Origin of the sequence: Pseudomonas sp. GL-B-26, from assembly GCF_019947405.1 — a bacterium.
Classification (GTDB): Bacteria; Pseudomonadota; Gammaproteobacteria; order Pseudomonadales; family Pseudomonadaceae; genus Aquipseudomonas.
In genome coordinates this window covers 1-56,569 of sequence record NZ_JAGYGJ010000011.1, presented here as the reverse complement: position 1 = coordinate 56,569, position 56,569 = coordinate 1, and the positions used below count along the sequence as shown (strand labels likewise).

At 59.8% G+C, this 56,569-nt stretch carries 53 protein-coding genes and 1 pseudogene (1 of these 54 cut by a window edge); 29 read left to right on the top strand and 25 right to left on the bottom strand.

Annotated elements, in window-relative coordinates; all coding sequences use genetic code 11:
* On the bottom strand, positions 1-133 hold the beginning of the coding sequence (locus tag KGB23_RS09690; RefSeq protein WP_223430861.1) for a tautomerase family protein. 251 nt of this gene lie to the left of the window's left edge; only the first 133 of its 384 coding nucleotides appear in the window; its start codon is at positions 131-133; its stop codon lies off the left edge, out of view.
* Positions 134-402: 269 nt separating this feature from the next.
* On the opposite strand from KGB23_RS09690, the gene KGB23_RS09685 reads away from it, so the two are divergent.
* Positions 403-1,683, top strand: a complete 1,281-nt coding sequence (locus tag KGB23_RS09685) for a serine/threonine transporter (protein ID WP_223430859.1) — start codon at positions 403-405, stop codon at positions 1,681-1,683.
* Between the two features lie 171 nt (positions 1,684-1,854).
* Here the strand turns inward: KGB23_RS09685 and acnB are convergent, their stop codons facing one another.
* Complete coding sequence (gene acnB / locus KGB23_RS09680; RefSeq protein WP_223430954.1) at positions 1,855-4,464, bottom strand: bifunctional aconitate hydratase 2/2-methylisocitrate dehydratase; 2,610 nt, start codon at positions 4,462-4,464, stop codon at positions 1,855-1,857.
* A 407-nt stretch (positions 4,465-4,871) separates the two neighbouring features.
* On the opposite strand from acnB, the gene KGB23_RS09675 reads away from it, so the two are divergent.
* The gene (locus KGB23_RS09675; RefSeq protein WP_033054572.1) at positions 4,872-5,342 is read left to right on the top strand and encodes a DUF1289 domain-containing protein; all 471 of its coding nucleotides are present in this window, start codon (positions 4,872-4,874) and stop codon (positions 5,340-5,342) included.
* A gap of 129 nt (positions 5,343-5,471) precedes the next feature.
* Here the strand turns inward: KGB23_RS09675 and KGB23_RS09670 are convergent, their stop codons facing one another.
* Positions 5,472-6,335 (bottom strand): universal stress protein, encoded by an 864-nt coding sequence (locus tag KGB23_RS09670; protein WP_223430857.1) that lies wholly within the window; start codon positions 6,333-6,335, stop codon positions 5,472-5,474.
* Between the two features lie 160 nt (positions 6,336-6,495).
* On the opposite strand from KGB23_RS09670, the gene KGB23_RS09665 reads away from it, so the two are divergent.
* From KGB23_RS09665 to KGB23_RS09655, 3 genes are all read left to right on the top strand, one after another.
* Positions 6,496-7,104: a tRNA-(ms[2]io[6]A)-hydroxylase gene (locus tag KGB23_RS09665; RefSeq protein WP_095128217.1), complete on the top strand. Its 609-nt coding sequence runs from the start codon at positions 6,496-6,498 to the stop codon at positions 7,102-7,104.
* Positions 7,105-7,259: 155 nt separating this feature from the next.
* Positions 7,260-7,967 carry a winged helix-turn-helix domain-containing protein gene (locus KGB23_RS09660; protein ID WP_223430952.1) on the top strand — a complete coding sequence of 236 codons (708 nt, stop codon included), beginning with the start codon at positions 7,260-7,262 and terminating at the stop codon, positions 7,965-7,967.
* Positions 7,968-9,254 (top strand): ATP-binding protein, encoded by a 1,287-nt coding sequence (locus KGB23_RS09655; RefSeq protein ID WP_223430856.1) that lies wholly within the window; start codon positions 7,968-7,970, stop codon positions 9,252-9,254.
* Positions 9,255-9,397: 143 nt separating this feature from the next.
* Here the strand turns inward: KGB23_RS09655 and KGB23_RS09650 are convergent, their stop codons facing one another.
* Both KGB23_RS09650 and KGB23_RS09645 read right to left on the bottom strand, forming a co-directional pair.
* Complete coding sequence (locus KGB23_RS09650) at positions 9,398-10,186, bottom strand: MipA/OmpV family protein (protein WP_223430855.1); 789 nt, start codon at positions 10,184-10,186, stop codon at positions 9,398-9,400.
* 100 nt (positions 10,187-10,286) lie between these two features.
* Positions 10,287-10,775, bottom strand: coding sequence for a GFA family protein (locus KGB23_RS09645; protein WP_223430853.1), 489 nt, complete (start codon positions 10,773-10,775; stop codon positions 10,287-10,289).
* 165 nt (positions 10,776-10,940) lie between these two features.
* Here KGB23_RS09645 and KGB23_RS09640 point away from each other — a divergent pair, with 165 nt between their 5' ends.
* From KGB23_RS09640 to KGB23_RS09630, 3 genes are all read left to right on the top strand, one after another.
* Positions 10,941-11,825, top strand: a complete 885-nt coding sequence (locus KGB23_RS09640) for a LysR substrate-binding domain-containing protein (RefSeq protein ID WP_033054579.1) — start codon at positions 10,941-10,943, stop codon at positions 11,823-11,825.
* Positions 11,826-11,925: 100 nt separating this feature from the next.
* Positions 11,926-13,050 carry an agmatine deiminase gene (aguA, locus tag KGB23_RS09635; protein WP_223430851.1) on the top strand — a complete coding sequence of 375 codons (1,125 nt, stop codon included), beginning with the start codon at positions 11,926-11,928 and terminating at the stop codon, positions 13,048-13,050.
* Positions 13,051-13,052: 2 nt separating this feature from the next.
* Positions 13,053-14,150 (top strand): extracellular solute-binding protein, encoded by a 1,098-nt coding sequence (locus KGB23_RS09630; RefSeq protein WP_223430849.1) that lies wholly within the window; start codon positions 13,053-13,055, stop codon positions 14,148-14,150.
* Positions 14,151-14,282: 132 nt separating this feature from the next.
* Here KGB23_RS09630 and KGB23_RS09625 read toward each other — a convergent pair whose 3' ends face one another.
* From KGB23_RS09625 to KGB23_RS09605, 5 genes are all read right to left on the bottom strand, one after another.
* Positions 14,283-14,900 (bottom strand): DNA-3-methyladenine glycosylase family protein, encoded by a 618-nt coding sequence (locus tag KGB23_RS09625; protein WP_223430848.1) that lies wholly within the window; start codon positions 14,898-14,900, stop codon positions 14,283-14,285.
* A 4-nt stretch (positions 14,901-14,904) separates the two neighbouring features.
* Entirely contained in the window at positions 14,905-15,708 is an 804-nt protein-coding gene (locus KGB23_RS09620; RefSeq protein ID WP_223430846.1) for an isocitrate lyase/phosphoenolpyruvate mutase family protein, read from the bottom strand.
* A gap of 43 nt (positions 15,709-15,751) precedes the next feature.
* Complete coding sequence (locus tag KGB23_RS09615; RefSeq protein ID WP_223430844.1) at positions 15,752-16,834, bottom strand: bifunctional transcriptional activator/DNA repair enzyme AdaA; 1,083 nt, start codon at positions 16,832-16,834, stop codon at positions 15,752-15,754.
* An 80-nt stretch (positions 16,835-16,914) separates the two neighbouring features.
* Complete coding sequence (locus KGB23_RS09610; protein ID WP_223430843.1) at positions 16,915-17,955, bottom strand: DMT family transporter; 1,041 nt, start codon at positions 17,953-17,955, stop codon at positions 16,915-16,917.
* Positions 17,956-18,028: 73 nt separating this feature from the next.
* A complete protein-coding gene (locus KGB23_RS09605) occupies positions 18,029-18,649 on the bottom strand; it encodes a LysE family translocator (RefSeq protein WP_223430841.1) in 621 nt (206 codons plus the stop codon).
* A 170-nt stretch (positions 18,650-18,819) separates the two neighbouring features.
* On the opposite strand from KGB23_RS09605, the gene KGB23_RS09600 reads away from it, so the two are divergent.
* On the top strand, positions 18,820-19,407 hold the full coding sequence (locus KGB23_RS09600) for a LysE family translocator (protein ID WP_223430840.1): 588 nt from the start codon (positions 18,820-18,822) through the stop codon (positions 19,405-19,407).
* A 158-nt stretch (positions 19,408-19,565) separates the two neighbouring features.
* Here KGB23_RS09600 and KGB23_RS09595 read toward each other — a convergent pair whose 3' ends face one another.
* Positions 19,566-20,399 (bottom strand): helix-turn-helix transcriptional regulator, encoded by an 834-nt coding sequence (locus tag KGB23_RS09595; RefSeq protein WP_223430839.1) that lies wholly within the window; start codon positions 20,397-20,399, stop codon positions 19,566-19,568.
* Positions 20,400-20,434: 35 nt separating this feature from the next.
* A complete protein-coding gene (locus KGB23_RS09590) occupies positions 20,435-20,938 on the bottom strand; it encodes a VOC family protein (RefSeq protein ID WP_223430838.1) in 504 nt (167 codons plus the stop codon).
* 470 nt (positions 20,939-21,408) lie between these two features.
* Between KGB23_RS09590 and KGB23_RS09585 the strand changes: the two genes are divergently transcribed.
* From KGB23_RS09585 to KGB23_RS09570, 4 genes are all read left to right on the top strand, one after another.
* Entirely contained in the window at positions 21,409-21,864 is a 456-nt protein-coding gene (locus KGB23_RS09585; protein WP_223430837.1) for a (2Fe-2S)-binding protein, read from the top strand.
* A gap of 25 nt (positions 21,865-21,889) precedes the next feature.
* Complete coding sequence (locus KGB23_RS09580) at positions 21,890-24,058, top strand: xanthine dehydrogenase family protein molybdopterin-binding subunit (protein ID WP_223430836.1); 2,169 nt, start codon at positions 21,890-21,892, stop codon at positions 24,056-24,058.
* A gap of 1 nt (position 24,059) precedes the next feature.
* Complete coding sequence (locus tag KGB23_RS09575; RefSeq protein WP_223430835.1) at positions 24,060-24,638, top strand: hypothetical protein; 579 nt, start codon at positions 24,060-24,062, stop codon at positions 24,636-24,638.
* A 74-nt stretch (positions 24,639-24,712) separates the two neighbouring features.
* Positions 24,713-25,312: a GGDEF domain-containing protein gene (locus KGB23_RS09570; RefSeq protein ID WP_223430834.1), complete on the top strand. Its 600-nt coding sequence runs from the start codon at positions 24,713-24,715 to the stop codon at positions 25,310-25,312.
* Here KGB23_RS09570 and KGB23_RS09565 read toward each other — a convergent pair.
* Positions 25,281-25,706, bottom strand: a complete 426-nt coding sequence (locus KGB23_RS09565; RefSeq protein ID WP_140679075.1) for a VOC family protein — start codon at positions 25,704-25,706, stop codon at positions 25,281-25,283. The genes KGB23_RS09570 and KGB23_RS09565 overlap by 32 nt on opposite strands.
* A 111-nt stretch (positions 25,707-25,817) precedes the next feature.
* Here KGB23_RS09565 and KGB23_RS09560 point away from each other — a divergent pair, with 111 nt between their 5' ends.
* Complete coding sequence (locus KGB23_RS09560) at positions 25,818-26,684, top strand: LysR family transcriptional regulator (RefSeq protein WP_223430833.1); 867 nt, start codon at positions 25,818-25,820, stop codon at positions 26,682-26,684.
* A 181-nt stretch (positions 26,685-26,865) separates the two neighbouring features.
* Here the strand turns inward: KGB23_RS09560 and fabI are convergent, their stop codons facing one another.
* The 8 genes from fabI to gloB form a co-directional block, all read right to left on the bottom strand.
* A complete protein-coding gene (gene fabI, locus KGB23_RS09550; RefSeq protein ID WP_008152082.1) occupies positions 26,866-27,660 on the bottom strand; it encodes an enoyl-ACP reductase FabI in 795 nt (264 codons plus the stop codon).
* A gap of 21 nt (positions 27,661-27,681) precedes the next feature.
* Complete coding sequence (locus KGB23_RS09545; protein WP_223430832.1) at positions 27,682-29,292, bottom strand: ABC transporter ATP-binding protein; 1,611 nt, start codon at positions 29,290-29,292, stop codon at positions 27,682-27,684.
* 1 nt (position 29,293) lies between these two features.
* A complete protein-coding gene (locus KGB23_RS09540) occupies positions 29,294-30,313 on the bottom strand; it encodes an ABC transporter permease (protein ID WP_223430831.1) in 1,020 nt (339 codons plus the stop codon).
* A gap of 1 nt (position 30,314) precedes the next feature.
* Positions 30,315-31,388: a microcin C ABC transporter permease YejB gene (locus tag KGB23_RS09535; RefSeq protein WP_223430830.1), complete on the bottom strand. Its 1,074-nt coding sequence runs from the start codon at positions 31,386-31,388 to the stop codon at positions 30,315-30,317.
* Positions 31,389-31,392: 4 nt separating this feature from the next.
* Positions 31,393-33,234 (bottom strand): extracellular solute-binding protein, encoded by a 1,842-nt coding sequence (locus KGB23_RS09530; RefSeq protein ID WP_223430829.1) that lies wholly within the window; start codon positions 33,232-33,234, stop codon positions 31,393-31,395.
* Positions 33,231-35,063: an extracellular solute-binding protein gene (locus KGB23_RS09525; RefSeq protein ID WP_223430827.1), complete on the bottom strand. Its 1,833-nt coding sequence runs from the start codon at positions 35,061-35,063 to the stop codon at positions 33,231-33,233. Before KGB23_RS09525 ends, KGB23_RS09530 begins: the two co-directional genes overlap by 4 nt.
* Positions 35,064-35,372: 309 nt before the next feature.
* Entirely contained in the window at positions 35,373-36,827 is a 1,455-nt protein-coding gene (locus KGB23_RS09520) for a transglycosylase SLT domain-containing protein (protein WP_223430826.1), read from the bottom strand.
* 99 nt (positions 36,828-36,926) lie between these two features.
* Complete coding sequence (gene gloB, locus KGB23_RS09515; RefSeq protein WP_223430950.1) at positions 36,927-37,694, bottom strand: hydroxyacylglutathione hydrolase; 768 nt, start codon at positions 37,692-37,694, stop codon at positions 36,927-36,929.
* 65 nt (positions 37,695-37,759) lie between these two features.
* Between gloB and KGB23_RS09510 the strand changes: the two genes are divergently transcribed.
* The 5 genes from KGB23_RS09510 (at position 37,760) to KGB23_RS09490 (ending at position 43,146) form a co-directional block, all read left to right on the top strand.
* Entirely contained in the window at positions 37,760-38,518 is a 759-nt protein-coding gene (locus tag KGB23_RS09510) for a methyltransferase domain-containing protein (protein WP_008152097.1), read from the top strand.
* A 92-nt stretch (positions 38,519-38,610) separates the two neighbouring features.
* Positions 38,611-39,063, top strand: a complete 453-nt coding sequence (gene rnhA / locus KGB23_RS09505; RefSeq protein WP_008152099.1) for a ribonuclease HI — start codon at positions 38,611-38,613, stop codon at positions 39,061-39,063.
* Positions 39,064-39,275: 212 nt separating this feature from the next.
* Positions 39,276-40,034: a DNA polymerase III subunit epsilon gene (dnaQ, locus tag KGB23_RS09500; protein WP_008152101.1), complete on the top strand. Its 759-nt coding sequence runs from the start codon at positions 39,276-39,278 to the stop codon at positions 40,032-40,034.
* Between the two features lie 227 nt (positions 40,035-40,261).
* Entirely contained in the window at positions 40,262-42,517 is a 2,256-nt protein-coding gene (locus tag KGB23_RS09495) for an Orn/Lys/Arg decarboxylase N-terminal domain-containing protein (protein ID WP_223430824.1), read from the top strand.
* Between the two features lie 14 nt (positions 42,518-42,531).
* Positions 42,532-43,146 (top strand): GNAT family N-acetyltransferase, encoded by a 615-nt coding sequence (locus KGB23_RS09490; protein ID WP_223430823.1) that lies wholly within the window; start codon positions 42,532-42,534, stop codon positions 43,144-43,146.
* On the opposite strand, the gene KGB23_RS09485 is transcribed toward KGB23_RS09490, so the two are convergent.
* Both KGB23_RS09485 and KGB23_RS09480 read right to left on the bottom strand, forming a co-directional pair.
* Positions 43,112-44,005 carry a LysR family transcriptional regulator gene (locus tag KGB23_RS09485; protein WP_223430822.1) on the bottom strand — a complete coding sequence of 298 codons (894 nt, stop codon included), beginning with the start codon at positions 44,003-44,005 and terminating at the stop codon, positions 43,112-43,114. The two genes, KGB23_RS09490 and KGB23_RS09485, sit on opposite strands and share 35 nt — an antisense overlap.
* Positions 44,006-44,093: 88 nt before the next feature.
* Positions 44,094-44,354 (bottom strand): hypothetical protein, encoded by a 261-nt coding sequence (locus KGB23_RS09480; protein ID WP_223430821.1) that lies wholly within the window; start codon positions 44,352-44,354, stop codon positions 44,094-44,096.
* A 176-nt stretch (positions 44,355-44,530) separates the two neighbouring features.
* Here KGB23_RS09480 and KGB23_RS09475 point away from each other — a divergent pair, with 176 nt between their 5' ends.
* Complete coding sequence (locus KGB23_RS09475; protein ID WP_223430819.1) at positions 44,531-45,091, top strand: NADPH-dependent FMN reductase; 561 nt, start codon at positions 44,531-44,533, stop codon at positions 45,089-45,091.
* A 13-nt stretch (positions 45,092-45,104) separates the two neighbouring features.
* Here the strand turns inward: KGB23_RS09475 and KGB23_RS09470 are convergent, their stop codons facing one another.
* On the bottom strand, positions 45,105-45,764 hold the full coding sequence (locus KGB23_RS09470; protein ID WP_223430818.1) for a TetR/AcrR family transcriptional regulator: 660 nt from the start codon (positions 45,762-45,764) through the stop codon (positions 45,105-45,107).
* Between the two features lie 55 nt (positions 45,765-45,819).
* Between KGB23_RS09470 and KGB23_RS09465 the strand changes: the two genes are divergently transcribed.
* Together KGB23_RS09465 and KGB23_RS09460 are read left to right on the top strand one after the other, a co-directional pair.
* A complete protein-coding gene (locus KGB23_RS09465; RefSeq protein WP_223430816.1) occupies positions 45,820-46,923 on the top strand; it encodes a DUF2855 family protein in 1,104 nt (367 codons plus the stop codon).
* Between the two features lie 260 nt (positions 46,924-47,183).
* Positions 47,184-48,467, top strand: a complete 1,284-nt coding sequence (locus tag KGB23_RS09460) for an arsenic transporter (RefSeq protein WP_150657562.1) — start codon at positions 47,184-47,186, stop codon at positions 48,465-48,467.
* Between the two features lie 114 nt (positions 48,468-48,581).
* On the opposite strand, the gene KGB23_RS09455 is transcribed toward KGB23_RS09460, so the two are convergent.
* Positions 48,582-49,532, bottom strand: coding sequence for a DUF1853 family protein (locus tag KGB23_RS09455; RefSeq protein ID WP_223430815.1), 951 nt, complete (start codon positions 49,530-49,532; stop codon positions 48,582-48,584).
* Positions 49,533-49,639: 107 nt separating this feature from the next.
* Here KGB23_RS09455 and KGB23_RS09450 point away from each other — a divergent pair, with 107 nt between their 5' ends.
* From KGB23_RS09450 to KGB23_RS09420, 7 genes and pseudogenes are all read left to right on the top strand, one after another.
* On the top strand, positions 49,640-50,530 hold the full coding sequence (locus KGB23_RS09450; protein ID WP_007906781.1) for an NAD(+) kinase: 891 nt from the start codon (positions 49,640-49,642) through the stop codon (positions 50,528-50,530).
* Positions 50,527-51,501, top strand: a complete 975-nt coding sequence (locus KGB23_RS09445; RefSeq protein WP_411741492.1) for a metallophosphoesterase — start codon at positions 50,527-50,529, stop codon at positions 51,499-51,501. Before KGB23_RS09450 ends, KGB23_RS09445 begins: the two co-directional genes overlap by 4 nt.
* Positions 51,498-52,367 (top strand): rhomboid family intramembrane serine protease, encoded by an 870-nt coding sequence (locus KGB23_RS09440; RefSeq protein WP_223430813.1) that lies wholly within the window; start codon positions 51,498-51,500, stop codon positions 52,365-52,367. The genes KGB23_RS09445 and KGB23_RS09440 overlap by 4 nt, the downstream gene beginning before the upstream one ends.
* Before the next feature lie 33 nt (positions 52,368-52,400).
* Positions 52,401-52,661: a YeaC family protein gene (locus KGB23_RS09435; protein WP_008152127.1), complete on the top strand. Its 261-nt coding sequence runs from the start codon at positions 52,401-52,403 to the stop codon at positions 52,659-52,661.
* Positions 52,658-53,488, top strand: a complete 831-nt coding sequence (locus KGB23_RS09430; protein WP_223430811.1) for a DUF2797 domain-containing protein — start codon at positions 52,658-52,660, stop codon at positions 53,486-53,488. Before KGB23_RS09435 ends, KGB23_RS09430 begins: the two co-directional genes overlap by 4 nt.
* A gap of 10 nt (positions 53,489-53,498) precedes the next feature.
* Complete coding sequence (gene pepN / locus KGB23_RS09425) at positions 53,499-56,156, top strand: aminopeptidase N (RefSeq protein WP_223430810.1); 2,658 nt, start codon at positions 53,499-53,501, stop codon at positions 56,154-56,156.
* A 184-nt stretch (positions 56,157-56,340) separates the two neighbouring features.
* A pseudogene (locus KGB23_RS09420) lies at positions 56,341-56,569 on the top strand (IS4 family transposase); the annotation flags it as partial.

Here is a 56,569-nt window from a genome sequence, read left to right as displayed (position 1 = left end):
CGGCAAGAATCTGGAAGTTATCGTTCTCTGGCACACCAATGGCGCTGTGCATGGCGGCGTAGATCAATTGCCCGACACGTTTGGCGTGAGTAGGGTCTTGACGCTTTTTGATGTCGACGCGAACGAGTGGCATGAGAGGTCTCCGAAATGAGGGTTACCGACCAGCAGTCGGTATCGAAATTACATGACGGCAATCCTTTATTGAATAGATTTTTTAAAACATCTATTTAATAAAGGGTGCCAATGGATCTGATCCGCACAACCACTCCTCAGCTAAGTCTTTGCTTCTGCTCATTAATCCCGGACAATCGCGCCCCTGTTTCGGCCAGGGCGCTGCCTGTCGGATTTTTCCGACTCGTCCTGACCGGGTAGCAACTGACCGGAATGCGGAGATCCCACCGGATGAATGATCAGGCCAATAGCGTCGACGAACGCTATGTATCGGCGGCACCAGCGACGCTTGAGAGCTGGAATCGCCATGACACCACCTGGATGCTGGGCCTGTTTGGCACGGCCATCGGGGCTGGCACGCTGTTTTTGCCGATCAACGCGGGTCTGGGCGGCTTCTGGCCGTTGCTGGTCCTGGCGGTGTTGGCGTTCCCTATGACGTTTTACGCACACCGTGGCCTGACACGTTTTGTGTTGTCCGGACGCGAAGGCGCGGACATCACTGAAGTCGTGGAAGAGCACTTCGGGATCAAGGCTGGCGCGCTGATCACCTTGCTGTACTTCTTCGCGATCTTCCCGATCCTGTTGATCTATAGCGTGGCCCTGACCAACACCGTGGGCAGTTTCCTCGAGCATCAACTGCACATCATGCCGCCACCGCGCGCCGTGCTGTCGCTCGTGCTGATCCTCGGCCTGTTGGCGGTGGTACGTTGCGGCGAGCAGGCGATCGTCAAGGCCATGAGCCTGATGGTTTATCCGTTCATTGTTGCGCTGCTGTTCCTCGCGGTGTTCCTGATTCCTCACTGGAACGGTGGCATCCTCGCCACTGCGTCGACGCTGCCAGAACCGTCGGCACTGTTGCACACGCTGTGGCTGGCGATTCCGGTGATGGTGTTCTCGTTCAACCATTCGCCGATCATCTCGGCGTTCGCGGTGGACCAGAAGCGTCGTTATGGCGATCACGCTGAAGAGCGCAGCTCGCAGATCCTGTCCCGCGCCCACGCCTTGATGGTGGTGATGGTGCTGTTCTTCGTGTTCAGTTGCGTGCTGACCCTGTCGCCTGCACAACTGGCGGAAGCCAAGGCGCAGAACCTGTCGATCCTGTCGTACCTGGCCAACCACTTCAGCAACCCGACCATCGCTTTCGCGGCACCGTTGATTGCGTTCGTGGCCATTTCCAAGTCGTTCCTGGGCCACTACATCGGCGCCAGCGAAGGTCTTAAAGGTCTGATCGTGAAGAGTGGCAAGCGCCCGGCACCGAAGACCCTGGATCGCATGACTGCCGCCTTCATGTTGGTGGTCTGCTGGATCGTCGCCACGCTGAACCCGAGCATTCTCGGGATGATCGAAACCCTCGGTGGCCCGATCATCGCTGCAATCCTGTTCCTGATGCCGATGTACGCGATCCGCAAGGTTCCGGCGATGGCGCGCTTTCGTGGTCAAGCCTCTAACGTCTTCGTGACGGCGGTGGGGCTTGTGGCGATTACTGCTTTGATTTATTCGCTGACGGCCTGATAGCAAAGATCAAAAGATCGCAGCCTGCGGCAGCTCCTACAGGGATCGGGGGCAACCGCGGATGTACTCGGTCAGTGTAGGCGCTGCCGCAGGCTGCGATCTTTTGATTCAAAGGCATAAAAAAACGCCGCTCATCTCACGATGGGCGGCGTTTTTTATTGCGTTGCAGCGTTAGGCTTGAACGACCGGAATGTTGGCGTTCGCAGCAGCTTCACGGAACTCGGCGATCTGGTCGAAGGACAGGTAGCGGTAAACATCGGCCGCCATGCTGTCGATCTTGCCAGCGTATTCCATGTACTCCTCGACGGTCGGCAGGCGACCCAGGATGGAAGCAACAGACGCCAGCTCGGCCGAAGCCAGGTAGACGTTCGCGCCGTCACCCAGACGGTTCGGGAAGTTACGGGTCGACGTCGACACAACAGTCGAATTCGGCTCTACACGTGCCTGGTTACCCATGCACAGCGAGCAGCCTGGCATTTCCATGCGAGCGCCGGCCTTGCCGTAGATGCCGTAGTAGCCTTCTTCGGTCAGCTGGTGAGCGTCCATCTTGGTCGGCGGCGACAGCCACAGACGGGTTGGAAGCTGACCTTTGACCTGTTCCAGCAACTTGCCGGCAGCGCGGAAGTGACCGATGTTGGTCATGCACGAACCGATGAACACTTCGTCGATCTTCTCGCCAGCAACGCTGGACAGCAGACGGGCGTCGTCCGGATCGTTTGGCGCGCAGAGCACAGGCTCTTTGATGTCGGCCAGGTCGATTTCGATGATTTCAGCGTATTCGGCGTCAGCATCGGCAACCATCAACTCAGGGTTGGCGATCCAGGCTTCCATCGCTTGAGCACGACGTTCCAGGGTACGCGCATCGCCGTAGCCTTCGCCGATCATCCAGCGCAGCAGGGTGACGTTGGAGCTCAGGTACTCGGTGATCGACTCTTTCGACAGCTTGATGGTGCAACCGGCAGCCGAACGTTCGGCCGAGGCGTCGGACAGCTCGAACGCTTGCTCGATGCTCAGGTTGTCCAGGCCTTCGATTTCCAGGATGCGGCCGGAGAAGGCGTTCTTCTTGCCTTTCTTCTCGACGGTCAGCAGGCCAGCCTGAATCGCGAAGTAAGGAATGGCATGAACCAGGTCACGCAGGGTGACGCCTGGTTGCATTTTGCCTTTGAAGCGCACCAGGATCGATTCCGGCATGTCCAGCGGCATAACGCCAGTGGCTGCGGCAAACGCTACCAGACCGGAACCGGCAGGGAACGAAATGCCCATCGGGAAACGGGTGTGCGAGTCACCACCGGTACCGACGGTGTCCGGCAGCAGCATACGGTTCAGCCAGCTGTGGATGATGCCGTCGCCCGGACGCAGGGAAACGCCGCCACGGGTCATGATGAAGTCTGGCAGGGTGTGGTGGGTGGTCACGTCGATCGGCTTAGGGTAAGCCGCGGTGTGGCAGAAGGACTGCATTACCAGATCGGTCGAGAAGCCCAGGCACGCCAGGTCTTTCAGTTCGTCACGGGTCATAGGACCGGTGGTGTCCTGAGAACCCACGGTGGTCATTTTCGGTTCGCAGTAAGTACCTGGACGAACGCCTTTGCCTTCTGGCAGACCACACGCCTTGCCGACCATTTTCTGTGCCAGGGTGAAGCCCTTGCCGGTGTCGACAGGTGCTTCAGGCAGTTTGAACAGATCGGTAGGGCCCAGGCCCAATTCGGCACGGGCCTTGTCGGTCAGGCCGCGGCCGATGATCAGCGGGATACGGCCGCCAGCACGAACTTCGTCCAACAGCACCGGGGTCTTCATTTCGAAGGTGGTCAGGACTTCGTCAGTGCCGTGTTTGCAGACTTTGCCAGCATGCGGGTACAGGTCGATCACGTCGCCCATGTGCATGTTGGTGACGTCGAATTCGATTGGCAGTGCGCCAGCATCTTCCATGGTGTTGTAGAAGATCGGAGCGATTTTGCTACCAAAGCAGAAACCACCGGCACGCTTGTTCGGCACGTTAGGAACGTCGTCGCCGAAGAACCACAGCACCGAGTTGGTGGCGGATTTACGCGAAGAGCCGGTACCGACCACGTCACCGACGTAGGCGATCGGGAAGCCTTGACCGCGCATTTCTTCGATCTGCTTCATCGGACCGGTGACGCCCTGGGCGTCAGGCACGATGCCTTCACGGGCCATTTTCAGCATGGCGAGGGCGTGCAGCGGGATGTCCGGGCGGGACCAGGCGTCCGGAGCAGGGGACAGGTCGTCGGTGTTGGTTTCGCCGGTGACTTTGAACACGCGCAGGCTGATCTTGTCGGCCAGGACAGGGCGGTTTTTGAACCACTCGCCGTCAGCCCAGGATTGCAGCACGCCTTTGGCGTGAACGTTGCCGTTCTTGGCTTTTTCAGCGACGTCGTGGAAAGCGTCGAACATCAGCAGGGTGTGCTTGAGTTCTTCGGCAGCGACTGGCGCCAGTTCGGCGTCGTCCAGCAGATTGACCAGAGTCACGATGTTGTAGCCGCCCTGCATGGTGCCGAGCAGTTCAACAGCGCGTTTCTTGTCGATCAGAGGGGATTTTGCTTCGCCTTTGGCGAGGGCAGACAGGAAACCGGCCTTTACATAGGCTGCTTCGTCCACACCTGGCGGAATGCGATTGGTGATCAGGTCAACGAGGAAAGCTTCTTCGCCAGCCGGGGGATTCTTCAGCAGCTCGACCAGGCCTGCAGTTTGTTCGGCGTTTAGCGGCTGGGGAACGATACCCAGTGCTGCACGCTCTTCGATATGTTTGCGGTAGGCTTCAAGCACAGTTATTACCCTCATCAGTGGTCCCAAATGGGTGTCCGGGACGCTCATCCCGAAATTGCCGTACTCATGCGCTGCGTGGCGTTGTGGGCCACTTAGCCAGAATTACCGACAATTCCTTACAGAAGCTGCTTTCAAAGTTTTACGCCTGCAGAACGGGGAGCTGATGAGGGTTGGCGTCAGGTTTTTCACCGCTGAAAAACCCTTCGCCAACACCGCTCTGAAGGAACGACTGTGCTCGTGACGCTTTGAAAACAGCTTCTAACGGACATTGGCGCCTTAAAAGGCTGGCTGATTCTACGGCAAAAAAAAATTAAAGGTAAGTTGGGCCCTCAAGATTGAGGGGTGATGAATGTTAGACAAAGGGCTAACATGCCGACCTGTTCTGCTTTCCCGTGTTTTCCCTACCTATGCCCAATCAGACCATCAAGACCCCCTGCGTCGGCCTCTGCTCCACTGTTTACGGTGATTTGGTGTGCCGTGGCTGCAAGCGTTTCCACCATGAAGTGATCAACTGGAATGGTTACAACGAGGAGGAAAAGCGCGCGGTGTGGCTGCGTCTTGAGCTGCTGCTGTCCCAGGTAATGGCCAGCAAGCTGGAGGTTTTCGATCCCCAGCGCCTGCGTCTGCAACTGGAGCAGCGCAAGATCCGTTTTGTGCCGCATCAATCGGAATATTGCTGGGCCTATCAGTTGATCGCCCGGGGGGCGCGAGTGATCAACAACCTGGAAGCCTACGGAATGGTGCTGATGCCGGAGTTTCGCGACTGGAACCTGCCGGAACTGCGGGATGCCATTGATCGGGAGTTCTTTTTGCTCTCCGAGGCGCATTACCAGCGCTACATTGCGCCTGGCTTTCTCCGGGATGCCTTCGGCGGCTAAATCTTAAAAGCTTCGCGAGCAAGCCCGCTCCCACATGGGATCTGTGTCGTTCACAGATTTCATGTCCAATGGAGATCCCATGTGGGAGCGGGCTTGCTCGCGAAGGCGATCTATCTGGCGCTGCAATTCTTAATGCTGAGTCACGATCTCCTCCAGATGATCCATGATCGTATCCGGCTTCAGCACCAGCACATCGCTCTCCACCGCATCCAGCACCACCTCCGCCGTATTCCCGATCAACGCCCCTGACAACCCGGACCGAGCCACGGTACCGATTACCGTCACCGCCGCCTGCAGCTTGTGGACCATGAACGGAATCAACACATCCGCCGGACCTTCCTCGATATGCAGGTGCTCGTCATCAATGTCGAACTCGGCCTGAAACGATTTGCACTGTTCGCGATAGCGCGCCTCAATGGTTTCACTGAGTTGAAATGTCGGGTCGGATGCTGACAGCATCGGCGACGGATGGGCACTGATCACATGCAAATGGGCCTTGGCCAGGCTGGAAATGTCATAGCCATGATCGATGATACTGGCGTGCAAGGTGCGGTGTTCGCCGTCGAGGTTGCCGACATCGATCGCTGCCAGAATGACCCCGCCGCTCCAGGGTTTGGCGGTTTTCACCAACAGCACCGGCGTCGGGCAGTAACGCAGCAGTTTCCAGTCCGCCGGGGTCAGCAGGGCTTTTTTCAGCGGACTGTCGGGGTAATGCTGCTTGACCACCAGTCCGCAGCCTTCAGCCTGCTGCACATCGACAATGGTTTCGTGCAGGCTTTCGTTCCAGGCCTGCTCGGTAGTGACGCTGTAGCCGTCCTCGATCAGTGAGGCCTTGAGCACGCCCAACATGCCGCTGTGGTCATGCTTGCGGTCGCAGACCAGCAGATGCAGATGAGCCTGGGTCACGCCAGCAATCAGCTTGGCGCGTTTGAGCGCCAGGCTTTCCGAGTGTTCAGGTTCGAGGACCACCAGAATGCTGCGAATGGCTTGCATGATCGGGATCTCCATGAAGTAAAAAATGCTGCGTTGGACAACTATAGTTGCTGGCTGGTGATTCGGGACTTGATGTATATCAACGGTCGCGACTGGTGGTCTGCCGGCAGGCCGGTATAATCGGCGCCCTTCGATTTTGAACCTCTTATCCGTGAGCCCCATGATCCTTCCCGAAATTCACGAGTTCCTCGGCTGCCGCACCCCCGATGGCTGGGTTCAAGCCGCGCTGGCCGATCAGGAAACCTTGCTGATCGATCACAAGAACTGCGAATTCAAGGCCGCCAGTACCGCGTTGAGCCTGATCGCCAAGTATCACTCCCACGTCGATCTGATCAACCTGATGTCGCGTCTGGCCCGGGAAGAGCTGGTGCACCACGAACAGGTCATGCGCCTGATGAAAAAGCGCAAGATCGCGCTGCGTCAGCTGTCCGCCGGACGCTACGCCTCGGGCCTGCGCAAAGTCGTGCGTAGTCACGAGCCGGTCAAACTGGTGGACACCCTGGTGGTCGGCGCCTTTATCGAAGCCCGCAGCTGCGAGCGTTTCGAGGCGCTGGTGCCGCATCTGGACGAAGAGCTGGGCAAGTTCTACTTCGGCCTGCTGAAAAGTGAGGCCCGACATTTCCAGGGTTACCTGAAACTGGCCTACCAGTACGGTGACGCCAAGGACATCGCCCAGGTGATCGACAAGGTCCGCGCCGCCGAGCAGGAACTGATCGAGTCGCCAGACGTGGAGTTCCGTTTCCACAGTGGTGTGCCAGCCGCGGCCTGACGTTTTCGACCGAAAATGTAAAAAACTCTTAAAAGAATGAAACATCTCCGAAAACCGGCCCCCGAGGCCGGTTTTTGCTGCCTGTGATAACCGTCCGGTCACCGATTGGCGCCATAATGCCGGCCACTTCACGCAAGGGCTGGCAGACGGTCGTTATGGATAACCTGGGTTTTGGCAAAGTACTGCTGGTGGAAGACGACGAAAAGCTCTCTGGGCTGATCGCGCATTTCCTGTCCCAACACGGTTTTGAGGTGTGGCAGGTGCACCGCGGCGACCTCGCATTGGCCGCGTTCCTCGAGTTCAAACCGAAAGTCGTCGTGCTCGACCTGATGCTGCCGGGCCAGAGTGGTCTGCACGTGTGCCGCGAGATTCGCAGCGTGTCCGACACGCCGATCGTCATTCTTACCGCCAAGGAAGACGACCTTGATCACATCCTCGGGCTGGAGTCCGGCGCCGATGACTACGTGATCAAACCGATCAAACCGCCAGTTCTGCTGGCCCGGTTGCGTGCCTTGCAACGTCGCCAGACGCCGGACAGCGGCGTGTGCACCGCTCTGGAATTCGGCCATCTGAGCATCGACCGCAGTTGCCGGGAAGTGCGGCTGGCGGGTGAGGGCATCGAACTCACCACCATGGAGTTCGAACTGCTGTGGTTGCTGGCCAGCGCCGCCGGCAAGACGCTGTCCCGTGACGATATTCTCAACCGCATGCGTGGCATCGCGTTCGACGGTCTTAACCGCAGCGTTGACGTCTACATCAGCAAACTACGGGGCAAGCTCAAGGACAACCCTCGAGAACCGGTGTGCATCAAGACCGTCTGGGGCAAGGGTTACCTGTTCAATCCGTTTGCGTGGGAGCTGTAGATGCTGCGGTTATTTTTAGGGTTGTACCTGGTGCTGGCAGTGGGGCTGGTGCTGGCATTGCAGACGGTTGAGCACACCTTCAACGCGCTTCTCGATGGGCAGATGCAGGCCTATAACCGGGAAGCGGTGCGAGGGCAGGCCTGGTCGCTGGTAGAGCAATTACGCGGGCTCGAAGGCCCCGCGCGTGCGCAACAACTGGAAGCGTTGCGCCCGCATTACGGCTTGGGGCTGAGCCTGCCAGAAGCCGATCAGTTGGCCCTCGATAATCGTGAAAAAGCCCTGTTGGCTGAAGGGAAACTGGTAATCAGGGATGAGTACACCCAGTTCATTTCGTCGATCGACGGCGGTTCTCAACTGCTGAGTATCAAGCTGCCGGCCGAGCCGAGCCTGATGTCGTTCTACATCTCCGCCGCGTACCTGATGCTGGCCGGGCTGATCGGCATCGTGCTGTTTTTCTGGGTACGGCCGCACTGGCGCGATCTGGAAAAGTTGCGCCTGGCGGCCGAGCGTTTTGGTGATAACGACCTGTCGTCGCGGATCCTGCTGTCCAAACGCTCGAACATCCGTGACCTGGCCGAACACTTCAACCTGATGGCCGCGCGCATCGAAGGCCTGATCGCCAATCAGCGCGAGCTGACCAACGCCGTGTCCCATGAGCTGCGCACGCCGATTGCCCGGCTGTCGTTCGAGCTCGATCAGCTCAAGCAACAGCCCAATCCGGCCCAGAACCGTGAACTGATTGCCGACATGTACGCTGACCTCGGCGAGCTGGAAGAGATGGTGTCCGAACTGCTCACCTATGCCAGCCTCGAGCGCGGCGCCACGGTGATCACTCGGGAAAACATTCAGGCCAGCAGTTGGCTCGACAGCGTGGTGGGCAGCGTCGCGCTGGAAGCCGAAGCCGCCGGCGTGCAATTGCTGATTGTCGAGTGTCAGGTCGATGAGGTCCGCATCGAACCTCGCTTCATGGCCCGGGCGGTGATCAACCTGCTGCGCAATGCCATTCGCTATGCCGATGATCGGGTGGAAGTGTCGTTGGTGCGCACCGGTGATCACTACGAAGTGCGGGTCAACGACGACGGGCCCGGCGTGCCGATGGACGGGCGGGAGAAAATCTTCGAACCGTTCTCGCGCCTGGACGCCAGCCGCGACCGCCGCACCGGCGGCTTCGGCTTGGGCCTGGCGCTGGTGCGGCGGGTGTCGCAATCCCATGGCGGGCAAGTGGAAGTTATGGACTCGCCGTGGGGCGGGGCGTCGTTTCGCATGACCTGGGCGCATCAGGATTAAGTTTGTATTGTTCTTACTCGCCCCTTCGTCGGAACGCCGCCCGGAGCCGGTTCGCTCCCACATTTTGGAATGCATTCCCCTGTGGGAGCGACGGTGCGACGATTCGACCTGCTCGCGAAGGGGCCATCAGCATCACCACCCGATCAAAAGGTGTAAACCACCTGCGAAGCCAACGACGTCTGCATCCGCCGCTCAACAATCGGGCTGTCCGCCGCATCATTCGCCAGATATTGCATCGCCAGCACCGTGCTGACACTCCATGCATCATTGATCGGCAACGACCAAGTCAAATCCGCCCCGCGACTCACCAGCCCGCCATGCGTGTCATAAGCCCTGAACCGACTGCGCGACGCTTGGGCATCGCTGACGCCGTACCAGGTGCGCACGTAATTGCTGTCACCAAACTGGCTATTGAGGCTGCCCACGACCTTGCCATGGTCACCTTCATAAAACGGTGCGCTGATGCTCAGTTTCAACCGGTTCCACGCCGAGCCGGTGTCATCATCGTCATCGTCCTTTTCCAAGGCATGCTCAAAACTCGCACCGAGAATAATCGGCCCCATGTGGTAAGTCCCATCGAGCCCCAGCGCCGGGCGCGACTTGATCGAGCCCATGCCGTTCAGCTCATCCGAACCTTTGAACCCGGTCTTGCGATCCCTGCGCACATCACTGGCGCCGATGTACACGCTGAGGCCGAAGTCGTCCTCGTCAAACGCCCAGCCCAGCCCCTTTTCTGTGTCCAGAAAGAATCCGTAAGGGCTGACGATTTCACCGCCCAGCAGCGGCGGCGCCGCGCGTTCGTCACTGCCGCTGTAACGGGGCACGCTGGCTGCACCGGCCCGCAAAGTGTAGCGCCAGTCTTCAGCACGCAAAGAGTCAGTGGGAATAAGCAGGCAAAGCGAAGTCAACGACAGAGATAGCGAGCGAAACATGGGAGCACCCGAGAGAATTTGGATGCGCCCATGCTAGGCGGCTGCCGGCCAGCAATCTTTGACAGCTTTGTCGGGAAACTGTCAAAGACTGTGAACCGGCTTAGCGGCTCAAACCCAAGCGCTTATGCCACTCGGCGATGGATTCTTCGGGATAGACGTCGAACTGCTGATCCCCAGGATGCGCCTCGACTTCCACCCACGGCGCCTTGGAACCGAGCATCAAATGCGTGTGCTCCGGTGGCACCGGCAGCGGGGTGTCGATGGCAGAGGCAAACGGGTGAATCAGCGCCGGCCATTCGGGGCTGAACAGCCACAATCCCGAGCCACAGACAGAACAGAAATGCCGCTCGGCGGTGCTGCTGTGGGCGCGTTTATCGCCTTCGTCCTTGAGTCGTGCGTGATAAATCGCGACGTGCTTGCGACCGCGCACCTTCAGGCTGTCGGCATCGCCGCCGAGGTTAATCGCATAACCGCCACCGCCCTGAGTCTTGCGGCAGATCGAGCAGTAGCAACGTTGATACGGGTAGGGGTGGGCGCTGGTCAAACTGAACGACACTGCGCCGCAATGGCAGGAACCTTCGAGCTGCATGGGAACCTCCGACAGGTCTGGAAACTACCCAAGACAGCCTAGACCTTCAGCGCCCCTCGACCGGTGCGACGATTCGACTTGCTCGCGAAGAACGATAACGCGGCCCCACTGGACGCCCACCCACAGCCGGGGCAGCATGGACGCCTCTAAATCGGGGCCTTGATCATGCGACGACTGCCTTCTTTAGCAGCACTCAGAACCTTCGAATGCGCCGCCCGTCACGCCCATTTCGGTCGGGCGGCGGCGGAGTTGTGCGTCACTGACAGCGCGGTCAGCCATCAGATTCGCCAGCTCGAAGAGCAATTGGGCGTGACGTTGTTCATCCGTGAAGGCCGGCAAATTCGCCCGACGATGGCCGCCGGGCGCCTGATGCAAAGCCTGCAGCAGGCCTTCGAGCTGATCGGCGATGCCTGCGATGAGCTGCGTGACCCGTCATCGCTGGCGGTGTTGCGCCTGGCAGTCACTGCCGAGCTGGCACAAAAGTGGTTGATGAGTCGCCTGACGGATTTTTACGCGCGTTATCCGCACATCACCTTGCACCTCTACGAACAACCGATCGACGCCACGGCGCCGGGCGAAGACATCGACCTGGCAATCACTTACGGCACCGGCCCGGTGGACAGCAGCGCGTACTTCGTCAGGCCGTTGCCGGCGTTGCAGTTCTTCCCGGTGTGCAGCCCTGGCCTGTTCAATCAGGGTACGTTGAAAACCCCGAAGGATCTGGCGCGTCATTGCCTGTTGCACGACGATCAGGACGGCAAGACCTGGACCGCCTGGCTCACCAGCCATGCCGGCGATCAGCGCCCCGAACGGCAGCTGTATTTCGCCCACGCCGGTTTGGCGCTGGAAGCGGCGGCTCAAGGCCAGGGTGTGGCCATGGGCGACAACTTGACCGCGCAGGAGGATTTGCTCAGCGGTCGTCTGGTCCGGCCGTTCACTTCAAGCATGACTGCACTCGGTCAATATGCGCTGGTGTGCGAACGGGTGAGATTGGAGCGCCCGGCAGTGGCGCAGATGCTGGAATGGTTCAACGATCAGCTGATCGATTGATGAATTTAATTCAAGTATTCCGAAATATTCATCGTTGGCGAGGAGGGCGCTGGCGACCGTAGCCTGTGGTCATTCCAATCCCCGCTGATGAGGTTTGACCATGGCACGTTTGCTCGACTCCACCCCCAAACTCGATGGTTTCCGTTTACCCGGCGAGTTCGAAACCAAGTCCGGTTGCTGGCTCGGCTGGCCGGAGCGCACCGACGTCTGGCGCAATGGCGCCAAGCCTGCGCAGAAAGTCTGGGTGCAGATCGTCACCGCCATCTCCCGCAGCGAACCGGTCACCGTGTGCGCCTCCGCCGCGCAGTTCGCCACCGCCCGCCGCCAATTGCCGCCGCAAGTGCGGGTGGTGGAAATGACCTGCAACGACACCTGGTTCCGCGACAGCGGCCCGTGCTTTGTGGTCAACGACGACAGCGGTGAGGTGCGCGGCGTGGACTTTGAGTTCAACGCATACGGCGGCCTCGACGGCGGCTTGTACTACCCGTGGGACAAGGACGATCAAATCGCCAGCAAAATCCTCGAAATCGAACGGTTCGACCGCTACCGCGCACCGCTGATTGCCGAACTGGGCGGTATCCAGAGCGACGGCCAGGGCAGCATTCTCACCACCGAGCAATGCCTGCTCAACCGCAATCGCAACCAGCATTTGGGCAAGGAAGAAGTCACCCGGCGACTGACCGATTACCTCGGCGCCGAGCAGATCATCTGGCTGCCACGGGGCTGCAAGTTCGACGAAACCGACGGCCATGTCGATGATCTCGCGTGCTTCGTGCGCCCCGGTGAAGTGGTGCTGCAATGGACCGACAATCGCGATGACCCGCAATGGGAAATCTACCAGGAGGCCTACGACATTCTGCGCAGCACCCGCGACAGCCGTGGCCGCGAGCTGAAAGTGCACAAACTGCCGCAACCGGACGTGCTGGAATGGACCGCCGAGGAAGCCGAAGGCCTGGATCAGCAAGACAGCACGCATACCCGTCAGGCCGGGACCAAAATCTGCGCGTCGTATATCAACTACTACGCCGGCAACACCTCGATCGTGGTGCCTTTGTTTGGTGATCGCCATGATCAGGTCGCACAGGCGACCCTCGCCGAGCTGTTCCCGCAACACAAAATCGTCGGTATCGAAAAATCCCGGGAAATCCTCCTCGGCGGCGGTAACGTCGCGTGCATCACCATGCCGCAGTACGCAGGCAATGCCTGCAACAAAAAGGGAGTTTGAAAATGGGCCTGCACAAACTGATTCAAGCGTTATTGCTGGTGCTTGCACCCCTGTGTGTGCAGGCCGCCGACACCGCCAAGCCGGTGGTCAATCTGTACATCTGGGGCGAGTACCTGGCCCCGGACACCCTGACCAATTTCGAGAAGAAAACCGGCATCCACGTGGTGGCCGACCACTTCGACTCCCTGGAAACCGTCGAGACCAAACTGCTCACCGGCCGTAGCGGCTATGACCTGGTGCTGACCGCCGGCCAGCATTTGTCCCGGGCGATCCAGAGCGGGGCGATTCAAACCCTGAACCCGCAACAGCTGCCGCATTTTTCCGGCGTGGGTGACGAGTTCCGCCAGCACATGGCGGTGTTCGATCCGGGCAATCGCTACGCCGGCATCTACGCCTGGGGCACCACCGGCGTCGGCTATCAGGAGGAGGCAATCAAGCAGCGCCTGCCCGACGCACCACGGGACAGTTGGGCGATGCTGTTCGACCCGGCGGTGGTGTCGAAATTTGCCGATTGCGGGGTCAGTTTGCTCAATGATCCCAACGAAGTGTTCGCCGCGGTCATGAAGTACATGGGCCTGGACATCAACCGTCAGAACCTCGATGACTTGAAGCGGGCCGAGCAGCAACTGGCGAAGATCCGGCCCTACATCCGCTACTTCGATAATGACCTGAACATCAGCGACCTCGCCAATGGCAACACCTGCGTCGCGATGTCGTGGAACGGCAACGTGGCCATTGCTGCCGGGCAGGCTGAGGCTGCGAACAAGCCGTTTACGCTGAGTTATCGGATACCGAAGGAGGGCACGTTGATCTGGTTCGACGCGATGGTCATTCCCAAGGATGCGCCTCATCCTCAGGCGGGACTGGCGTTGATGGATTATCTGATGACGCCGGAGGTGATCGCGCCGATCACTGACACCATCCACTACGCCAACGCGATTACAGCGGCGGACGGGATGATTGATCCGGCGATTCGCAATGACCCGGGGACGTATCCGTCGGCCGAGGTGAGGGCTTCGTTGTATAGCAAGAATGACAATGGCAAGGCGTTTAACCGGGCGTTGATTCGGGCGTTCAGTCGGTTGAAGTCGGGGTTGTGATCGGCTTTGAGTGATGGGGTGAATGTGAAGTCGCCTTCGCGAGCAAGCCCGCTCCCACATTAGACCGCATTCATCCGGTAGAGCTCGGTTAAATGTGGGAGCGGGCTTGCTCGCGAAGAACGATAACGCGGTCTACTTGCCTGTCATCCGCCACAAATACCAGGAAGCCACCGTCCGATACGGACTCCACGCCAATCCAATCTCCACCATCTGCTTGCGCGTCGGCTGAACCTCCAACCCCTTCATCCGCCGATACCCCTCACGCACCCCGAAATCATCGGCCGGCAAGATATCCGGCCGTTCCAGGCTGTAGATCAGCAACATCTCGACCGTCCAGCGCCCAACCCCGCGCAGCGTAATCAACCGCTCGATCAGCGCCTCATCCTCCATGGCCAGTGCCGTGGCGTAATCCGGCACCACACCGTCCAGCGTCGCTTGGGCAATGCCCTGAATGGTCGCGATCTTGCCAGCGGAAAACCCGCAACCGCGCATTTGATCAAAGCCTGTCGCCAGAATCTGTTCAGGCCTCGGGAATGCGCCCGATCCAAACAATGCCAACAGCCGACCGACAATCGCATCCCCGGCCTTCGCATGCAGTTGCTGGTAGGCAATCGCCCGCACCAGCGACTCATAAGGATCGCGAGCCGCATGGGGCTGATGCAGGCAAGGGCCGATGGCGGCGATATGACGACGCCAGTCCTCATCGATGGACGATAGAAACTCGGTGGCCGGCAGATAGGCTTCGGGCATGGGGTCAAGCTTTCCCGGACGGCGCCAGCAGGGCGTTCACTTCGCCATAGGTGAAGGCCTTCAGATCACGGCTGTCGAGTGTTCCTGTTTCCAGAAAGCTCTTGGCCAGTGCGCTCATGGCGCCATACAGAAACTCGGCGATGCGAGAACCCGCGCTCAAACGGCGTACGCCGAGCGCTTTCAGCTCTTCAGGCGATGGCAAACCGGGGAGCCCGAGGACGTTCAACGGCAACGGAGTGCCCTGGCACAGCGCAGCGATTTCGTACTCAGCCGTGACGCCAGCCGCGAACAGACCATCGGCACCGGCCGCCTGATACAACGCGGCGCGCCTGAGCGTCTCTGCCACGCGATCTTCGGCGGGCACCAGGCTCTTGAGGTACACATCGGTGCGGGCGTTGATGAACAGCTTCACATTTCGGCGACTGGCAACCTGCCGAGCGATTTCGATCTTGCGCACCAGCAGCTCGGGCGGGGATGCACCGTCCTCGATATTGATCCCGACGGCCCCGGCGGCAATCACCGCATCGATGAGGTCGGCCACCCGCGTCAGGTCATCGGAATAACCGGCCTCGATGTCCACGGTCAACGGCACCGAGATCACCCGGGTGATGGACTCGACCGTTGATATCAGACGCTCAAGGGGCAGGGCGTTGCCATCCGGATAACCGTGAGCCCAGGCGACTGCCGCGCTGCTGGTAGCGACGGCTTTACAGCCCAGCTGTTCCACGATGCGCGCCCCGGCGGCATCGGCGACGTTGGTGAGGATCAGCAAGCCGTCGTGGTGCAACTGGTGAAATAGGTTGTCCATCGAATGTCCTTCCTTATGACTGATTGAGAGAGCCGGAAAGTAATCAGAATGCGAGTTGTTGGGTGATCTGCACCGCGGCTTTTTCCAGCCTGAGCAAGAACGCCTTGCGCGGTTGTCCTCCACCATAGCCGGTCAGCGAGCCGTCGGCGCCGATCACCCGGTGACAGGGCACGACAATCGAGAGACGGTTATGCCCGTTGGCCAGGCCCACGGCGCGACTGGCGCCGGGTTTGCCCAATAGCGCGGCGATGGCGCCGTAGGTGCTGGTCTGGCCGTACGGGATCTTCGCCAGTTCGGCCCAGACCTGTCGGGCGAAATCGCTGCCAGGCAAGTGTAGTGGAACGCTGAAGTCAGTGAGTTTGCCGGCGAAATACTGCGTCAGCTCGGCTTCAATCTGCTGCAAATGCGCGTTATGTCCTGGCGCGACCGCATAGCCGTATCGATTCTGCAATTCTTCGACTTCCCTGGTCAGCGCTGGCCGATCAAGAAACTCCAGCAGCACCAGCCCGCGTCGTTCGGCCATGGCGATCATCGGCCCCAACGGTGTGGTCAGGCGAGTGAACAGCAGCGGCTCGCTGTTGGCGGCGCGGCCGGGCGTGATGTTGAAGGACTTTTGAAACGCATCGCGAAATCCGCTCAGGGACTCGTAGCCCGAGTCGAATGCGGCGTTGTCGATGGAATCGCCCTGTTTGATCCCGCCTAACGCCATGCCGAGGCGTCGGGTGCGCAGCCAGGCGTGAAAGGTCATGCCGAAATGCTGCTTGAACCAGCGGCGCAGTTTCAGCGGCTCGATGCCCTCGGCCAGCAGCTGGGCATCGGTCCAGCGCTGGTCGGGGTCGGCGTCTACCGATTTGAGCAGCCGCTGCACCCAGTCCGGCGCGATGGCCGCCGCGTCCAGTGGTTTGCAGCGCAAACAGGCGCGGTAGCCCGCGGACATGCACTCATCGGCATGGGCGAAGAACTCGACGTTCTCCGGCTTCGGCTTGCGCGCCGTGCAACTGGGGCGACAGAAGATGCCGGTGGTTTTGACCGCGGTAAAGAACACCCCCTCGTAGGCGGTGTCTCGTTCGAGCATGGCGCGAACCATCTCGGCGTGAGGCGGAAGCAAAGCGTTTTGTAGGTTCATGAGGTGAGCATAAGGCGCGTCGCCCAACGCCTCCACCGGAAAATCGACAGAGAATTCCAGTCATTCGTCATGAGGACTGCCTAATGCCTATGTCGGTGATGGATGTCCGGAAAATGTGGATGGCTATGGCGCAGTGGCGTGTGTTCATGTTCGTGACTGTGGGGTTCGGTCCCGTCCCACTGGAACGAATGCTCATGTTGATGATGCTCGTCATGCACGTGGCGATGAGCATGCTTGAGCGCCTCATGTTGATGCTCATGGGCATGACGTTCCTTGAGGTGAATCCATACCCCAAGGCCCATCAACAGCGAAGCGGCCCAAAACGTCAGCGTGACGGGTTCATTCAGCAGCAGGATGGCAATCGCCGCGCCGAGGAAAGGTGCCGTGGAAAAGTAGGCGCCGGTACGCGCAGTGCCCAGGCCTCGAAGCGCCAGAACGAACAACACCAGGCTGATGCCATACCCCAGGAAACCGACGATCAACGTAGGCCCCAGCACCATCATGTGCGGCAGTTTTGCGCCGAGCAACAGCGCCAGAGAACAGTTCACCGCCCCGGCGACCAACCCCTTGATGCCGGCAATAAACAGCGCATCCGAGGCCGATACCTTGCGCGTCAGGTTGTTATCGATCGCCCAGCAGACGCAGGCCAGCGCTATCGCCAATGGTCCGATCCAGCCCTGTGACTGCGCCGGGTTCTGGGGCCAGGCCAGCAGCAAGCCACCGGCGACGATTGCCAGCATTCCGGCGACGATGCGCCGGTCAGCGTTTTCCTTGAAGACCACCCAGGCCAGCACGGCGGTCAATACCGATTCGAGGTTGAGCATCAGCGAGGCCGTGGCGCCGGAGGTGAGGGTCAAACCGAACATCAGCGCCACTGGCCCGAGTACGCCGCCAAAAGCGATGGCACCGATCAGCCATGGCCACTCCGGCGATTTCAGACCGCTGGGCTGCCAGCCTCGGTCGCGCAACAGCCTGACGAGCGTCAGGCCCAGACCGCTTCCCAGGTACAACAACCCGGCCAAAAGGATCGGCGAAAGGTTCAGGCCCAGCAACTTGGCCAATGGCGTACTCGCGCCAAAAAGAGCGGCAGCGCCAAGGGCGTAGACAACGTTCAGGTTCATTCAAGGCTCGTTGGGTATTGAGACGGGATGAAACGCAGTTTGAACCTGCGTTGCGTCCAGTCAATACATAACCTCAGGCCCGCCGCGCCATCAGCAACACCGAAGCCGCCGCTGACAACAATCCCGCGCAGCAACGATTGAATAGCCGCTTGCCCCGGGGTTCGGCGAACCAGCGGCGCATGTGCAGGCCCATGTAGGCGTAGGCGCCGATGGCGATCCATTCCAGCACCAGGAACAACGCGCCCAACACGGCGAATTGCGGCGATACGGCTTGGGTCGAGTCGACGAACTGGGGCAGGAACGCGGTGAAGATCAGGATCGCTTTCGGATTGCCGGCCGCCACCAGGAACTCTTGCCGCGCTAACGCCAGCATCCCCACCGGCGCGCCCGCCACCACGTTTTCCGCCCCGGGATCCGCGCGCCACAATTGCCAGGCGAGGTAGAGCAGATACGCCGCTCCCAGAATCTTGATCGCGTAGAACAACAACTCCGACGTTTGCAGCACCACCGCCAGCCCCGCCGACGCGAGGGCGATCATGCCGGCGAACGCGAGCAGCCGACCGATCCCGGCGACACAGGCGATGCGATAGCCGTAGCGGGTCGAGTTGCTGACCGACAACAGGTTGTTCGGCCCGGGCGCCATGTTCAAGGCAAAGCAGGCCGGTAGAAACAGGGTGAGGGTGGCGAGGTCCATGACGGGGCTCCAAAAGCAGGAGCGGTATTTTTATCACAGGCCTGGGGTGGCTTGACCCATACAGTGGTGGACGTCGGTCGCGGTACAGCTGAGGGGTGTTTTGTTCAATACAGCCATCAGGTCGCTCTTTACCTTGAGGCCTCGTTCAACTGAATTGAAGAAGGTCTGTGATGAGTCTGATTATCTCGATGGCGGCGTTTGCACTGGTGGCCTCGATAACCCCGGGGCCAGTGAACATCGTGGCGCTGAGTTCCGGCGCGCAGTTTGGTTTTCGCGCCAGTCAACGGCATGTAGCCGGGGCGACGCTGGGTTTCGTTGTGTTGTTGGTGTTGATGGGATTAGGGCTGCATGAGGTGTTGCAGCGATGGCCAGCACTGACGCAGGTGGTGCAATGGGCGGGTGTGGCGTTCCTGTTGTACATGGCCTTCAAGTTGGCCGCCGACAATGGGCATCTGGATGCGAAGGAGTCAGGCCGTGCGCCCTCGTTGGTGTACGGCGCCGTCATGCAGTGGCTCAACCCGAAAGCCTGGCTGGCTTGCGTGGCCGGCATGGGCGCTTTTGTGGCGGATGGCGAGGCGCGGCTTGTCTGGCAGTTTGCCGCGGTGTATTTGGTGATTTGCTACCTGTCCGTCGGCTGCTGGGCCTATGCAGGGACGTTTTTGCGCGGCTATCTGAGTAACCCGGCGGGCATGCGCCTGTTCAATCGGAGCATGGCGTTGCTGCTGGCGGCGAGCGCGGTGTACCTGTTGATACCTTAAGCACAGTCAATGCGGATCCCTGTGGCGAGGGAGCTTGCTCCCGCTCGGCTGCGCAGCAGTCGTAATTCCTTTGGATGCGGTGTAACTGAAAAGAATCAGGGCCGCTTCGCGACCCAACGGGGGCAAGCCCCCTCGCCACAGGGATCGCGTCGTTGGAGTTAGCCGCGATACTGCCCCGGTGTCGCCGCCAGATGTTGTTTGAACGCACGCTGAAAATGCGCCTGATCGGCAAACCCTGCTTCGAGCGCGACATCGGCGCTCAGCTTGCCGTTGCGCAGTTGATCGCGGGCGAACTGGATGCGCCGGTTGACCAGAAAGGCGTGGGGCGTCATGCCGTAATGCTGCTTGAACGCACGAATCAGGTAGGACGGCGATAGCTGAGCCGCCTCGCAAATGTCTTCGAGCTTGAGCAGGTGCGTGCAGTTGTCGCGGATGTAATCGGCCGCCCGTTCCAGTTTGAAATTGGGTTCTCGCAGCGGTTGATCGATCGGATTGAGCCGCTGCTGCACGTCGGTGAAAAACTCCACGGCTGCGCTTTGCTTACGCAACACGTCTTGCTGCGCATCGACCAGCACGTCGTACAAACCCTTCAGGCCGGCAAACAGCTCGCTGTTGGGAGTGTGGGTGATGGAAAATCGGCGAAACGCCAAGTCCTGGCTGAAGCCGAGCTGGTGCTGCAAATCGGTCAGCCAGGGTGTCTCGACGTACAGCATCAGGTACGACCACGGTTGGTCATCGATGGGATTGCAGGCGTGGACATCACCAGGATTCATCAGCACCACGGTGCCGGCACTGACCTGAAATTGCGATTGCTCGTGGAGGTAGGTACTGCGCCCGGCCGTGATCGCACCGATGGAAAAGTGCTCATGGGAATGCCGGGTGTAGCAGACCTCGCGGCCGTCGGCGATGGAACGGGCTTCGATGAAGGGCAGGGCGTCGTCGCGCCAGAAGCGCGGGGCTTTGTCAGCGTCTTTGGCAACGGCGGGCTTCATGGTCAGCGTCCTCGGCAGGTCAGCGTCGCAGTGTATTAGCTCTCGCCGGCAAAGGCTCGTTGCAGCGCTGCGATGTCGAGTTTTTTCATCTGCAACATCGCCGTCATGGCGCGTTGGGATTTTGCCGTGTCGGGGTCTTTCATCATGTCCATCAGGGCCACCGGTACGATCTGCCAGGACACGCCGAATTTGTCCTTGAGCCAGCCGCATTGCTGGGCCTCAACGGGCCCGCCCGCGGACAGGCGCCCCCAGAAGTGGTCGACTTCTTCCTGAGTATGGCAATTGACCTGAAACGAAACCGCTTCATTGAACTTGAAAATGGGACCGCCGTTGAGGCCGGTAAAACTCTGCCCGTCCAGTTCGAAACTGACCGTCATCACCGAGCCATCGGGCCTGCCGTGAATCTCCTGACCGGCCTTGCCGTAGTGGGTGGTGGCGCTGATTTTCGAATGATCGAAGATCGCACAGTAGAACTTCGCGGCCTCCTCGGCCTGATTGTCGAACCACAGGCAGGGCGTGAGTTTTTGAACGCGGTGCATGGTGTAGCTCCTCTACGGATTACTCAGGCTGGACTTTCAGCGTAGTCAGCCTCCGGTCGTCTGGCCGTACCGTAGATCGACAAGTTGAAAGAGTTTCCTTTGTCGACAACTTGACCGGGTAGCAGTGTTCAGAAGCAGGTTGAAAGTGGGGGCGAGTCCATACATAGCAGCTACCGAGCCCGCGAGGCTGCGTTCGGCGACGAAGTCGTCGTGAAGTCAGGCGCTGCGGTGTGCCAGGAAAACTGCGTTCGCAGGTTTTACGACGACTTCGTCGCCGGACGCAGCCTCGCGGGCTCGACAGCTGCTACACAGGGCGGGTTACTTCAGTCTTTATCGTGTGACCGGTGGTCGATGAACCTGTCTCGCCCGGTAATTTGCGCTTAGCTGAAGGGATAACCCGAGGCGCGCGTAGGTTCTGAATCGCCACAGCGACGCCCCTTCAGAACACCGTGAGTCTGAGGACATTCGCAATGCTGACCCTCAACATCAATGGCAAGGACCAGGCGCTGGATGTCCCCGCAGACATGCCGCTGCTGTGGGTCCTGCGCGATGTCGCGCACCTGACCGGCACCAAATTCGGTTGCGGCATCGCCCAGTGCGGCGCCTGTACCGTGCACGTCGATGGCGCGCCGCTGCGTTCCTGCATCACGCCCGCCACAGCGGTGGCCCACGGGCAAAAAATCCTCACCATCGAAGGCCTGTTTACCGACGGTTCGCACCCGGTGCAGCAAGCCTGGGCCGAACTCGATGTGGTGCAGTGCGGTTACTGCCAGTCCGGGCAGATCATGTCGGCCGCTGCGTTGCTGGCGAAAATTCCCAAGCCCACCGACAGCGACATCGACCAGGCGCTGTCCGGCAACATCTGCCGCTGCGGCACCTACCCACGGATCCGTGCAGCGGTCAAACGCGCCGCCGAGATCGGCTGATGCCACGTTGACGGGAGTCTGAACAATGAACAGCCTCAATCCTCTGTCACGCCGCGGTTTCCTCAAGGGCAGCGCGGTGCTGGGCGGTGGTCTGGTGGTGGCGTTTGTCATCCCCGGTGGTCATCGCTTTGCCATGGGTGCCGAGAATCAAGGCAATGTTTTCGCGCCCAATGCGTTTTTGCGGATCGGCAATGACAATAGCGTCACCATGCTGCTCGGCCATTCGGAGATGGGCCAGGGCATCTGGACCGGCCTGACCATGTTGATCGCCGAAGAACTGGACGCCGACTGGTCGAAGATCCGTGTCGAACATGCACCCGCTTCGGCCGCCGAGTATGGCCTGGCCGGGTTTGGCGGGATGCAAATTACCGGTGGTTCGACCTCGACCTGGATGGAATTCGACCGTTACCGGCAGGCCGGTGCAGCGGCGCGATTGATGTTGATCGACGCGGCGGCTAAACGCTTCAACGTCGCGCCCTCCGGGATTCGCACCGAATCGGGTGTAGTGATTGCCGGCGACCAACGCGCCACCTACGGCGAACTGGCCGATGACGCCGGCAAGCTGCCGGTACCGGATCCGGCGTCGATCAAGCTCAAGGAGTCCAAGGACTGGAAAATCATCGGCAAACCGACCAAGCGCCTGGACACACCGGAGAAAATCACCGGCCGCGCCAAGTTCGGCATGGACGTGCAGTTCGACGGCCTGATGACCGCCATGGTCGCGCGTTCGCCGGTGTTCGGTGGCAGCGTCAAATCCTTCGAAGGCGCCGAAGCGCTGGCGATTCCGGGCGTGCACAAAGTGGTGCAGGTGCCCACCGGGGTGGCGGTGATTGCCGACCATTACTGGGCGGCGAAGCTGGGGCGCGATGCACTGAAGGTCGATTGGGACCTGGGGCCGAACACCGGGCTCGACAGTCAGAAGCTGCTGGAAAGCTTCCGCAAACTCGCCGCCACCCCTGGCGCCTCGGCCAGTCAGTCCGGTGATGTCGCGGCGGGTCTGGGGAAAGCGGCGAAGACCATCGATGTCGAGTACAGCGTGCCGTACCTGGCTCACGCGCCGATGGAACCGCTCAACTGCACAGTGAAAATCACCCAGGACAAATGCGAAATCTGGACCGGCACCCAGTTCCAGACGCTGGATCAAATGGTCGCCGGTAAAATCACCGGGCTCAAACCTGAACAGGTGGAGATTCATACCGAGTTTCTCGGCGGTGGTTTCGGCCGCCGCGCCAATCCGACCTCGGACTTTGTCGCAGAAGCCGTGGAAGTCGCCAAGGCAGCGGGCGCACCGGTGAAAACCGTCTGGTCCCGGGAGGACGACATTCGCGGCGGGTACTACCGCTCGGCGTTCCTCCATCAGGCCCGCATTGGCCTCGATGCAGGCGGCCTGCCGATTGCCTGGAAGCATGTCATGGTCGGGCAGTCGATCATGGCGGGCACGTCATTCGAGGCGACCATGGTCAATAATGGCATCGACAAGACGTCTGTCGAAGGGGTCGCCGACAGTCCTTACCTTGAGGGGTTGGCGAATCACCAGGTTGATCTGCATTCGCCGCAAACCGGCATCCGCGTGCTCTGGCTGCGTTCGGTGGGGCACACCCACACCGCGTTCGTGATGGAGTCGCTGATCGACGAACTGGCAGAGGCGGCCGGCAAGGATCCGGTCGAGTACCGACGAACCTTGCTCAAGGACCATCCACGGCATCTTGGCGTGCTGAACCTGGCCGTCGAGAAAGCCAACTGGAAGGCGCCACTGCCGGACGGCCATGCGTTGGGCGTTGCGGTGCATGAGTCTTTCGGCAGTTATGTTGCCCAGGTGGCCGAAGTGTCTCAGGACAACCTGGCAATCCGCGTGCATCGTGTGGTGTGCGCGGTGGATTGCGGCATTGCGGTCAACCCGATGAGCATCGCGGCGCAAATGGAATCGGCCATCACCTTCGGCCTCGGGTTTACCTTGCACAGCAAACTGACCTTCAAGAACGGGCAGGTGGTGCAGTCCAATTACCATGACTATCAAGTGCTGCGGCTCAACGAAATGCCGGTGGTGGAAGTGCATATCGTGCCCAGCAGCGACAAACCCGGCGGCATCGGCGAGGCCGGTGTGCCGCCCACGGCGCCGGCAGTGGCCAACGCGGTGTTCGCCCTGACCGGCCAGCGCTTGCGGGAACTGCCGCTGCAACTGTCGGGGGTGTGAGATGAAACGACATTTGATTCTTGGCGCGGTGGTGTTGATCGGCCTGATCGGCTACGCCGAGGACCTGTTCGCTGACGATAAGGAAGCGATCAAGGCGTTCGATACTGTGCAAAAGGTCTTCCAGAGCCCGCGCTGCCAGAACTGCCATATCCCCGGCGATTCGCCGTTGCAGTTCGACGCCGGAATTCCTCACGCAATGAATGTCGTGCGGGGCATGGACGGCAAGGGCGCGGCGGGTTTGCCTTGCGCTACCTGCCACGCCGAGCGTAATCCACCGGCCAGTTACGGCACTCACGCACCGCCGGGGGCGCCGCACTGGAGCCTGCCGCCCGCCGCGCACAAAATGGCCTGGATCGGTCTGCCGGCCGACCAGTTGTGCGCAATGATCAAGGATCGTTCCAGCAATGGCGACCGCGATTTCGCCGCGCTGATCAAGCATGTCAGCGACGACAAACTGGTGCTTTGGGGCTGGAACCCAGGTCAGGGAAGGGCGCCGGTCCCGGTGCCGCACGATATTTTCGTCACCCAGTTCAAACGCTGGGCAGACGCGGGAGGGCCATGTCCGGTCGTGGGCAGTTGACCGGCGGTCCGTTAACAGGGAGTCAAACCGGGTATGGACGACTCTAAGAAATATACCCGCCAATGGAGTGAGTAATGCTGATCCCAGGCAAACCGGTAAAACCAGGCGCATGCGCCGACCCGTTGCGCACGCCACTGCAGGAGCGCGAGCTGCTGCGTGACCTGGCCCGCAAGGCCGAGGAGGAGTTGATGGGCGTGCAGATGGCGAGCATGGACGAGTTGACGCTGCTCTCCAACACACACGGTTTTACAGCGCTGGCCCAACAAGGGCTGGATGTCTGCCACCAGCTGAAAAAGCCAGCGACGCTGCTGCTTTTCAATATTGATGACTTCAAACACATCAATTATCTCTATGGTCGTGCCGAGGGCGACAAAGCCCTGAAAACCTTTGCTGATGTGCTGCGAATAGCCTTTCGCGAGAGCGATGTGATCGGCCGGTTGGGCAGCGACAAATTCGTCGCGTTGCTGACTGGCTCAAGCGTTGTGGAGATTCCCGCGATCAGGGCGCGACTTGAAGAAATACTCGAAGAGCGCAATGCCATGGTGCATCGCGGTTATGACATCCACTTCAGCATCGGACAGCTCGAGTGCAACCCTCAGCTTCCCGGCTCGATCGAGGAGCTGATGGCACAGGCCGATGCGTTCACTTGGCAAACAACTGAGCCACATCCTTGAATGCCTTGAACTCAAGCGCGTTACCGCAGGGATCGAAGAGAAACATCGTTGCTTGCTCACCGACCAAGCCCTGAAAGCGAATGCCCGGTTCGATCACGAATCGGGTGTCGAGGGCTTTCAACCGCTCGGCCAGAGCCTCCCATTCGTTCATCCCCAACACCACGCCAAAATGCGGCACCGGCACGTCATGACCGTCGACAGCATTGGTGTGCGCGGCTTCTTGAGAGGCGTTTTTTGGCGCCAGGTGAATGACCAGCTGATGGCCGAAAAAATTGAAATCGACCCAATGATCGCTTGAGCGACCTTCTTCCAGGCCGAACACTTGGCCATAAAAATTGCGCGCGGCAGTCAGGTCGTAGACCGGGATGGCCAAGTGAAAAGGAGAGAGTTGCATTGGATGTGCCTCGGCTGTCTGGATTCAGATTGAGTTTAGCCCTGTGCTTTTTGATTAAAAGACGATAATTTTTGCGTCGAGCTCAAATTATTTCGATCAATCGAGAACGCCATGCTGCGGGAACTGAAAACCTTCATTGCCGTGACGCGCTACGGTACTTTTGCCGCGGCCGGGATGCACATCGGCCTGACCCAGTCGGCCGTCAGCTCGCAGATTCGTAATCTGGAACAGGCCCTGGGCATTCGTTTGTTCGACCGCACCGGGCGTCAGGCGCTGCTCAATGCGGCAGGCCAGCGGGCGTTGCCGATGGCCAGGGAAATGCTGGAGACCTTCAGCCGCATGGCGGTCAGCGATGATGTCAGCGAATATCGCGGCGAGTTGAAAATAGGCGCGGTGGCCACGGCCCAGACCGGCCTGCTGCCCCAGGCATTGCTGCGACTGAGACAACAGGCGCCGTTGCTCGAGCCGAAGCTGGTGCCGGGCGTGTCGCTGAACCTGTTGAGCCAGGTGGACACCGGTGAGGTGGATCTGGCGATCCTGATCAAGCCGCCGTTCGAGTTGCCCAAAGAACTGTCAGCGCAGGTCATCCGCAAGGAACCGTTTGTATTGATCGTGCCAGCGGACCTTGAAGGCGATGAGCCGTTGCAGATCCTCGCGAGCCATCCGCACGTGCGCTACGACCGCAATTCGTTTGGCGGAAGATTGGTGACGCGGTTTTTGCGTGAGCAACAGATTGATGTGCAGGTGGCTTTGGAACTGGATGAGCTGGAAGCCATCGTGAAGATGGTTGAATGCGGGTTGGGAGTGTCGCTGCTTCCCGAGGCGGGGCTCTGGCTTGAGCATGGGGCGAAGGTTCGGATCATCCCGTTGGGGGAGTTGACGTTCTACCGGGAGATCGTCCTGTTGCAGCGCTATAGTCAGCGCACACAGCCGATCCAGCAGCTATTTTCCAGCTGTCTGACACAAGTCGATGGTTAATCACAAATCCCCTGTGGGAGCGGGCTTGCTCGCGAAGGCGTCGCGTCAGACAACATCAATGTTGAATGATCAATCGCATTCGCGAGCAAGCCCGCTCCCACAGGGGATTGCATCAGGCCTCAAATCGCAGGCATAAAAAAACCCGCCTCAAGAGGCGGGTTTTTAGTTGGCTAGCCGAAAATTACTCTTCGAGGCTGCCCATGGCCGTGGTGTTGAAGCCACCGTCCACGTACATGATTTCGCCACTGATGCCGGACGCCAGGTCCGAGCACAGGAAGGCGCCGGCGTTGCCGACTTCGTCGATGGTGACGTTACGACGCAGCGGGGTTTGCGCTTCGTTGGCGGCCAGCATCTTGCGGAAGTTCTTGATGCCGGAAGCGGCGAGGGTGCGGATCGGGCCAGCCGATACGCAGTTGACGCGGGTGCCGTCCGGGCCCAGGGAGCCGGCCAGGTAACGAACGCCAGCTTCCAGGGAAGCCTTGGCCATGCCCATCACGTTGTAGTTCGGCATGGTGCGCTCGGCGCCCAGGTACGACAGGGTCAGCAGGCTGCCATTGCGGCCTTTCATCATTTCGCGGCCGGCTTTGGCCAGGGCCACGAAGCTGTAGGCGCTGATGTCGTGAGCGATGCGGAAACCTTCACGGGTGGTGGCTTCGGTGAAGTCGCCATCCAGTTGGTCGCCCGGGGCGAAGCCGACGGAGTGCACGATACAATCCAGGCCGTCCCACTTCTTGCCCAGCTCAACGAAAACCTTGGCGATTTCTTCATCGCTGGCCACGTCGCACGGGAAGCACAGGTCAGGGTTGGAACCCCAGCTTTGTGCGAACTCTTCGACACGGCCCTTGAGTTTGTCGTTCTGATAAGTGAAGGCAAGCTCAGCGCCCTCGCGATGCATGGCGGCAGCGATGCCGGATGCGATGGACAGCTTGCTGGCGACACCGACGATCAGTACGCGCTTACCGGCGAGAAAACCCATGTGTTGCTCCTCTCTTTCAGGTTATTGCGCAGTGGCTGGGGCCAGGAAAGCGGCTTCCAGCAACTGCTGTGTATACGGATGTTTGGGGGCCGCAAAAATACTTTGCGCGTCTCCCTGTTCGACCACTTGGCCTTGCTTGACCACCATCAGCTGGTGGCTCAGCGCTTTGACGACAGCCAGGTCATGGCTGATAAACAGATACGTCAAGTTGTACTTGGTTTGCAGTGAACGCAAAAGCTCCACCACTTGGCGTTGCACTGTCCGGTCGAGGGCCGATGTCGGCTCGTCCAGCAGAATCAACGCCGGTTTTAGCACTAATGCTCGGGCAATGGCGATTCTCTGCCGTTGCCCACCGGAAAATTCGTGGGGGTAGCGGTGCCGGGTTTCCGGATCCAGACCTACCTCCTTGAGTGCCGCAATAATCGCCAGCTCCTGTTCCGCCTCGGTGCCCATCTTGTGGATCCGCAGGCCTTCGCCGACGATCTGGCTCACGCACATCCGTGGGCTCAGGCTGCCGAACGGGTCCTGAAACACCACCTGCATCTGCCGTCGCAACGGTCGAACCTGTTGCTGCGTCAGGCAGTCTAGCTGCTTGCCTTCAAAACGGATGGCGCCTTTGCTGCCGATCAGCCGCAAAATCGCCAAACCCAGTGTCGACTTGCCCGAACCGCTTTCTCCCACAATCCCCAGGGTCTGGCCCTGAGGCAGGCTGAAATTGATTCCGTCCACCGCTTTGATGTGGTCGACGGTCTTTTTCAGAAAGCCTTTCTTGATCGGGAACCAGACTTTCAGGTCCTCGACCTGCAGCAACGGCGGGCCGATTACATTGGTCGCCGGCTTGCCGCTGGGCTCCGCTGCCAGCAGTTCCCGAGTGTACGGATGCTGCGGTGCGCGGAACAACTCTTCGCACGATGCCTGTTCGACGATGCAACCGCGCTGCATGACACATACGCGATGCGCAATTCTTCGCACAAGGTTCAAATCGTGACTGATCAGTAGCAGCGCCATGCCCAATCGGGCCTGTAATTCCTTGAGCAATTCGAGGATTTTCAGCTGGACGGTTACGTCCAGCGCGGTGGTCGGTTCGTCGGCGATCAGCAGTTCCGGCTCGTTGGCCAGGGCCATGGCAATCATCACCCGCTGCCGCTGGCCGCCAGACAATTCGTGGGGCAGGGCCTTGAGGCGTTTCTCGGGCTCCGGGATACCGACCATTTCCAGCAGCTCCAGGGTGCGCTTGGTCGCGACTTTGCCGATCAGGCCTTTGTGGGTGCTCAACACCTCGTTGATCTGCTTCTCGATCGAGTGCAGCGGATTGAGCGAGGTCATCGGCTCCTGGAAGATCATCGCGATCCGGTTGCCGCGGATGTGGCGGATGGTTTTCTCTTTCAGGCTCAGCAGGTTTTGCCCGGAGTACTCGATGGTCCCGGACGGATGCCGGGCGAGCGGGTAGGGCAGCAGCCGCAGGATCGAGTGGGCGGTCACCGATTTGCCGGAGCCACTTTCACCCACCAGCGCCAGGGTTTCCCCGCGCTTGATATCGAAGCTCACGCCTTCGACCACCCGCTGAACGCGCTCGCCGACGACAAATTCGACGGCGAGGTCGCGCACTTCGATCAGATTGTCCTGATTCATTTCACTTCCTCGGGTCGAAGGCATCGCGAGCGGACTCGCCGATGAACACCAGCAAACTCAACATCAACGCCAGCACGGCAAACGCGCTCATACCGAGCCACGGCGCTTGCAGGTTGGATTTGCCCTGGGCCACCAGTTCACCCAGCGACGGCGCGCCCGGCGGCAAACCGAAGCCGAGGAAATCCAGGGCGGTCAAGGTGCCGATGGCGCCGGTCAGGATGAACGGCATGAAGGTCATGGTCGAGACCATGGCGTTGGGCAGGATGTGGCGGAACATGATCGCTCCGTTTTGCATCCCCAACGCCCGCGCGGCGCGTACATATTCCAGGTTGCGCCCACGCAGGAACTCGGCACGGACCACGTCCACCAGGCTCATCCACGAGAACAGCAACATGATCCCCAGCAGCCACCAAAAATTCGGCTGGACGAAACTGGCGAGAATGATCAGTAGATACAGCACCGGCAGCCCGGACCAGATCTCCAGAAAGCGCTGTCCGGCCAAATCCACCCAGCCGCCGTAAAAACCCTGCAAGGCCCCGGCAATCACGCCGATGATCGAGCTGAGAATGGTCAGGGTCAGGGCAAACAGCACCGAAATCCGGAAGCCATAAATCACCCGGGCCAACACGTCGCGACCCTGATCGTCAGTGCCCAGCAGGTTGTCGATGGAGGGCGGCGCCGGGGCCGGGACTTTCAGGTCGTAGTTGATGCTCTGGTAACTGTAGGGGATTGGCGCCCAGAGCACCCAGGCGTCTTTGGCCTTGAGCAATTCGCGGATGTACGGGCTCTTGTAGTTGGCTTCCAGCGGGAATTCGCCGCCGAAGGTGGTTTCCGGGTAACGCTTGAGCGCCGGAAAGTACCAGCCGTTGTCGTAGTGCACCACCAGCGGCTTGTCGTTGGCGATCAGCTCGGCGCCGAGGCTCAGCCCAAACAGCAGTAGAAACAGCCACAGCGACCACCAGCCACGCTTGTTGGCCTTGAACAGTTCGAAACGTCGGCGATTGAGAGGGGACAGGTTCATCTCAATGCTCCCGGCTTTCGAAGTCGATGCGCGGATCGACAAAGGTGTACGTGAGGTCGCCGATGAGTTTCACCACCAATCCCAACAGGGTGAAGATGAACAACGTGCCAAAAACCACTGGGTAATCGCGGTTGATCGCCGCCTCAAAACTCATCAGCCCGAGGCCGTCGAGGGAGAAGATCACCTCTACCAGCAACGAGCCAGTGAAGAAGATGCCGATAAACGCCGACGGGAACCCGGCGATCACCAGCAGCATGGCGTTGCGGAACACATGGCCGTAGAGCACGCGGTGGTTGGTCAGGCCCTTGGCCTTGGCGGTGACCACGTACTGCTTGTTGATTTCGTCGAGGAAGCTGTTCTTGGTCAGCAACGTCATGGTCGCGAAGTTGCCGATCACCAGCGCCGTCACCGGCAGTGCCAGGTGCCAGAAGTAATCGAGAATTTTGCCGCCCATGCTCAACTCATCGAAGTTGTTGGAGGTCAGCCCCCTAAGCGGGAACCAGTCGAAATAGCTGCCGCCGGCGAACACCACAATTAGCAGGATGGCGAACAGGAACGCCGGGATCGCGTAGCCGACGATGATTGCCGAACTGGTCCAGACGTCGAAGTGGCTGCCGTGTCGCGTCGCCTTGGCGATCCCCAGCGGGATAGACACCAGATACATGATCAGCGTGCTCCACAGCCCGAGCGAGATCGACACCGGCATCTTTTCCTTGATCAGGTCGATGACCTTGGCGTCGCGGAAGAAGCTGTCGCCAAAATCAAGCGTGGCGTAGTTCTTGATCATGATCCACAAGCGTTCCGGCGCCGATTTATCGAAGCCGTACATGTGCTCGATTTCCTTGACCAGCGCCGGGTCCAGGCCCTGGGCGCCGCGATAGGCGGAGCCCGCCACCGAGACTTCGGCACCGCCGCCGGCGATGCGGCTGGTGGCACCTTCGAAACCTTCGAGCTTGGCGATCATCTGCTCCACCGGCCCGCCGGGGGCGGCCTGGATGATCAAAAAGTTGATCAGCAAAATGCCGAGCAAGGTCGGGATGATCAGCAGCAGTCGCCGAAAAATATACGCCAGCATCTGATTACTCCGTGCCCGCAGGGTCGGCTTGCAGTTTGGTTTCGACTTCTACCGCTGGTTTGGCATCGGGCTTGACCCACCAGGTGTTAATGCCGATGTCGTACTTGGGGGAGATTTTCGGATGACCGATGTGGTTCCAATACGCCACGCGCCAGGTCTTGATGTGCCAGTTGGGGATCACGTAATAGCCCCATTGCAGCACGCGGTCCAGCGCGCGTGCATGGGCCACCAGGCTTTTGCGCGAATCGGCGTTGATCAGTTGCTCGACCAACTGGTCCACCACCGGGTCTTTCAGGCCCATGGAATTGCGGCTGCCGGGTTTGTCGGCGGCGTCAGACATCCAGAATTCACGCTGTTCATTGCCCGGTGAATTGGACTGCGGGAAGCTGCCGACGATCATGTCGAAGTCCCGTGAGCGCACGCGGTTGATGTACTGCGAGACGTCGACCCGGCGGATCACCAGGTCAATCCCCAGATCGCTCAGGTTGCGCTTGAACGGCAGCAGCACCCGCTCGAATTCGGTCTGGGCCAACAGGAACTCGATGGTCACCGGTTTGCCATTGGCGTCGACCATCTTGTCATCGACGATCCGCCAGCCCGCCTCTTGCAGCAGTTGATAGGCTTTGCGCTGCTGGGTGCGGATCATGCCGCTGGCGTCGGTCAGCGGGTTCTGGAACGCCTCGCTGAACACCTGCTCGGGAATCTTGCCGCGGAACGGGTCGAGGATCGCCAATTGATCGGCGTCCGGCAGGCCGCTGGCCGCCATTTCCGAATTCTCGAAATAACTGCGGGTGCGCGCGTAGGCGCCGTTGAACAGTTGCTTGTTGGTCCATTCGAAGTCCAGCAACAGGGTCAGGGCCTGGCGCACGCGTACGTCGTGAAACACCGGGCGGCGCAGGTTGAATACAAAGCCTTGCATGCCGGTGGGGTTGCCGTTGGGGATCTGTTCCTTGATCAACCGGCCCTCGGTGACGGCCGGAATGTTGTAGGCGTTGGCCCAGTTCTTGGCTGCCATTTCGAGCCAGTAATCGAACTGCCCGGCCTTGAGTGCTTCCAGGGCCACGGTGTTGTCGCGGTAGTAGTCGGTGGTCATCACGTCGAAGTTGTAGAACCCGCGGTTCGCCGGCAGGTCCTTGGCCCAGTAATCCTTGACCCGCTCATAACGCACCGAACGTCCGGCCTTGACTTCGCTGACCTTGTACGGGCCGCTGCCCAACGGCATTTCCAGGTTGCCCTTGGTGAAATCGCGAGTCGCCCACCAATGCTTGGGCAGCACCGGCAACTGGCCGAGGATCAGTGGCAGTTCACGGTTGTTGTTGTGTTTGAACTTGAACAGCACCGTCAGCGGATCTTCAGCGACCACTTCCTCGACATCGCTGTAGTAACCGCGGTACAGCGGCGCGCCGTCCTTGATCAGAGTCTGAAAGCTGAACACCACGTCCTCGGCGCGCATCGGATGCCCGTCGTGGAAGCGCGCTTCGGGGCGCAGGTAGAAACGCACCCAGCTGTTGTCCGGGGCTTTTTCAATCTTGCCGGCGACCAGGCCGTACTCGGTGAACGGTTCATCCAGGCCCTGTTTGGCCAGGGTGTCGTAGATCATGCTGATGTCGTCGGCCGCGACACCCTTGTTGATGAAGGGATTGAGGCTGTCAAAGCCGCCGAATCCGGCCTGACGGAAGATCCCGCCCTTGGGCGCGTCGGGGTTCACGTAATCGAAATGTTTGAAATCGGCCGGGTATTTCGGCGGCTCGTTGTACAGGGTCAGGGCATGTTGCGGGGCGGCACAGGCCAGCCCGGCGAACAACAGACCGCTGGCCTGCAGGAGCAGGGTGCGTACGGGTTTCATCGATCTTTCTCCGAAGATTTCAGCCACCAAGCGCTCAGGCCCAACGTGTAGGGCGGCGTGGTGACGAAGGCGAACCGGTTGCGGTAGGCCAGGCGGTGATAATTGAGGTACCAGTTGGGAATGATGTAGTGCTGCCACAGCAGCACCCGGTCCAGGGCCTTGCCGGCGGCGACCTGTTCATCGCGGGTCTGGGCGGCGAGCAATTGTTCGAGTAAATGGTCGACCACCGGATTGGCGATTCCGGCGTAGTTTTTGCTGCCCTTGACCCCGACCTGGCTGGAATGGAAGTACTGCCATTGTTCCAGGCCCGGACTGAGCGTCTGGTTGAGGGTCATCAGGATCATGTCGAAATCGAACTGATCGAGGCGTTGTTTGTACTGGGCGCGATCGACCGTACGCAACCGGGCGTCGATGCCGATGCTGGCGAGGTTCTCGACGTAAGGCTGAAGGATGCGCTCCAGGTTCGGGTTGACCAGCAGGATCTCCAAACGCAACGGTTGGCCAGCGGCGTTCTGAACATGCTGGCCGCTGAGCTTCCAGCCGGCCTCGGCAAGCAGGCTCAGGGCTTTGCGCATGGTTTCCCGGGGGATCCCGCGCCCTTGGGTCTGCGGCAGGCTGAACGGCTCGGTGAACAGCTTGGCGGGCAACTGCTCGCGATACGGCGTGAGCATCAGCCATTCATGGCCGACCGGAAGGCCTGTCGCGGAGAACTCGCTGTTGGGGTAGTAACTCATGGCGCGCTTGTAAGCGCCGCTGAACAGGGTGCGGTTGGTCCACTCGAAGTCGAACATCAGGCCCAGCGCTTCACGGACTTTGGTTTCGGAGAAGGCCGGGCGCCGGGAATTCATGAACAGACCCTGGCTCTGGGTCGGGATCTGATGCGGGATTTGTGCCTTGATGACATCGCCGCGCCGTACCGCCGGGAAGCTGTAGCCGTTGTCCCAGTTCTTCGCCTGATGCTCGATGTAGATGTCGAATTCGTCGGCCTTGAAGGCTTCGAACGCGACGTCACTGTCGCGGTAGAACTCGACTTCCATGCGATCGAAGTTGTATTTGCCGCGATTGACCGGCAGGTCCTTGCCCCAGTAATCCTTGACCCGTTCGAAAATGATCCTCCGCCCAGGCTCTACCGACGTAATGCGATACGGTCCGCTGCCCAGTGGCGGTTCGAAGGTGGTGGCCTTGAAGTCACGACCTTTCCAGTAATGCTGGGGCAGCACCGGCAATTCGCCCAGGCGCAGGATCAGCAACGGATTGCCGGCGCGCTTGAAGACGAAACGAATGCGCTGCGGATTAAGGATGTCGACCCGCGACACTTCCTGAAGGTTGGTGCGGTATTGCGGATGGCCTTCCTTGAGCAGCAAGCGGTAGGAGAACGCCACGTCATAGGCGGTAATCGGTGTGCCGTCGTGGAAACGCGCTTCGGGGCGCAGATTGAACACCACCCAGCTGCGGTCTTCGCTGTATTCCACCGATTGGGCGATCAGGCCATAGCTGGAGGTCGGTTCATCGCCGGACGGCGCGTACTGGCCGGTGCCGACCATCAGCGGTTCGTTGAGCTCGTTGATGCCGTATTGCAGGAAATTCGGCGTGGAAACCGGGCTTGAACCCTTGAAGGTGTAGGGATTGAGTGTATCGAAGGTGCCAAACGCCATCACCCGCAACGTACCGCCCTTGGGCGCTTGCGGGTTGACCCAGTCGAAGTGGGTAAATCTGGCCGGGTACTTGAGCGTGCCGAACTGCGCATAACCATGGCTTTCGCTGATCGTCGCGCTTGCGGGGGAGCTCAAGGCCAGGCTGATCAGGAGCAGGAGGAGGGGACGCTTCAAGTCAGGGATCCGATCCAGGCGGCTTGGGCTTTGTGGCCCGTACAGTAACAGCTTGTATCGACAGGAAAAAGACGGGACTTAATGCAGGGTTAATTGTTGATGGATTGGCCTGCACACGCGAACCTGTGGCGAGGGAGCTTGCTCCCGCTGGGTCGCGAAGTGGCCCCAAAACGGGTATGCGGTGATTGATGACACAGCGTGTTGCAGATTCAGCGGTTGCTGCGCAACCGAGCGGGAGCAAGCTCCCTCGCCACAAAAGCGTTCGTCATTACATCTCAAAAAAAAAGCCCCTGAAATCGGGGGCTCATTTTAGCGTGGGGAAGCCACCGTCAGCATCTGACCAGGCTTCAGCGCCTGGCCGACACGCGGGTTCCAGCGCTTGAGGTGTTGCATTTCAACGTTGAAACGCTTGGCAACCATGTACAGCGAGTCGCCTTGCTGGACCTTGTATTGGGTCTGCGGCTTCTGTTTGTCAGCTTTGCTGTTTGCTTTGCTGTTCGCGGCTACGACAGTGTTGACGCGTCCGGAAGAGCGCTTGGCCGTGTCCTGCATGACCAGTGTCTGGCCGACCTTGAGGTTCTTGCCGGTCAGCTTGTTCCAGCGCTGCAGGTCCTTGATGTCGACTTTGTTGGCCTTGGCAATGGTGCCGAGGTTGTCGCCGCGTTTAACGCGATAAGCGCGTTTGAGACTGGCAATTTCGGAGTCGTCCGAGCCTTCGAATACCGGCTTGAGCGGCTTCTTGCTGATCAACTCTTCAGGGCGCATGGTCGACAGACTGGCAGTCAGCAGCTGCGCCTTGGACGTTGGCACCAGCAAATGCTGTGGACCGTCGATAGTGGTGCGCTGCTTGAAGGCCGGGTTGAGCTGGAACAGTTCGTCTTCGTCGATGTTAGCCACCGCGGCGACCTTGGACAGGTCCATGCGCTGGTTGATTTCGACGACCTGGAAGTACGGTTCGTTAGCGATCGGGTTCAGGTTCACGCCGTAGGCTTCAGGTGCCAGCACCACTTGCGACAAGGCCAGCAGCTTCGGCACGTAGGCCTGGGTTTCGGCCGGTAGCGGCAGGTTCCAGTAATCGGTCGGCAAACCGAGCTTTTCGTTACGCTCGATGGCCCGGCTTACAGTGCCTTCGCCGGCGTTGTAGGCCGCCAGGGCCAGCAGCCAGTCGCCGTTGAACATGTCGTGCAGGCGGGTCAGGTAATCCATGGCCGCGGTGGTCGAGGCGGTGATATCGCGACGGCCATCATAGAAACGGGTTTGACGCAGGTTGAAGTAACGCCCGGTGGAAGGGATGAATTGCCACAAGCCAACCGCGTCGGCCCGGGAATAGGCCATCGGGTTGTAGGCGCTTTCAATCACTGGCAGCAACGCCAGTTCCAGCGGCATGTTGCGTTCTTCAAGGCGTTCGACGATGTAGTGAATGTAGAGGCTGCCGCGTTCGCCGGCGTTTTCGAGGAAGGACGGGTTGCTGGCGAACCACAGGCGCTGTTGCTCGATGCGCGGGTTGACGCCCACGTTGTCCTGCAACTGGAAGCCCTGGCGCATGCGCTCCCAGACATCTTGTGGAATTTGCGGCGTCGGTTTTTCGCTGAGCCAGATAGGTTTCTGCTTGGCCCGGGCGGCGATGTTCGGAGTGTGTGCCGCGTCGGTCTGCGGCACATGGCTGGAACAGCCCGCCAGAGTGGCGGACACAGCCACCGCAATGGCTTGAGCCAAGCGGGTCAATGCGTCTGAATTGATGGCTTTACGAATAGATGACGACATTGGCTGGAAGTAAGTTCCGGGCAAAAATGTCGGGCGATTCTAGAAAGCGTACCCCCTGCGGTCAACCATTCAGAATTTTTGTACCAGCGTGATGGCCACTTAGAACTTATCTTTCCAGGCACGTAGGGCAGCAAAAACCGCACTCGGAGCCCGGTTTTGGGTTCCATTCCGTTCGTCCATTTTTTCTTTAACGGATGTTTCGTCGACACGCAAAAACGGGTTGGTAAGCTTTTCAAGCGCCAGAGTAGAGGGCAGCGTCATGATCCCTGCTTCACGTTGTGCGGTGACTTTTTCCAGACGTGCGGCGGTGTCCGGATTGCCTGGTTCGACCGCTGCGGCAAACTTCAGGTTGCTCAGGGTGTACTCGTGAGTGCAGTAGATCAGCGTATCTTCAGGCAGCGCGGCGAGGCGGGTCAGTGAGGTATGCATTTGCTCCGGCGTGCCTTCGAACAAGCGTCCGCAACCGGCAGCGAACAGGGTGTCACCGCAGAACAGCAAACCGTGATGGTAATAGGCGATATGCCCCAGGGTGTGGCCGGGGACGGCAAAGACATCGAAGTCACAGCCCAGCACGCTGACGCGGTCGTTGTCCTTGAGGGCCACGTCCCGCAGCGGGATGGTTTCGCTGGCCGGACCGTAGACTGTCGCGTCTGTCGCTTTTTTCAGCTGCTCGACGCCGCCGACGTGGTCATGATGATGGTGAGTGATCAAAATATCACTCAACATCCAACCCGGATGCGCTGCGAGCCAGGCCTGCACTGGCGCGGCATCGCCCGGATCGACCACGGCGCAGCGCTGGGTGCGGTGGTCTTGTAATAACCAGATGTAGTTGTCGGTGAAGGCGGGCAGGGCACTGATCTGTATCATCGTCGGATTCGCCAAGCAGAAAACAATGGCGCATCTTAGAACTTCCTGGCGCGTTGGAGAATGCAATGACCGATAAAGCGTTCGCTCAGGCTGATCCTGAATGGCTGACATTGATCAGCGCGGCCCGTGAATGGCTGTCTGGCCCCATCGGGCAATTTCTGCTGGACGAAGAACGTCGCATGCTCGAAGACGAGTTGGGACGGTTCTTCGGTGGCTACCTGGTGCATTACGGCCCGTCGGCCCAGACGCCGCCGTCGGCGCCGCAAGTCCAGCGCAATGTGCGGCTCGGCGCGCCGTTGCCGGGCGTCGAGATCGTCTGCGAAGAGCAGGCGTGGCCTTTGAGCGAGCATGCCGCCGATGTGGTGGTGTTGCAGCATGGGCTGGATTTCTGCCTGTCGCCCCACGGTCTGCTGCGCGAAGCGGCGAGCAGCGTGCGGCCAGGCGGGCATCTGCTGATCGTCGGGATCAACCCCTGGAGCACCTGGGGTTTGCGTCACGTTTTTGCTCACGACGCCTTGCGCAAGGCTCGCTGCATCTCCCCGTCGCGGGTCGGTGACTGGCTGAACCTGCTGGGTTTCGCGCTGGAGAAACGCCGCTTCGGGTGCTATCGTCCGCCGCTTGCGTCACCCGCCTGGCAGGCTCGTCTGGCCGGTTGGGAGCGCAAGGCCGGTGACTGGCAACTCTCGGGTGGCGGCTTCTATTTATTGGTTGCGCGCAAGATCGTGGTGGGCCTGCGGCCCGTCCGTCAGGAGCGGCGCGAACCGATGGGCAAGCTGATTCCATTGCCGATGGCCAAGGTCAATCGTCGCCGCATCGATCCGTAATACACTTTTTATTTTCCCGGCCGGGCTTGCCCTGGCCTCGGGCATCGTCGATCACCGATCGGCGAGCCACCGCATTTTCTGGATAGATTGGCATGAGCGATAGCGTAGAACTCTTCACCGACGGCGCCTGCAAAGGCAATCCTGGTCCTGGCGGCTGGGGCGCTTTGCTGGTGTGCAAGGGCATTGAAAAAGAACTGTGGGGCGGCGAAGCCAACACCACCAACAACCGCATGGAGCTGATGGGCGCGATCCGCGGCCTGGAAGAACTCAAGCGTTCCTGCGACGTGCTGCTGGTCACCGACTCGCAGTATGTGATGAAAGGCATCAACGAGTGGATGGACAACTGGAAGAAGCGCGGCTGGAAAACCGCCGCGAAAGAACCGGTGAAAAACGCTGATCTGTGGAAGTTGCTGGATGAGCAGGTCAATCGCCACAACGTCACCTGGAAATGGGTGCGTGGCCACATCGGTCACCATGGCAACGAGCGGGCTGACCAATTGGCCAACCGTGGCGTGGATGAAGTGCGCGGTTATAAACAGGCTTGATACCGGAACTACCGATGCACCGCGTCGCGCCATTCGCGAGCAGGCTCGCTCCCCCATTAATCCTCATAAACACAAATGCTGTGTGCGCTCCCAATTCAATGTGGGAGCGAGCCTGCTCGCGAATGGGTACAACACGGTGTATCTGAAAGACCCCGGCGGGCGTGTTAACATCGCCGCTTTTGCACGAATGACCCGTTGAGAGCTGAGCACTGATGGCCACCAGATCCGTTGTACTCGATACCGAAACCACCGGCATGCCGGTGACCGACGGCCACCGGATTATCGAAATCGGTTGTGTCGAGTTGATCGGTCGGCGCCTGACGGGCCGGCATTTCCACGTTTACCTGCAACCGGACCGCGAGAGTGATGAAGGCGCCATTGGCGTCCACGGCATCACCAACGAATTTTTGGTCGGCAAGCCGCGCTTCACTGAAGTGGCCGATGAGTTCTTTGAATTCATCAAGGGTGCGCAGCTGATCATCCATAACGCGGCGTTCGACGTTGGCTTCATCAACAACGAATTCGCCCTGATGGGCCAGCACGATCGTGCGGACATCACGCAGCACTGCTCGATCCTCGACACCCTGATGATGGCCCGGGAACGTCACCCGGGGCAGCGCAACAGTCTCGACGCCTTGTGCAAACGCTATGGCGTCGACAACTCCGGTCGTGAACTGCACGGCGCCTTGCTCGACTCCGAGATCCTCGCCGACGTTTACCTGACCATGACGGGCGGCCAGACCAGCCTGTCCCTGGCCGGTAATGCTTCCGACGGCAATGGTTCCGGGGAAGGTGCGGACAATTCCGCCACCGAGATCCGCCGTCTGCCGGTCGATCGTCAACCGACACGTATCATTCGTGCCAGCGAAGATGACCTGGCCCAACACGTGGCACGCCTGGAAACCATCGCCAAATCCGCCGGCGCCCCATCGCTCTGGCAGCAACTGGCCGAGGCCAAGGCTCAGGCGTAGGCGCTTCGGAAAAAGATCGCAGCCTCGTTTCACTCGACAGCTCCTACGGGTTACGCATTCCGTTGTAGGAGCTGTCGAGTGAAACGAGGCTGCGATCTTTTGATCTTGATAAGGCGTACCGCGCCCGATGACCCATTTTAGGGCATCACGCTCGCCACATGCGCTCGAACCCTCTACCCTGAGGTGATTGGCGGACCACGGTCTGCCGCCTCAGGACACTGAGCCCCATGTATAAAGATTTGAAATTCCCGGTCCTGATCGTCCATCGCGACATCAAGGCCGACACCGTCGCCGGTGATCGCGTGCGTGGCATCGCCCGGGAGCTGGAGCAGGAAGGCTTCAGCATTGTCTCGGCGGTGGATTACACCGAAGGGCGTCTGGTCGCCTCGACCCATCACGGTCTTTCCTGCATGTTGATTGCGGCCGAAGACGCCAGCACTCACTCTCATCTATTGCACAACATGGCCGAGCTGATTGGCCTGGCGCGGGTGCGCGCGCCCGACTTGCCAATCTTCGCACTGGGTGAGCAGGTGACCCTGGAGAACGCTCCGGCCGACGCCATGGCCGAACTCAATCAGCTGCGCGGGATTCTTTATCTGTTCGAAGACACCGTGCCTTTTCTGGCCAGACAGGTCGCTCGAGCGGCACGCAAATATCTGGATGGTCTACTGCCGCCGTTTTTCAAAGCGCTGGTGCAGCACACGGCTGACTCGAATTATTCCTGGCACACGCCCGGCCATGGCGGCGGTGTGGCGTACCACAAGAGCCCGGTAGGTCAGGCGTTTCACCAGTTCTTCGGGGAAAATACCCTGCGATCCGATTTGTCGGTGTCGGTGCCGGAACTCGGCTCTTTGCTCGATCACACTGGTCCGCTGGCAGAAGCGGAGGCCCGTGCTGCCCGCAATTTCGGCGCCGATCACACTTTCTTCGTGATCAATGGCACATCGACCGCCAACAAAATCGTCTGGCATTCAATGGTTGCTCGCGATGACTTGGTGTTGGTGGATCGCAACTGCCACAAGTCGATATTGCACTCGATCATCATGACTGGCGCCATCCCGCTGTACCTGTGCCCGGAGCGCAATGAGCTGGGGATCATCGGTCCGATTCCGTTGAGCGAATTCAGCCGCGAATCGATTCAGGCCAAGATCGACGCCAGCCCGCTGACCAAGGGCCGGGCGCCCAAGGTCAAGTTGGCGGTGGTGACCAATTCGACGTACGACGGCCTCTGCTACAACGCTGAGCTGATCAAACAGCAGTTAGGCAACAGCGTCGAGGTCTTGCACTTCGATGAGGCCTGGTACGCCTACGCGGCGTTTCACGAGTTCTTCGCCGGACGTTACGGCATGGGCACGTCCCGCAGTGACGACGGCCCGCTGGTGTTTACCACCCATTCCACCCACAAACTGCTGGCGGCGTTCAGCCAGGCGTCGATGATTCACGTCCAGGACGGCGGCGCGCGGCAGCTGGATCGGGATCGCTTCAATGAAGCGTTCATGATGCACATCTCCACCTCACCGCAGTACAGCATCATCGCTTCGCTGGATGTGGCGTCGGCCATGATGGAAGGCCCCGCCGGGCGTTCGCTGTTGCAGGAAATGTTCGACGAAGCGCTGAGTTTTCGCCGGGCGCTGGCCAATTTGCGCCAGCACATCGCCGCTGACGATTGGTGGTTTTCCATCTGGCAGCCACCGTCGGTGGAAGGCATCAATCGTGTGGTCACCGATGACTGGCTGCTGGAACCCGACGCCGACTGGCACGGCTTTGGCGACGTGACCGACGACTACGTGCTGCTTGATCCAATCAAGGTCACGTTGGTGATGCCGGGCCTGACGGCAGGCGGCGCCCTCAGCGAGCGCGGGATTCCGGCGGCGGTGGTCAGCAAATTCCTTTGGGAACGTGGGCTGGTCGTTGAAAAGACCGGGCTGTATTCATTCCTGGTGTTGTTCTCCATGGGCATCACCAAGGGCAAGTGGAGCACGCTGCTGACCGAGTTGCTGGAGTTCAAGCGCAGCTACGATGCCAATGTCAGTCTCGCGACGTGCCTGCCGTGCGTGGCACAAGAGAATGTCGCTCGCTATCAGGGCATGGGTTTGCGCGATCTGTGCGATCAATTGCACGCCTGCTACCGCAGCAATGCCACGGCCAAACACCTAAAGCGCATGTACACCGTGCTGCCGGAAATCGCCATGAAGCCTTCTGACGCCTATGATCAATTGGTGCGTGGCGAAGTTGAAGCGGTGTCGATCGATGCTCTGAATGGGCGGATCGCCGCTGTCATGCTGGTGCCGTACCCGCCGGGGATTCCGTTGATCATGCCCGGCGAGCGCTTTACCGAGTCGACGCGCTCGATCATCGATTACCTGGCATTTGCGCGCACGTTCGATAGCAGCTTCCCGGGGTTTGTCGCTGATGTGCACGGATTGCAACACGAAGACGAGGGCAATGGACGGCATTACACCGTTGATTGCATCAAGGAATGAGGACCTTTCCCAGTATGCAACCGATCATGAATCCGAAATACCCAGGGCTGTCGGTGCGCGTTGCCGACGAAGGTTTTGCCGCCTATATCTGGGGCAGCGATTTCAGTTTTGAAGTCGCGGTCTACGGCGCCGCCGAAATCGGTAAACCGGTGGAGCAGTGGCCGGTAACGCCGATCACGCCTTATCGAAAGTGCTACGGCATCGATCCCGAAGAGTTCAGCAGTTTCCGCGATGCCGCTGACAGCGCGATTTTCATGGCTTATCTCGATGATGAGCCCGTGGGTCACCTGGTGGTCAGCACCAACTGGAACGGCTTTGCCCATATCGACGAGTTGGCGGTGCATGCGCCGGCGCGCCGTCATGGCGTGGCCAAGGCCCTGCTGGATGTGGCGCAGTTCTGGAGCCGCAAAAAGAAACTGCCGGGCATCATGCTTGAAACCCAGAACAACAACCTGGGGGCCTGCCGGCTCTATGAGCGCCGCGGTTACGTCTTGGGCGGGATCGATCATTTGCGTTATCGCGGGATCGATCCGAACACCGCCGAAGTGGCGCTGTTCTGGTATCGATTGTTCGATAATCCGCTGGAAACCCCGGTTAGTTCGCCAACATCGCCACGGCTTGTTCCGTGATGATGCTCAGCAATGCCTGAACCGCTGGCGATGGCTCGCCGTTCTTGAGGGTCAAGGCATAAAGGCTGATCGGCACGGCAGGCGCCAGCGGGCAGGCATCCAGCCCGGCCGATTTCGCCCCGAGGGCGGTGAAAGGGTCGACGATGGCCAGACCTTCACCGGCCTCGACCATGCTGCGCATCATCTGGTGAGTCTGTACCCGGGTCTGAATGATCGGAGCAGGGCGCAGGGCATGCAGTTTGTTTTCCAGCGCCGGGCTCAGTGGATCATGACCTTCCAGGCCCACCATCGATTGGCCGGCCAGGTCCTGCAGCGAGATGTACTTTTGTTTGGGTTGCAACCAGCCGTGGGGTGCCAGCAGCTGAAGTTTGCCTTGGGCGATCACCTGGCAATGAATGTCGGCGTGATCGGGGTCATGCAGGCTCAGGCCCAGATCGCTTTCGCGCAGCAGCAGGTTTCTGACGATCTCGCGGGTAGGTTGGCTCAGAAGGGTGCAAGGTGCGTCAGGAAGGCGTCGGCGCAGGGCGGCAATGCTCTGTGGCAATAGCTGTTGTGCCAGGGGCGGCGTGCAGATAATCCGAAGTGGAGGAGCCTGATATTGCTTGAGGCTGTTGGCCAGGCGCTGGACCGGCTCGAGCGCTTCATAGACGTGGGCGATCTGAATCTGCAACTCCCGCGCCTCGCGCGTAGCCTGCAAGCGTCCACGCACGCTGGAAAACAGCATGAAACCCAACTGATCCTCGGCGTCGCGCAGAATCCCTTCGACTTCGGCCACAGGCAACTGCAGCCATTCGGCGGCGGTGCCCAGGTGACCGGTCTGCAGGAGCGCCTGGATCACTTCGATATGACGTAAACGCATGCGTGAAGTCCATGTTCAGCAGGTGAGGGAGTCAGTGGCTGAATCCTAACTCAAGTGCGCGCATATGACTTCTGCTCATAACACGGGGTTATGAAGCGACGTTGGTTTCCGGCCGGCTGCCGACATAGGTGTCGGGCTCGCGCACGATAGTGACGTCCGATTGCACCAGCACAAACTGGTTGTCATCGAGCTTTTTAACGCGATCGCCAATGGCCAGCTTATAAGTGGTGACAGGCACCGAGCCAGTGAGACCGTCTGCCGACGGGGTGGATTCCTGGAACTCATGCACGGAATAAACGCGGCCTTCCGCGTCTCTTGCATGGAACTGACCGACGAGTACTGCTGCCATCTGCTTAGAACCTCTGGGGATAAATCACTCAATTTGCGGCTCTGTAGACCGTGGTTGGGCGAGGTAAGTTTTCCTACAGGAAAAAAATAGTCAGGGGCGGCGTTTTTCAGTCGCCCACTGCTTGAATCGTCATCTATAACTACAAGCTCTTTCCATCGGACAGTCGAGAATCTTCCATGAGCAACGTCTATACGATCGCTGTACTGGTCGGCAGCTTGAGAAAGGAATCGATCAATCGCAAGGTGGCGCTGGCCCTGGCCGACCTGGCGCCTGCCAATCTCAAACTGGTTATCGTCGAAATCGGCGATCTGCCGCTCTACAACGAGGACATCGATGGTGCTTCACCGCCGGCAGCCTACAGCACTTTCCGGCAACAAGTGAGCTCATCCGACGCGGTGCTGTTCGTCACCCCCGAATACAACCGTTCGGTGCCTGCGCCGATGAAGAACGCGATCGATGTGGGTTCGCGTCCCTATGGCAAGAGTGCCTGGAGCGGAAAACCTGGAGCGGTGATCAGTGCTTCACCGGGCGCTATCGGCGGTTTTGGCGCCAACCACCACCTGCGCCAGTCCATGGTGTTTCTGGATGTGCCGTGTATGCAGCAACCGGAAGCCTACTTGAGCCATGCCGGTTCAGCGTTCGACGAGGCGGGTAACCTGTCCGAGTCGCTAAAACCGTTTTTGCAAAAATTCATCAATGCTTATGGTCTTTGGGTCGAACAACATAAGAAAGCGTGACAAATCCCCTGGGTTACAGGGGGCTGGCCAGTCGGCTACAGATCATCGCTTCCATTTCCGACAGCCACGCGGCGGTTTGTTCCGCCGCCGGTTGTGCAGTGATGCAATAACGACGGCCACCCCAGGCCATGATGACCCAGGCATCAATGGCTGATGCTGGCGGCTGAGTGGGCAAGTCCTCGCAGGAGACGAAGGCTTCACGCCATTTTTGCGACAACTCCTGGAATAGCCGTCGGTGATGTTTGGGTTCGGCGATCCGGTGTTCGATCGCCAACACATCATCGTTGAACAATGGTTGAAACGTATCGTTCGGATCGCAGGTCAGGCGTATCAAGCGTTTGACCCGGACGGGCCAGTTCAGCTCTTTCGCGTGCACGACGTACTCATCAAGGCGCAGTAACAAGGCGTCCAGGCAATGCCGAATGTAGCCTGACAACAAGGCTTCCTTGCTCGGGAAGTAATCGTACAACGTGCCAATGGCAACGCCTGCTTCCAGGGCCACCGCGCGCGTGGTCAACCCCGACCAGCCGTCGCGTTGCCAAATCCGAACAAACGCTTCGTAAATTGCCTCTACGGTGAAAATCGCCCGGGCCTGGCTCGGCCGTTTCAGCGGCTTTGCGCGGGGATTGAGGGTGGGCGCGATGCCCTTGTTGTTTCCGAACCCGCTCTTCATCGGCTGCCACTACTCTGGTGCTACCCGCCATTCACTCGCAGCAGGAGTCTGAAAGATGCAAAGTTCGAGCACGGTAACACGGCTGATCACCCGCAAAAACGCCCTTGACCAAAGCCGAATCGAGCAGGAGCAACGTAGCCTGATTCCGGCGGCCGGCGAGGTGATTTTTAAAATCGACCGGTGCGCGTTGACCACCAACAACATTACCTACGCGGCCTATGGTAATTCGATGAACTACTGGGAGTTCTTTCCTACAGGGTTGGCGGAATGGGGACACGTCCCGGCGTGGGGCTTTGCTGATGTCATTGCGTCTGATGTGGCAGGTATCAAAGTCGGGGAGCGCTTCTACGGGTACTTTCCAATTGCCAGCCATCTGTGGATGCGCCCGGAACGGGTCTCCGAGCGTGGTTTTTATGACGCCGCCGAGCATCGGCAGGCACTGACGTCGGCCTACAATCAATACACCCGTTGCAGTTGGGATTCGTACTACAGCCCAGAAACCGAAAACCTGCAGATTTTGCTCAAACCGCTGTTCCTGACCTCGTCGATGCTGGCGGATTTCCTTCAGGACAAGCAGTTCTTTGGCGCGACCCGGCTGGTGTTCTCCAGCGCTTCGAGTAAAACCGCCTATGGCACGGCGGTCTGCCTGGAAAATCAGCCTGACCTGGAGCGGGTGGCCCTGACCTCGACCGGCAACAAGGCGTTTGTCGAGAAACTCGGTTGTTACGAGCGAACGGTGGCCTACGCAGAACTGGCGAACCTGGCCAATGACCGCCCTACGTTGTATGTGGATTTTTCCGGCGACCTGGATTTGCGAGATCAGGTGCACCAGCATTTTGCCGGGCAGTTGGTTTACAGCTGCTTCGCCGGTTCTGCGCAAAGCACCGATGAGGCTCGATTGACGGCCATTGAAGGGCCGCAACCGGTGTTCTTTTTTGCGCCGATCCAGATCCGCAAGCGCAATACCGAGTGGGGCCCAGAAGGGGTCAGTCAGCATATTGGTGAGGGTTTGCAGCGTTTCTACCGGCAGTTGACCGCGGCTGATAAACCATTGCTGGAAGTGGTCGAGGACAAAGGCTATGAAGCCGCGCAGAGCGTGATTGCCCGGCTGTTCCACGGCCAGATCGCACCGATCGAGGGGCATGTGATTCGGCTATAGCACATTGATCTGTGGTAGCAGCTGCCGAGCCCGCGAGGCTGCGTTCGGCGACGCAGTCGTCGTAAACCCTGCGAACGCGGTATTCCTGGGACACCGCGGTGCCTGATTCACGACGACTGCGTCGCCGAACGCAGCCTCGCAGGCTCGGCAGCTGCTACATCGACCCCGGTGCGTTTAGGGGGAGGCAGCAAGTTTGGGCTTTACTCCGCTCGTGTGTTGCGGCTGAATCGCGGTTTGTTTTTCCGACAAGGCTGCACTGCATGTTGACCGCATCGTTGATTTTCCTGCTGACCATCACTTTGGTGATCTGGCAGCCAAAAGGCCTTGGTGTTGGCTGGAGTGCGGTATTCGGCGCGGTGCTTGCGCTGATTTTCGGGGTCGTACACCTGAGCGACATCCCGCTGGTGTGGCAGATTATCTGGAACGCCACCGGGACTTTTGTCGCGCTGATTGTCATCAGTCTGCTGTTGGACGAGGCGGGGTTCTTTGCCTGGGCGGCGCTGCACGTCGCCCGTTGGGGGCGGGGCAGCGGACGCAAGCTGTTTGCTTATATGGTGCTGCTCGGCGCGTTGGTGTCGGCGTTGTTCGCCAACGACGGGGCGGCGCTGATTCTCACGCCCATCGTGATTTCCATGCTGCTGGCGTTGCGCTTTTCTCCGGCGGCGACCCTGGCGTTCGTCATGGGCGCCGGTTTCATCGCTGACACGGCGAGTCTGCCGTTGGTTGTGTCGAACCTGGTGAACATCGTTTCCGCTGACTTCTTCCACATCAGCTTCAATCGTTACGCGGCGGTGATGATCCCGGTCAACCTGGTGAGTGTCGCGGCGACCCTGGCGATGCTGATGTGGTTTTTCCGTCGTGCCATTCCCAAGGATTACGACCCCGAACAACTGGCGCATCCGGCTTCAGCGATCCACGACCAAGCCACGTTTTATGCCGGTTGGGCCGTGTTGGTGATTCTGCTGCTCGGCTGCTTCGCGCTCGAGCCGCTGGGGATTCCGATCAGTGCCATTTCTGCGGTGTGCGCGGCGTTGCTGCTGGCCATCGCGGCCCGTGGTCACAAAATTTCCACGCGCAAAGTCATCAAAGAAGCGCCCTGGCATATCGTGATTTTCTCGTTGGGCATGTACCTGGTGGTGTATGGCCTGCGCAACGCGGGGCTCACGGGGTATCTGGCCGGATGGCTGGATGGTTTTGCCGGTTACGGCGTGTGGGGCGCCGCCATGGGCACGGGCGTGCTGACGGCGCTGCTGTCGTCGATGATGAACAATCTGCCGACGGTGCTGATCGGTTTGCTGTCGATCGATGCCAGCCAGGCGACCGGGGTGGTGAAGGAGGCGATGATCTACGCCAACGTCATCGGCAGCGACCTAGGGCCGAAGATTACGCCGATCGGTAGCCTGGCGACGTTGCTGTGGTTGCATGTGCTGGAGCGCAAGAGCATTCGGATCGGCTGGGGGTATTACTTCAAGGTGGGGATTGTGCTGACGGTGCCGGTGTTGTTGGTGACGTTGGCGGCGTTGGCTGTGCGGTTGTCCATCTAGACCGAGTTGGCCCATTCGCGAGCAAGCCCGCTCCCACACTGGATCTTCGTCATAAGGAGATCAAATGTGGGAGCGGGCTTGCTCGCGAAGAGGCCATTGCAGTCACCACAAATCTCAGCCACTGCCAGGCACATTCGGCCAAAGATCCGCCACCAGAAACAGCCGCTCGGCTTCTTCCCAATCGCCTTGGGCGTTTTCTGTGAGTCGCACCAGCAACTGCGCCGGGGCCAGTGGCTCCAGATCGCTGAGCCAGGCATTCAGCTGTTCAATGCTCCAGGTCTGCTCCACCGGATAGTGCGCCGGCGCCAGCCAGGCATGGCGGGGCAGGGGTTGCCAGCGACCGAATGGGCGTTGCACGACAAAGTCTGCCCAGTCCTTCTGATGCAGCCAGCTACCGCGTAAATGCTGGGGATGTGCGCCATTCGGCGGCTCGGCCGTTCCTGGCCAGGGATACAGCAAATAGCCACCCAGCCACAAATGCGCACTGAACTGCTGGATATCCAGCGCCGCCAATACTTCGCGGCTCTCCGGGCGCGCCGAAATCGGCAATTGATGCTGCGTCAGATGGGCCAGTTTGCGGTCCAGCCGATCGTGGCAACCGGGGCCGAGCCACTGCGCCGTGTCGTGTCCGTCGCCATTTTGCGGGCCAAGGTAAAGTTTGATCGCCAGTTCCAGATGATGCACGCCGTCACGATCGCGCAGCAGCATGTCCAGCTCGCCCAGCGTGTGGCCTTCACGGCGGATCGGCATGTTGGCGGCAATCAGGTCGATGCCCGGCGCGTGCCGCACGGCGTATTGCCAGAGGCGTTCGTAGTACAAGCCCAATCGCCGGGTTCGGGCCTGCGCCAGCCAGTGCAGCAAGTCATAACTGTCGTGATCGAGTTGCTGCAGCCACCGTTCCAGCTGATCAGGCGCTTGTACCCAGTCACTGCCGGTCAGCGGGTGACGCTGCGGCCACGTCGTGACGCCAAGCATCGGCGGCGCGAGGATGACCCAGGCCAGGTCGCGCACTTCGGGGTGGCGCAACTGGTGGGGTAACTGCAGCAAATCGGGAAATAGGATCATCTTGCGAGCATAGCCTCAATCGTGAGTACACCGTTGTGGCTGAAAGGATTTTGTCTATCCCGCGCTTTCGCCCATAATCGTGTTTTTCGCCGCCGCGCAGGAACCTCATGGAGCAATTTCGTAATATCGGCATCATCGGTCGCCTGGGCAGTTCTCAGGTGCTGGATACCGTCCGCCGACTGAAACGGTTTCTGCTCGATCGTCACCTGCACGTGATCCTCGAAGACACCATCGCCGAAGTCTTGCCGGGTCATGGCTTGCAAACCTCGTCGCGCAAGATGCTCGGCGAAGTATGTGACATGGTGATTGTGGTCGGTGGTGACGGCAGCCTGCTCGGCGCCGCCCGCGCACTGGCCCGACACAATATTCCGGTGCTCGGCATCAACCGTGGCAGCCTGGGCTTCCTGACCGATATTCGCCCCGATGAGCTGGAAGTCAAAGTCGCCGAAGTGCTCGACGGCCACTATCTGGTCGAGAACCGCTTCCTGCTGCAAGCCGAAGTCCGTCGTCACGCCGAGGCCATCGGTCAGGGCGACGCGCTGAACGACGTGGTGCTGCACCCCGGCAAATCGACGCGGATGATCGAGTTCGAGTTGTACATCGACGGCCAGTTCGTCTGCAGCCAGAAGGCCGATGGCCTGATCGTCGCCACGCCGACCGGTTCGACTGCCTACGCGCTGTCGGCGGGCGGGCCGATCATGCATCCCAAGCTCGACGCTATTGTGATTGTGCCGATGTACCCCCATACCTTGTCGGGCAGGCCGATTGTGGTCGATGGCAACAGTGAGCTGAAAATCGTCGTGTCCAAAGATATGCAGATTTACCCGCAAGTCTCTTGTGACGGGCAGAATCATTTCACCTGCGCGCCGGGTGACACCATCACGATCAGCAAGAAGGCCCAGAAACTGCGGCTGATTCACCCGCTCGACCACAACTACTATGAAGTCTGCCGGACCAAACTCGGCTGGGGCAGCAAGTTGGGTGGTGGAGGCGACTGATGCTCGATCCCGCGCGTAGCTACGACCTGATCGGTGACGTGCACGGTTGCGCTCTGACCCTTGAGCACTTGCTCGACCGGCTCGGTTATCAAAAAAACGCTGGTGTCTGGCGGCATCCGTCGCGTATGGCGGTGTTCGTCGGCGACATCATCGACCGCGGCCCGCGGATTCGCGAAGCGCTGCACATCGTTCACGACATGGTCGAAGCCGGCCAGGCGCTGTGCATCATGGGTAACCATGAATTCAACGCCCTCGGCTGGAGCACGCCGGCGCCTCCGGGCAGCGGCAAGCAGTTCGTGCGTGAACATACCCCGCGCCATGCCCGTTTGCTGAACGAAACCCTGACTCAATTCGAAGACCATCCGGCTGACTGGCATGACTTCCTGCAATGGTTCTATGAGATGCCATTGTTCGTCGATGCCGGGCGTTTCCGGGTGGTGCATGCCTGCTGGGACGCGGGCCTGATCGAACCGCTGCGAGCCCTGTTCCCCAACGGCTGTGTCGACGAGCACTTCCTCCAGGCCTCGGCCGTACCGGGCAGTTTCGCCTGCACCGTGTTCGACCGCCTGCTGCGCGGCACTGACATGCGCTTGCCTCATGGTCTGACCATGACCAGCGGCGATGGCCTGACGCGTTCGTTCTTCCGCACCAAATTCTGGGAAGACGACCCGCAAACCTACGGAGACATCGTGTTCCAGCCCGACGCCTTGCCCGAACCCGTGGCCCGGACGCCGCTGTCGTCCACTGAAAAAAACACCTTGCTGCGCTATGGCGTCGATGAGCCATTGTTGTTCGTGGGCCATTACTGGCGCAGCGGCAAACCGGTGCCGATCCGGCCGAACCTGGCCTGCCTGGATTACAGCGCCGTGCTCTACGGCAAACTGGTCGCCTACCGTCTGGACCAGGAAACCCGCCTCGACCCGCATAAATTTGTCTGGGTCGATGTCGAGCGCCCGGAGGTACTGCGATGAGTGCCGTTGCTGTTTTACGGCTGCCGCTGGCGGTGGACTTGAGCGGGTTCGTCAAACTGTTGCAGCGCATGCAGGTGCCGCATCGGGTCAGCGAAGAGGCGGGTGAGCAGGTGCTGTGGGTGCCGGCCAACATCAGCGAAGACGTGCGCACGTTGTACGAACGCTTCCCGGCCGGTGATCCCGATCAACAGCTGGACATTCCGGTGGCGCAAACCATACAGCGCCCAAGTTTCGTCGAGCAACTGCGCCACGCCAAGGCGACGGCGTTCGTGTTGCTGCTGAGCCTGCTTGTCGGTGCGGTGACGCTGCTGGGCGAAAACCTCGACACGATGCGCTGGCTGACCTTCCTCGATTTCCGGGTTGTCGGCGAGTACATCCACTTCGTGCCATTGGCTGACAGCCTGGCGGCGGGGCAGTGGTGGCGTCTGGTGACACCGATGCTGATCCACTTCGGCATCCTGCACCTGGCCATGAACGGCATGTGGTACTGGGAACTGGGGCGACGCATCGAGTCGCGCCAGGGCAGCATCAACCTGATCGGCCTGACGTTGCTGTTCGGCCTGGTCTCGAACTACGCCCAGTTTGTTTTCAGTGGTCCGACGCTGTTTGGCGGCTTGTCCGGCGTGCTGTACGGCCTGCTCGGGCATTGCTGGATCTTTCAGTTGTTGTCGCCAAACCCGGCTTATCGCCTGCCGCGCGGCGTGCTGGTGATGATGCTGGTGTGGCTGCTGCTGTGTATGTCGGGACTGATCTCGATGATCGGCTTCGGTGAAATTGCCAATGCGGCCCACGTCGGCGGGTTGCTCGTCGGATGCTTGACCGGCTTGTTGGGTGGTTTGTACAACCGCCGTAAACTGGCCGCCTAACTAGTTATGTCAATAAAGAGCGCGGAGCCCTTGATGTCCTCTTTTAACGAAATGATCAACAACATCACCCCCGATATCTACCAGAGCCTGAAACTGGCGGTGGAAATCGGTAAATGGTCCGACGGTGGCAAACTCACCGCCGAACAACGCGAGCTGTCGCTGCAAGCGATGATCGCCTGGGAAATCCAGAACCTGCCCGAAGACCAGCGCACCGGTTACATGGGCGTGCAGGAGTGCGGCTCCAAGTCGATCGAAGTGCCGAATATCCTGTTCAAATCGGATGCCGTCCATTGATCGAGATTGGCCGCGGTGCAATCAGCAAAATGTCGGCGCGCCTTGACGGGCCGAACGTGCAGTACGCGTTTCGTCTGGACGACGTCGAGGTGCCGGTCAATCCCTTGATCGGGACCACGGTGCGTCTGGAATACCTGGGAGCGATTCACTGCACTCATTGTGGACGCAAGACCAAAACCAGTTTCAGCCAGGGTTACTGCTACCCGTGCATGACCAAACTGGCCCAGTGCGACATCTGCATCATGAGCCCGGAGCGTTGCCACTACGACGCTGGCACCTGCCGTGAGCCGGAGTGGGGCGAGAAGTTCTGCATGACGGATCACATTGTGTATCTGTCCAACTCTTCGGGGGTGAAGGTCGGGATTACCCGCGCCACCCAGCTGCCGACCCGTTGGATCGATCAGGGCGCCCGTCAGGCGCTGCCGATCATGCGGGTTTCGACCCGTCAGCAGTCGGGCTTCGTCGAAGATCTGTTCCGCAGTCAGGTAGCGGACAAGACCAACTGGCGTGCATTACTCAAGGGCGACGCGGTGTCGGTCGACCTGGCGCAGGTTCGTGATCAGCTGTTCGACAGTTGCGCCGAAGGATTGCAAGGTTTGCAGGAACGATTCGGCCTACAGGCGATCCAGACCATTACCGATGTAGAAACGCTCGAAATCCGCTATCCGGTCGAGCAATACCCGGCCAAAATCGTCAGCTTCAACCTGGACAAGAATCCGATCGCCGAAGGCACGCTGTTGGGAATCAAGGGCCAGTACCTGATTTTCGACACCGGCGTAATCAATGTTCGTAAATACACGGCCTATCAGCTCGCCGTGCATCAGTAAGGACTCCAGCATGCGCACCGAACAACCGAAGATGATCTACCTGAAGGACTATCAGGCGCCCGAGTACCTGATCGACGAGACGCACCTGACCTTCGAGTTGTACGAGGACCACAGCCTGGTCCATGCGCAACTGGTAATGCGCCGCAATCCTGAGCGTGGCCCGGGCTTGCCGCCGCTGGTGCTGGATGGTCAGCAGCTTGAATTGCTGTCGGTCACCCTGGCCGACAACGAATTGACCGCCGCCGACTATCAGTTGACGGAAAACCATCTGACCCTGCACCCGACCAGCACCACCTTCACGGTCGACACCAGCGTCAAGATCCACCCGGAAACCAACACCGCGCTGGAAGGCCTGTACAAATCCGGCACGATGTTCTGCACCCAGTGCGAGGCCGAAGGCTTCCGCAAGATCACCTATTACCTCGACCGTCCGGACGTGATGAGCACGTTCACCACCACGGTCGTCGCTGAACAGCACAGCTATCCGGTGTTGCTGTCCAACGGCAACCCGATTGCCAGTGGTCCGGGCGAAGACGGCCGGCACTGGGCGACCTGGGAAGATCCGTTCAAGAAACCGGCCTACCTGTTCGCGCTGGTGGCCGGTGATTTGTGGTGCGTCGAAGACACCTTCACCACCATGACCGATCGCTCCGTGGCACTGCGCATTTATGTCGAGCCGGAAAACATCGACAAGTGCCAGCACGCCATGAACAGCCTGAAGAAATCCATGCGCTGGGACGAAGAGGTGTACGGTCGCGAGTACGACCTGGACATCTTCATGATCGTCGCGGTCAACGACTTCAACATGGGCGCCATGGAGAACAAGGGCCTCAACATCTTCAACTCCAGCGCCGTGCTGGCCCGCGCCGAAACCGCCACCGACGCCGCGCACCAGCGGGTCGAAGCGATCGTTGCCCACGAGTACTTCCACAACTGGTCGGGCAACCGCGTGACCTGCCGCGACTGGTTCCAGTTGTCGCTCAAGGAAGGCTTCACCGTGTTCCGCGATTCGGGCTTCTCCGCCGACATGAACTCGGCCACGGTCAAGCGTATCCAGGACGTGGCGTACCTGCGCACCCACCAGTTCGCCGAAGATGCTGGTCCCATGGCTCACGCCGTGCGCCCGGACAGCTTCATCGAGATTTCCAACTTCTACACCCTGACCGTGTACGAAAAAGGTTCGGAAGTGGTCGGCATGATCCACACCTTGCTCGGCGCCGAAGGCTTCCGCAAAGGCAGCGACCTGTACTTCGATCGCCATGACGGCCAGGCCGTGACCTGCGACGACTTCATTAAAGCAATGGAAGACGCCAACGGTGTCGACCTGACCCAGTTCAAACGCTGGTACAGCCAGGCTGGCACACCGCGTTTGGCGGTCAGCGAGTCCTACGACTCGGCGGCGAAAACCTACAGCCTGACGTTCCGTCAAAGCTGCCCGGCAACCCCGGACAAGGTTGAGAAGTTACCGTTCGTGATCCCGGTCGAGTTGGGCCTGCTGGACGCCAAAGGTGCGGCCATTGCGTTGCGTCTTTCCGGTGAAGCCAGCGCTCAGGGCACCTCACGGGTCATTTCGGTGACAGACGCCGAGCAGACATTCACCTTCATCGACATCGCGGAACAGCCATTGCCTTCGTTGCTGCGCGGCTTCTCGGCGCCGGTGAAACTGAGCTTCCCGTACAACCGCGATCAGTTGATGTTCCTGATGCAGCACGACAGCGACGGCTTCAACCGCTGGGATGCGGGTCAGCAATTGTCGGTTCAGGTGCTGCAAGAGTTGATTGCTCAGCAGCAAAAGGGCGAGAAACTGGTGCTGGATCAGCGCCTGATTTCTGCCTTGCGCACTGTGTTGTCCGACGAGACGCTGGATCAGGCGATGGTCGCCGAAATGCTTTCGCTGCCGGGCGAGGCGTATCTGACCGAGATCAGCGAAGTGGCTGACGTTGACGCCATTCACATCGCTCGCGAGTTCGCTCGTAAACAATTGGCAGAAGGTTTGTTCGAAGCGTTGTGGCTGCGTTATCAGGCCAATCGCGATCTGTCGAAGAAAACCCCGTATGTAGCCGAGGCCGAGCACTTCGCCCGTCGCGCATTGCAGAACATTGCGCTGTCGTACTTGATTCTCATCGGTAAACCGGAAGTGGTGGCGGCGACGCTTGAGCAGTTCGAGAGCAGCGACAACATGACTGAGCGTCTGACGGCGTTGGCGGTGCTGGTGAATTCGTCGTTCGAAGAGCAGAAAGCCACGGCGTTGGCGACCTTCGCCGAACACTTCAAGGATAATCCGCTGGTTATGGATCAGTGGTTCAGCGTTCAGGCGGGCAGTGTGTTGCCCGGTGGGCTGGAGCGGGTCAAGGCGTTGATGCAGCATCCGGCATTCAATATCAAGAACCCGAACAAGGTGCGGGCGCTGGTGGGGGCGTTTGCCGGGCAGAACCTGATCAACTTCCATGCGGCCGATGGTTCGGGTTATCGGTTCCTCGCGGATCTGGTGATCGAGTTGAACGGGTTTAATCCGCAGATCGCTTCTCGGCAGTTGGCGCCGCTGACTCGCTGGCGCAAGTATGACGATGCTCGTCAGGCGTTGATGAAAGGTGAGCTGGAGCGGATTCGCGCTTCGGGTCAGTTGTCGAGCGACGTGTTTGAAGTGGTCAGCAAAAGCCTGGCCTGAGTTGGGGGCTTGTTTTCGCGGGGGTGTATATCCATTCCTGCGGTAACGGCCACTTAGGGTTTCGCCCTTACGGCCAGCCCTTTCAAGGTCTTTGATAAAATCCCCCAAAACTCCAGTCAGGGTGACGAAAGCGATGTGGGCAGAAGTTCTAGCGCGGTTTGAGAAAAAAACACCGGCCAGTGTCATGACCAGAGTGATACTGGAGCAGGCTGTTCCTGCCGAATGGGTCGATCAGGTGTTCGAAGAACATCGTCAGCGGCAATACCCGCGTGAGCTTCTGTTCTCTACCATCGTTGAACTGATGTCCCTTGTTTCATTGGGCTTGCGACCATCGCTACATGCTGCTGCACGGCAGATGGAGGATCTTCCCGTCAGCTTGGCGGCGCTGTATGACAAGGTCAGCCGCACAGAAC

Coding starts and splice junctions, on each gene's coding strand:
- fabI (WP_008152082.1), bottom strand. CDS start 27,660: ATGGGTTTTCTCGCCGGTAAGCGCGTACTGATCGTCGGTGTCGCCAGC.
- KGB23_RS09535 (WP_223430830.1), bottom strand. CDS start 31,388: ATGCTGGCGTATATTTTTCGGCGACTGCTGCTGATCATCCCGACCTTG.
- KGB23_RS09585 (WP_223430837.1), top strand. CDS start 21,409: ATGCTGACCCTCAACATCAATGGCAAGGACCAGGCGCTGGATGTCCCC.
- KGB23_RS09435 (WP_008152127.1), top strand. CDS start 52,401: ATGTCCTCTTTTAACGAAATGATCAACAACATCACCCCCGATATCTAC.
- KGB23_RS09485 (WP_223430822.1), bottom strand. CDS start 44,005: ATGCGTTTACGTCATATCGAAGTGATCCAGGCGCTCCTGCAGACCGGT.
- KGB23_RS09470 (WP_223430818.1), bottom strand. CDS start 45,764: ATGAAGAGCGGGTTCGGAAACAACAAGGGCATCGCGCCCACCCTCAAT.
- rnhA (WP_008152099.1), top strand. CDS start 38,611: ATGAGCGATAGCGTAGAACTCTTCACCGACGGCGCCTGCAAAGGCAAT.
- KGB23_RS09495 (WP_223430824.1), top strand. CDS start 40,262: ATGTATAAAGATTTGAAATTCCCGGTCCTGATCGTCCATCGCGACATC.
- aguA (WP_223430851.1), top strand. CDS start 11,926: ATGGCACGTTTGCTCGACTCCACCCCCAAACTCGATGGTTTCCGTTTA.
- KGB23_RS09670 (WP_223430857.1), bottom strand. CDS start 6,335: ATGCAAGCCATTCGCAGCATTCTGGTGGTCCTCGAACCTGAACACTCG.
- KGB23_RS09560 (WP_223430833.1), top strand. CDS start 25,818: ATGCTGCGGGAACTGAAAACCTTCATTGCCGTGACGCGCTACGGTACT.
- KGB23_RS09575 (WP_223430835.1), top strand. CDS start 24,060: ATGAAACGACATTTGATTCTTGGCGCGGTGGTGTTGATCGGCCTGATC.
- KGB23_RS09615 (WP_223430844.1), bottom strand. CDS start 16,834: ATGAACCTACAAAACGCTTTGCTTCCGCCTCACGCCGAGATGGTTCGC.
- KGB23_RS09570 (WP_223430834.1), top strand. CDS start 24,713: ATGCTGATCCCAGGCAAACCGGTAAAACCAGGCGCATGCGCCGACCCG.
- KGB23_RS09630 (WP_223430849.1), top strand. CDS start 13,053: ATGGGCCTGCACAAACTGATTCAAGCGTTATTGCTGGTGCTTGCACCC.
- KGB23_RS09540 (WP_223430831.1), bottom strand. CDS start 30,313: ATGAACCTGTCCCCTCTCAATCGCCGACGTTTCGAACTGTTCAAGGCC.
- KGB23_RS09625 (WP_223430848.1), bottom strand. CDS start 14,900: ATGCCCGAAGCCTATCTGCCGGCCACCGAGTTTCTATCGTCCATCGAT.
- KGB23_RS09610 (WP_223430843.1), bottom strand. CDS start 17,955: ATGAACCTGAACGTTGTCTACGCCCTTGGCGCTGCCGCTCTTTTTGGC.
- KGB23_RS09590 (WP_223430838.1), bottom strand. CDS start 20,938: ATGCACCGCGTTCAAAAACTCACGCCCTGCCTGTGGTTCGACAATCAG.
- KGB23_RS09640 (WP_033054579.1), top strand. CDS start 10,941: ATGCGACGACTGCCTTCTTTAGCAGCACTCAGAACCTTCGAATGCGCC.
- KGB23_RS09480 (WP_223430821.1), bottom strand. CDS start 44,354: ATGGCAGCAGTACTCGTCGGTCAGTTCCATGCAAGAGACGCGGAAGGC.
- gloB (WP_223430950.1), bottom strand. CDS start 37,694: ATGATACAGATCAGTGCCCTGCCCGCCTTCACCGACAACTACATCTGG.
- KGB23_RS09650 (WP_223430855.1), bottom strand. CDS start 10,186: ATGTTTCGCTCGCTATCTCTGTCGTTGACTTCGCTTTGCCTGCTTATT.
- KGB23_RS09595 (WP_223430839.1), bottom strand. CDS start 20,399: ATGAAGCCCGCCGTTGCCAAAGACGCTGACAAAGCCCCGCGCTTCTGG.
- KGB23_RS09530 (WP_223430829.1), bottom strand. CDS start 33,234: ATGAAACCCGTACGCACCCTGCTCCTGCAGGCCAGCGGTCTGTTGTTC.
- KGB23_RS09520 (WP_223430826.1), bottom strand. CDS start 36,827: ATGTCGTCATCTATTCGTAAAGCCATCAATTCAGACGCATTGACCCGC.
- KGB23_RS09475 (WP_223430819.1), top strand. CDS start 44,531: ATGAGCAACGTCTATACGATCGCTGTACTGGTCGGCAGCTTGAGAAAG.
- KGB23_RS09645 (WP_223430853.1), bottom strand. CDS start 10,775: ATGCAGCTCGAAGGTTCCTGCCATTGCGGCGCAGTGTCGTTCAGTTTG.
- dnaQ (WP_008152101.1), top strand. CDS start 39,276: ATGGCCACCAGATCCGTTGTACTCGATACCGAAACCACCGGCATGCCG.
- KGB23_RS09685 (WP_223430859.1), top strand. CDS start 403: ATGAATGATCAGGCCAATAGCGTCGACGAACGCTATGTATCGGCGGCA.
- pepN (WP_223430810.1), top strand. CDS start 53,499: ATGCGCACCGAACAACCGAAGATGATCTACCTGAAGGACTATCAGGCG.
- KGB23_RS09440 (WP_223430813.1), top strand. CDS start 51,498: ATGAGTGCCGTTGCTGTTTTACGGCTGCCGCTGGCGGTGGACTTGAGC.
- KGB23_RS09665 (WP_095128217.1), top strand. CDS start 6,496: ATGATCCTTCCCGAAATTCACGAGTTCCTCGGCTGCCGCACCCCCGAT.
- KGB23_RS09580 (WP_223430836.1), top strand. CDS start 21,890: ATGAACAGCCTCAATCCTCTGTCACGCCGCGGTTTCCTCAAGGGCAGC.
- KGB23_RS09450 (WP_007906781.1), top strand. CDS start 49,640: ATGGAGCAATTTCGTAATATCGGCATCATCGGTCGCCTGGGCAGTTCT.
- KGB23_RS09465 (WP_223430816.1), top strand. CDS start 45,820: ATGCAAAGTTCGAGCACGGTAACACGGCTGATCACCCGCAAAAACGCC.
- KGB23_RS09510 (WP_008152097.1), top strand. CDS start 37,760: ATGACCGATAAAGCGTTCGCTCAGGCTGATCCTGAATGGCTGACATTG.
- KGB23_RS09620 (WP_223430846.1), bottom strand. CDS start 15,708: ATGGACAACCTATTTCACCAGTTGCACCACGACGGCTTGCTGATCCTC.
- KGB23_RS09600 (WP_223430840.1), top strand. CDS start 18,820: ATGAGTCTGATTATCTCGATGGCGGCGTTTGCACTGGTGGCCTCGATA.
- KGB23_RS09660 (WP_223430952.1), top strand. CDS start 7,260: ATGGATAACCTGGGTTTTGGCAAAGTACTGCTGGTGGAAGACGACGAA.
- KGB23_RS09605 (WP_223430841.1), bottom strand. CDS start 18,649: ATGGACCTCGCCACCCTCACCCTGTTTCTACCGGCCTGCTTTGCCTTG.
- KGB23_RS09490 (WP_223430823.1), top strand. CDS start 42,532: ATGCAACCGATCATGAATCCGAAATACCCAGGGCTGTCGGTGCGCGTT.
- KGB23_RS09455 (WP_223430815.1), bottom strand. CDS start 49,532: ATGATCCTATTTCCCGATTTGCTGCAGTTACCCCACCAGTTGCGCCAC.
- KGB23_RS09460 (WP_150657562.1), top strand. CDS start 47,184: ATGTTGACCGCATCGTTGATTTTCCTGCTGACCATCACTTTGGTGATC.
- KGB23_RS09655 (WP_223430856.1), top strand. CDS start 7,968: ATGCTGCGGTTATTTTTAGGGTTGTACCTGGTGCTGGCAGTGGGGCTG.
- KGB23_RS09675 (WP_033054572.1), top strand. CDS start 4,872: ATGCCCAATCAGACCATCAAGACCCCCTGCGTCGGCCTCTGCTCCACT.
- KGB23_RS09565 (WP_140679075.1), bottom strand. CDS start 25,706: ATGCAACTCTCTCCTTTTCACTTGGCCATCCCGGTCTACGACCTGACT.
- KGB23_RS09545 (WP_223430832.1), bottom strand. CDS start 29,292: ATGAATCAGGACAATCTGATCGAAGTGCGCGACCTCGCCGTCGAATTT.